Origin of the sequence: Paenibacillus sp. JGP012 (assembly GCF_014203995.1) — a bacterium.
In the GTDB taxonomy this organism is placed as follows: domain Bacteria; phylum Bacillota; class Bacilli; order Paenibacillales; family Paenibacillaceae; genus Paenibacillus; species Paenibacillus silvae.
In genome coordinates, this window is the sequence record NZ_JACHKG010000004.1 from 82138 (window position 1) to 139808 (window position 57671).

The window sequence follows — 57671 nt, forward strand, 5'->3', positions numbered from 1 at the left end:
CGGTGCAACGGGAGCGACAGGTCTGACGGGAGCAACCGGTGCAACGGGAGCGACAGGTCTTGCAGGTGCAACCGGTGCAACGGGAGCGACAGGTCTGACGGGAGCAACCGGTCCTGCAGGAGCCACGGGTTCTGGAGCAATTATTCCTTATGCATCAGGGCTTCCAGTTTCGTTGACTACAGTTTTAGGGGGGCTGTTGAATACCTCCAGCTTGGTTGGTTTTGGCAACAGTGCGACTGGAATAACGGTTAGTGGAGGAATCATTGATCTCACAGGAGCTCCGGGCACCTTGCTTAACTTTGCTTTCTCGGCATCGCGTGCTGGGACAATTACTTCATTGGTTGCTTATTTCAGTACGACAGCTGGACTTAGCTTAGTCGGATCTACAATAACCATTACAGGACAATTATTCCGTTCTACGACACCTGATAATACCTTTACGGCTGTACCGGGTGCAGTTGTAACGTTGACTCCAGCGTTGACCGGCGTTGTGTCACTAGGCACAATTTCCAGTGGATTAACCACAGGTTTGAGTATTTCGGTAGCTGCCGGTGACCGCCTGCTTATGGTCTTCTCAGCATCAGTGACTGCCGGGATTGATGTGACTTCAACCATTGCCGGATATGCAAGCGGTGGTCTTACTATCACTTAACGAAATTTTGCGATATATTTAATCACCACATAAATAGGGCCTCTTGTTATTACAGCGAGAGGTCCTGTTTATGTGGGAGCAAGCCTTGGGAGATGACATGATCAGCCTGATTGGACAATGATCTAAATCCTGCTGCATTTGAGCCCATTTACTTTCCATTTCTGCTCTCATTCCATGCTTCGTGGCGGAAATAATGGTTAATGGGAAAATTCCGTAATATCATAAAATCAGAAAAAAGGCTGTGGCCTGACGTATCTTGAGCTTTCTCAACCCAAATCTCATTTCGTGTGACAGGGGAGGATGCTAGAGTAACCTGAACTCCTTTTTGCGTTCTATTCAACCCTCGTCGCAAACGCATTCCTCTCATAACTGATTCAGTCGGTCCAGCTCACTTCATTTCGTTTGTTCAAATCTCTGAAGAAGGATCATCAAGTTTACTAAATGGATCTAAGTTTACACGCTCTATACATGTTAATTATATTTACATGTATTTATAGTTGTATAAGGATTTTCTTGGTATACGTCTTAATTATGTTATTTTTTATAACAATAAAATATTGTTGTAAATATATTTATATATTATTATCTACTTGTGTTAGAAAATATTACATAACATAGAAGGGCGTGATATGTATTAACCGAACCATTAGGAAATTTGGGGTTTCAGTAGGGATTATAAGTATGTTTACATTTGCTCTACCTTCAGTGGGCTTTAGTATGCCGCTACAACCAACAACCATCGATAAGGTAGAAGGTGATTATTATGTAACGTCTGCGATTGAGAACATTCGCTGGGGATCACTGCCTAATCGAGACAGCTCTCCGATTCTTACTGTACCATCAGGAAGCGCTGTAACATTTGATACGGTATCGCATGAGGGACTGATCGAGGATCAAGGGAGAAATCCAGTGGAGTACTTCGGCAAATTCGGCATCTCCCCCGATGGAGTGTTGGATGATGCGAAGGCAATTGCGGCTTCTGCGATTAAGCATGATTATGTAAAAGACGGACCTCATATTATCACTGGGCCAGTAGCGGTTGAGGGAGCGATGCCGGGAGATGTTCTTAAAGTAGAAGTCCTTTCGTTGCAAACTCGAGTTCCGTATGGTGTCATTTCTAACCGCCATGGTAAAGGTGCCCTTCCTAACGAATTTCCAGAAAATACAGGCCCGCGAGAGGGAGCTAGCGCAACAAAACCGGAATTATATAATAATGTATCTATATTTACGCCTATTGAAGAAATCAACGGCAATTGGTATGGTTTATTACCAACAAAAGCTGGCAAGAAGGTACGTTTTCCAATTAACCCGTTTCTAGGTGTTATGGGGGTTGCACCAAATACCAGCGAAGTTGTGAGTTCTATTCCGCCTATTGAAACAGGAGGGAATATGGATATTAATGAGCTAGGTGTTGGTTCAACTATTTATTATCCGATTCAAGTTAAAGGCGGGTTATTCTATACTGGAGATCCACATTTTGCTCAAGGAGATGGAGAAGTAGCGTTAACTGCATTGGAAGCTTCCTTAAGAGGGACAGTTCGGTTAACGGTGTTAAAGAAAGGTGATCCATCAATACCACATCGTGGAGAATTCACGCAGCCCTTTGCTGAAACAGAGGATTATTGGATTCCCGTTGGACTGGACCCTGATTTGGATGAAGCGATGAAAGAATCAGTACGTGAATCGATTCAATTCTTATCCGATAAGCTTGATATGGATAGAAGTGTAGCTTATGCGTACCTATCGGCCGCAACGGATTATGAAGTATCTCAGGTGGTAGACCGAACTAAAGGGGTTCATGGACTCATTCGAAAGACCGATTTCCTTGAATATGTTGACGTTGCAATGAATGTAGGTGGTACGTTAATCAAACCGGTTGTTCATAACAATGAGTTCTACGTACCGATTCGAACAATTTCGGAGCTATTGGGCGGTACAGTAGTGTGGGATAATAAGTCGCGTACAACACAAATCAAATTAGGCGCAAAAAATATAAGTGCTCAAATTGGTTCAGATGTGTATTCAATTAACGATAAACTAGTGTTCAATAGTAAAGTGCCAAAGATTTTAAATGGCGAAACCGTAGTTCCGGTTTCCGTTATTAATGAAATACTGGGTGCTTATGTAAACTGGACGACGATCGACAAGACGTTAACGGCAAATGTATCGTTAAGTAAAAAGCAATAATAGATTTCATTATTCAACCGTGGTGGACCGGTGTCCATCACGGTTTTTTGTTATGATGAATCGAAAAAAGCTGCCACCTGTCTACGATGGGTAAGAGGAAGTCGTTGAATGATGCGTATTTAGGAGATTTGCATACATTGCAGTAGATAATTGCTCAGTAGCATCTAAAGCCACCTTTGCACTGCCATGGGTTACGTACAGAAAGGCGTTTGCTGGAAACAAATTTTCTCCACATCCGAAAAAGAAGCCTGAATGAACGGTTTTTTAGCATTTAGTGAATCACGTAAATTTATTTTTATCCTACATATAACCTTTTGCTGTACTTGTCCATCTAATTTAATAGAGGGCCCTCAGAAGGAGTGAAATTCGTGCATCAAACTATGGAGCAAGAAGTCAAAAGAGCACAGCAGGGGGATCGTGAAGCTTTTATTCAGCTATTCCGGAGGCTGGAGCCCGAGCTGTACAGTTTGGCAAAATCCATTGTGGGACGGGATGAGGATTGCGCGGATGCTCTTCAGGAAACGACACTGAAAGCATATAAAGGCATAACCGGTTTACGGAATACAGCTTATTTTAAAACATGGCTTATTCGCATTCTCATTAATGAATGTAATCAGGTGCTACGTATGCGCAAACGAACCGTTGTCATGGCGGAGCTGCCTGAGCAGACTGAAACACGCGGAAATTTAACACATTTTGTAAACAGCCGGCAGCAAGATTTAAGGGAAGCTGTAGAGAATCTGGACGAGTCGCTACGTTTGGTTATTCATCTGTTCTATTATCAGGATTTGCCGATCAAACAAATAGCGAGTGTTCTGGAAATGTCGGAAGGTGCTGTCAAAGCACGATTACACAGAGCACGCGGGGTGCTTGCGAAACAAATGAATTGGAAAGGGGAGAGTGCGATTGAATCAACGTGATCTTGATCAGGAACTGCGGGAATTGGGTAAAGCGAATACGGGGAAGGTACCCGACATGATTCGCCACCGTCAGGAAGAGGTCTATGCCGCACTGGAGGCTCTCCCGATGCAAAAGCGCAGTCACCACCGTAAAAAGTATGTTCGTTCTGTGTCCCCGGTTTACCGGTTCCTTTTGACAGCTGCAGCGGTGATGATTGTTGCCATAGGCAGCTTGATTGGCAGTGCAGCTGTATCACCAGCCATAGCAGCATCACTGCAAAGTGTTCCACTCATCGGCAGTCTGTTTAAGCTGGCCGCCGACGACTTAGGCCTGCAAACCTTGGAGGAGCGCGGTCTTGCAGATGTCGTGGAAGCCAGCGCCACCCATGATGGAATTACTCTCCGTATTCCAGAGCTTGTCTACGATGGCATAAGGCTATCCATGATAGTTACTCGTGATGGAGAAAAACGAAGTGGCGGTATTCTTGACCAAATTTCTACGGGAAACGGAACAAAGCCCAAATATCCTAAAGGAGCCATTCATTCCTTTGATGCGCAGATCGATGGACGTCCCATCGATCGGCAGGACAATGGATGGAATATGGGTCTTAAAGCAAAACGCACATCCGATCCAAATACAGCCATTTATGAATTAACACCACGTTCCGCATCGCAGCAGTTCACATCAGCACTTCCAGATGCATTTACGCTGATAGTTCAGATTGGTCTGGAGGGGATTGAAGAGCCATTTGTGATGGAACTTCCAGTACGTAAACAACAGGCCAAAGTCATGTCCACCATTCAGAAGTCGAGAGAATGGAGAGGCCACAAGCTGACCTTAAATGAAATCCAGTTCACACCGATTACAACCCAAGTGTTGTTAAGTGTTGATTCGGATGATCAGGAATGGCAGCATCGGCTATGGTTTGAACTGTGGGATGACAGGGGCAATGTGCTGGGTTTCATTGGTGGATATGGTGCGCATGAAACCGGCTACGCAGGAGAGCTTCGTTATAATGTGCTGTTTGAACGTATGGCAAAGGCTCCTTCATTGATCAAACTGAAAGCTTTTTTGCCTGAAATGGAGGAGCCTTCATCCTCTTCAGGAAGCTTCAAGCTAAACGAGCGCGGGGAAGTCATTAAAAATTATATCAACGAGCTGGAGATCACCGTTCCGGTGGACCAAGCAGAAATACAGAAACTATACGAGATTAGAGGAGACGATAAACCATGAAAAACGCATCTAAAATTATGGCGGTAACAGCATTGGCAACAGGATTGTTAGTTGGAGGCGGGGCTTGGGGATACCAAGCAACAACGGTTGATGCCGCGGCAGCTCAGGCTACTGGAGAAAAAGGGAAGAATGCGATTAAAGCGGACGCGGTTCGAGTGACTCAGAGTGGAATTACGCTTGAGGTGAAAAAAGCTGTGTTTGACGGAAACTTGATTGATATTTCGATCGACCGGACGGGCAAGGGACTAAAGAACAGCTTCGTGTACAACGGTGCAGGAGATGAAAGCAAGCCTATGGATGAAGGGACTCTTGAGTCTATTGACGTTTATATTAACGGAAAATCTATTATGGAGCTTGGTGGAAAAACTCTTGGGCAAAGGCCTAACCTGGGGTGGGGGCCTGGAGATCATTCTAAAAGTGTTCGTGTTAAAATTACGGATCCTTCATGGTTAGGCGGCAAAGGCTACACTTTTCCAGAGAAGTTTCAGCTTAAACTAAAGGTAAAACTTGCAGGGGTGGATAAACCTTACATTGTTGAACTTCCAATGCAAAAGACAGCAGACAAACCAGTGGTGCTAACAGACAGCTTGACCAAACAGGCTGGGAACATAACTCTTGAGCTTGGTAAAATAAGTCTTACATCAACTTCAACTCGTATTCAACTGATTGGAAAGGGAGATACAACAGAGCAGCTTTCTCGTATTCTGTATGAGTTTGTGGATGACAGCGGCCGTCAGCTGGATTGGTGGACAGCATTTGGTACAGATGTAAACAATAAAGAAAAATCACTATATAACGACATCGTGTTAACTCCGATTCATGGTGATGCTAAATCGATAACCATCAAACCGTTTTATCCCGAGATGGAAGTACCTGGTGAAACAAGTGGCGCGTATAAGCTGGATGCTAATGGGGAGATCGTTAAAAATTACATTGAAAAACTGGAAATGAAGGTTCCGTTAAAGTAAAGTTAATAACGATAGATTAACTTTGGAAGCCAAACGAAGTTTATAGCCGAGTTTATCAGGTTATGACCAAAAGCCCGCGAAAAACGCGGGCTTTTGTTATATCTAATATGCTGCTTAACTTTCGATGATAATTCTGTCCAACTTGAGATTAACCGGATGTGCCAACGTATCTCCAACCGGGCACTTGCTCTCCAGGAATTGTACAAATGCTTCAACCTGCTCTGGAGGAGAATCTGTTTTGATGCGGAATGTATACCGAATATCGGAATAGCCCGGACGCACCTCTGATTTGTCGAAAAAGCCATCCAGGTCAATATCGCCTTCTACATCTACAAAGAAATCATTGAGGTTCACCCCGAATTTAGGCGCATATACCCTGGCTACGATCGACTGACATGCTCCCAGCGAGGCCAGTAAAGCTTCCACCGGATTCATGCCGGTATCGGTTCCACCCAAGCTTTTGGGCTCGTCGATAATAAACTCGAAGTTTCGGGATGCTACTTTCACTTGAACACCGTTTTGCAGATGAGCAGAAGCTTTAAACGTTTGGAGGGCAGCCATTTGTAGTCTCCTTTAGTTGGTTTATTAATACTGATTTTATTCATAGTTTTCCGCTATGGTTATATTAAATTGAACTGCTCGCTCTGTCAATCCTCAATTTTCCATTAGGTTGATCTCGGGAATAACGCAAAAAACCTTATACTGGTCTTTAAAGCTGCTTAGGCGGATATTCAGTGTGTTTTGCTACAGTTCATATCCATGATTGGAAAATAAGTATTTAATTCGAGATAAATGCTAATTAGATGAGAAGCAGGTTATCACCAAAAACCACCCCTGTCCCGCAAAATCAAGGGAGAGAGGTGGTTACATGAACGATATTTAAATCCTTAGATTAATGATTTTTTAATTTTGCGTAAGATTGATGATTTTTAATTCAGTGTATCATCGGTACAGCTTCAGCTCAGCAATAGACCACCACCACTCGGCGTTGTCCGTAGTCAAAGCAATTTTGACATATCGTGCCTTCTGGTTCGTGAACATCACTGAAATTACAGGGTCTGTTCCCGAAGCTTCTGAGACCGGATTCCATTGCTCACCATCCGTTGAAGTAAAGATTGCAAAACTACGGGCATAGTCATTGGTGCTGCTGCCTGAGTCCATCGTTAACCGGCTGAAATTCTGGATGCTTCCCAGATCGATCTGAATCCACTGGTCTGCTTGTTGTCCCGATGCAGAGGTCCAGCGTGAGTTCAGATCATCATCCAGCAGTGCACCAACGTCTTCCGACGTGGAGGCTGTAGCTGTCCAAGACGTCCGATCCAGTTCGGTAGGCAACAGATCATCCTGTTCCCCGGGTGCCCATGGTTTCTGATCGGCAGTATAAACTGCGATTTCAGCTACAGACCACCAGTGAGAATCCGTTCCGGTCTGAACGATTTTGATATAGCGGGCCTCATGAGGAGCGAATGCAATGAAGAGCAAGGCATGTTTCCCTTCACCCGCAGCCACAGCTTTCCCCCAATCCATGCCATCCAGAGAGGTGTATACTTCGTAACCACGAGCATAATCCTCACTGTTGTGTGCACTATCCAGTACAATCCGGTTCACTGTCTCTGAATCGCCCAGATCCAGCTGAAGCCACTCACCGCCTGTTTGTGCCTTACCGGAAGTCCAGCGAGTTTGGTTCGAGCCGTCCAGGATCGTCGTTGCCGCTTCCTCATCGGAAGACGCTGTGACGGACCATGCATTTGGCAGCAGACGTTTTTGTTTTCCTGTTCCATAGTGATTAACAAATAGCTCAGAGACCGACCACCATTGATCGGATTCACCCGTCTGCATGATCTTCACATAACGTGCCTGCTGCTCAGGGAAGGTGATGGAGAGACGTCCTGACGCTCCTTCACCTCCGGCAATAGAGGTTCCCCAGTTTTGCCCGTCATCGGAAACGAAAATGCGATATTGCCGCGGATAGTCATCCTTTGCGTTCCCAGGGTCCAGCTCTATCGCGTCAAAAGCACTCGTTTGACCAAGATCAACCGTGAGCCACTGTCCGCCGGTTTGCTTTCGCCCGTTCGTCCATAGTGTCTCTTGTTTTCCATCCAGCATGTTAGCTGTGACATCCGTTCCTTGAGTAGAGGAAGCGGTCACGATCCAGGTTGACCGATCGGGCAGCGGGGCTGGAGCTGGATTTGGGTGTTCAGGTGCTTGGTCCAATTTTCCGAATCGGGCGAGCTTGAGTTCTGAAATGGACCACCAACTGTCTGCGGGCGCAGTCAAAACAATTTTGATATAACGCACGGTCTGCATCCCCAAATCGACGGACAAGCTCGGAGATGAGCCTGTTCCCTTTGCAATTGGCTTGCTCCAATTCTCATCGTCCTTCGAAACGTAAACTTCATACCCGTGGGCATAATCACCTCCGCTGTTGCCGGAGTTCATGAAAAGAGTGTCCATCATCTGTTCGTTGCCCAGATCAATATGGAGCCAGTCTCCGGGCTGTTGTGTTTGTCCCGATGACCAGCGGGTAGCCAAATCTCCATCTATCATGCGTTCCACTGCTTCCGAACTGGAAGAGGCGGTAATCGTCCATGTGCTGCGATCCAGATAAGTGATACCTTGTGAAGCATCCGGCTGCTCGACTACGGTATGCTCCAATGGATTGACCTTCACTTGAGCCTTCGCATAGACAGTAGCTGAACCCAAAGCTCCGCTTGTATTATAAAAATGAACCGTTTTGGCGGTATCTGATGGATTCCAGATTTGTGCCGTGTAGACGCCATCCTTTTCGTATACGGTTGCCGCGGGAGAATCAGCCCAAATATCCATTGTGCGTGTTCCTGTAGATGCCATACTATGCATGAACCAGTAGGCGTTAAAGACTTCGTTTTGCTGCATTTCTTTCGTATCCCACTTCGCAAGAGCAGCCTGCGGGTCCCCGATGGATTGGAAGGGCCAGATGATGTGCTGCCATGTGTGCTCCTGCTGACCACCAAGATCCTTGATCAGACCGTTGTATAGTGCCGCGGTATTCTTCGGATCACGACCATAATAGGTCATCCACTCTGCGGGCGGCAGCCAGTGAATGCCGTAAATATGCTCGGCCTCGTTGGAGAAGTACGTACCATACAGGTAAGCACTGCCGTATACATGCCCTACGGTAGCGTGTTTGTATCCTTCCAGCCAGTTGTCCCCATCATAGTTGAACCAATATTGCTCGGCTGCTTTTTCCTCGGTGACAAAACCCCAGATACCTGCATCGCGATAGGCTTTGTTCCCCGTTACTTCGCCCCACATATATTGTCCGACCCAACTGAACAGAGCTTCACCTGCAGCTTCCTGATTGTTTCCGCTGCGATTGTCGGCGTAACCGCCCGCCCAGGAATGACCTGAATAAGGATCAAAATTACGCATCCATGGGAATTGATCGTCTGTGTGCGAAGGATTGGCATAATCCCGGATTAGCAGTTCAACCATATCGCCATAATCCTGTAGAAAAGCTGGATCATACATAGCCAGCACCGCAGATGCAAAGACGTAATAGCCATACGTAAAATGATGATCCGTCAGCCCGGTATTGACCCCGAACCCGCTTCCATAAGGGAAGATCGTTCCCCATTGCTCCGAGTAATAAAAATAATAGGAGTGCAGACGTTCATCCGGTGAATAGGTGTACCAGTCGGTCAAAATGCTTCTTAACAGGGACAGGTAGTGGTCCCGACGTTCGAGATCCCCAAGCTGATCGCTAATGAGCACACCCAGTGCAAGCGGATGAAGTTTTTTCCCCTGCCAGTAAGGATCCTCACTCATTACATTGCCTGAAGTATCTGCATCAAGCTGATCCAGATAACTGATTAACTGTGCGCGTGAGTATGTCGGATCATCCGGCTCCACAAATTGCGGAATAATGCCGTAGAAACGATCCTGTGTCGTAAAGCTGTTGCCTTCGCTCACTTTCATCAGCCCGCGAATAGAAGGGTAAGTGAGCTCCGTGAGTGGAGTTGATGCAAGTTTCCACTGGTGCGGGAACAAAGCCATTAATGTGCTCGCGGAAAAGTTGGCACGCTTCGTTTGTGTAACGGAATTGAAGGTCGTTGTAACTTGAGAAGTGCTCTCATTATAGTTGTAATCAACCTTCGTATCCGTCACAAAAGCATAGGCATGCTGATAATAGTATGCTAATTCTGACGCGGACGGCAGGGTAGCCAGCGATAAATAATTTTCATCTGATCCCAGCTTAATCTTAAGAGTATTGCCAAGCTTTATAACTGTGGTTCCTTCTGGTGCATAAAGACCGTAGTTTCTTGTAAAGGTTTGCGGCGAAGGGGCTCTGTCCTGATTAGTGACTTCTATACCGATATGATCACCTGTCCATGATTCCGCGTCCTTCAGCACAATCTCACGGTTTTGATCATCAAAGAGACGTGTGATGTTCGGTGAACGGAGCAGGATTGTGTCCGGGTTCTCAAACGTGTTGTACAGAAAAGGGGAGCCTTTGACAAAGGTTGTATCGACCTTCGCCGTGTCATCATCACTCATAATGATGTTTGCGGAATAATCCCCGTATCCTGCGACCTTGGTATTGACCTTGGCTGGATTCATATTGCTTGTTGTCAGGATAAGGTCAGCTTCACCATCGGCATCCATTGAGTTGCCGTCAGCAGATAGGTATCCCGCACCGGGATTCAAAATATGAAGCCCCTGCTTGGTGTATCGATTTTTGAACGGCAGTGTGACCAGACTGTTTCCATCTCCTAAATCCGAAACGAGAATCGATTGCCACCAGTCATTGGATGGAATCGGGGCGGTGATGTCAGCTGTGCGATTTTTCGGGTTTTTCGGCTGCAGCATCGTGATGTCGTTAATGGCATAACTGCCAGCCCCAACCTGTACTGAGCTCATATCTGGGATAGTCGGAATGGTGTAGACCGGTTTTTCATCCCCTTGAATATACTCATATACATCAAAGGCATACAGTGAATATCCGTTGGTTGTACCTCGGCCAAGCCCTGCGAGCTTGACATATCTGGCTTCTGAATATACATGGATGTCATCACGTCCACCATTGCTGTGTAACTCCCGATACAGCGTAGTCCATTGCTTTGCGTCGTTGGATACCTGAATGTCGTAAGCACGTCCAAACGCATTTTCCCATTGCAGCGAAATTTCTCCGATTTCCTGACGCCTGCCAAGGTCCACAACAATCCATTCCTGATCCTTGTATATGGAAGACCAGCGTGTACCTGGATCACCATCCGTCACATTGCGCGCTTCATAATCGCGCTTCTGCATTTTGGCCTTGTCTTCGGCGGAGCGGCTAGGTTCGTCAATCTCTTCCGATGACGCCATGACCGATTTACCAAGAGCAAGGTTGGCGGCAGCCGGTTTTGGAGGAGGGTTTGCTCCACCCGTTCCATACACATCGAACGCGTACAGAGAAACACCATAGGCTTGCTGTGCCCGTTCATGACTGAATAAACGCACATATCGTGCATCGGCGGAAACCTCTACTTCCGTCAAACCGCCTTGACCCTTCGTTGTGGAGTATACTTGCTCCCAGTTAACTTCGTCATCCGACACTTCAAGGTCGAAAGCGGATGCATAAGCATTTTCCCACTGAACCGAAATGTTCGAGATGGAAGCTACTGCGCCCAGGTCAACATAGACCCACTGAGGGTCCTGCTGCCATACACTTTCCCATCGGGTATCTTTGTTTCCATCAACGGCATGATCGGCTGTATTTCCACCAAGGGATGAGGAGCTATACACCGGTCTGTTCAGGGATAAGAGATATGACCCTTCTGCTGCAGCGTTCGCTGCCTTGTTTGGCCATAGCGGCAAGCTGCTAACCAGCAATAGCATGGATAACAGCAAGTTCACGCAGATGCTGCGTTTGTTTCGTTTGTGACTCGTTCGTCCCTTCATGTCTTCTTCTCCTTTGTTAGTTCCTGCCTTACCACCAGACAGAACCTTCTCTGTTTCCTAACAACCTGTTATATGTATTATTCTGTTCTCCCGTGCTACATTTCTGAGATCGATTTCAGGATGTAAACACGGGATATGCGGATGTTCATTTGTTGTATATCGAACATTTGCAGTGGATTATAAAGCTTTTTTAATCGTTTTCGTAGAAAAGGAGACATATGTCCTACAGGAGGTAAGCGTGGTGTGCAACTATGAAATGCCGAATTGGGATTACGGTCCGATAGCGAAAGAATGTTTTCTTTCGTGCTGTAGGAACAAATATCACAGGAATCAACTTGCGAAGAACTTCACTCTTTTTGGGGGAGAAACGCGACCAAATGACTTTATAAATTACGTGTAATAATGTAATGTCGATATGAGGGAGTGTGAAAAAATGGATATTCAAAAAGCCACGGAAGAAAAGCTTGAACGTAAAATGCAAATGGGAGTTCCGATTGATGAAACGATTCTTGAAGGTCTTATACAAAAGAAGTTACTTACCGAAGAGGCAGCTCAGCGTTTATTAGCTCAAAAAAATGATCTAAATAAAGAAATTAGAAAAAATGTCGTTTCCGTTCGTATTACAGATGATGTTATCAATATTATTGATGATTTAATTACAAGTGGACATGTAAACAGCCGATCTGAAGGAGCTTCATACTTAATAATGTTGGGAGTCAAAAGTCATTATTCTTTTTTCAATGAACTTTCAAAAGAGGTCACAGTAATTGAAGAACAACGAAAAAAAATTAAAAATCTCATTGAAAGCTCACTAATTTTTTCAGAGACATCTCCAAATAGCCAACTTATCGAATAAAATCAATTTGGATTTAAATTGATTTCTTCAAAACGGCGAAGGTACGAAGACTCAATCACTAACTTGATGAAATGCAGCTTTAATTTAATGAAATATAGCTTTAATTTCGTATATCTGGCTTCTCCAGCCCGTTATGAAAATGAGCTGGAAAAGCCGCCTCCAATTCAGTACGCTCGCGGAATCTTGGTACATTTTGCTGAATATGAAACAGCATTCCTCTCATAACCTAATCCATTTGCTCCAGCTCCCGGAATGCAACTTTATATTCGAGTATTCATCTCCGGTCTTCTGGTTCCTTTATAATCTTCCAAATGCTACGATCAACGCAAGAACGATAAAAAAGATATTCACGCTAAGCTCCCGGTACTCTTTTCTCCAAATATGAAACAGCATTCCGAGCAGTGCGACCGCAGCCAATGCGATCGCAGCGAACGGTGTAAGTACCGGCGCAATGTTTATCGTCCACGGCAAAATCAGACCCAGCGCTCCAAGGAGCTCTGCGATTCCGATCAGAATGACTAGAATTCTCGGCATATCATTTACCCAGGCCCATGTCTTTTTGGATGACTCGATACGGACGGTTTTCATCCATCCCGAATATACGAAGCCTGCCGCCAATATGATTTGTACGATCCATAACGTTACATTCATCTTTTCTTTCTCCCTCACTTGTTCCATTTTGATGTCTGCCTCTATACTAAAGTGAGAAAGTCCAATCAGGAAGTAGGCACTTAAACCTAACCAGGTAACCAAAAGTAAACCTTAGCATGATCAGAAAGTGAGGAATAAGAATGACGGTGTATTGCAAATTCGGAACTGCGCTGGACATCCTCACAGGCAAATGGAAATCTTTGATCCTTCTGCGCCTGTTGAACAACGGTACAATGCGGTTCAGTGAATTACAAAAAAACATTCCCGATATATCAAAAAAAATGCTAACTCAGCAGTTGAAGGAACTGGAGTATCACGATATTGTGCATCGCGAGGTGTATCCGCAAATTCCGCCAAAAGTCGAATACTCGATTACAGAGTACGGAAAACTCATGAAACCCGTACTCCAGACCATGAGTGACTGGGGAGCTGGGCATGTGCAGCATATGCAGAAATTGTATGGTGAAGCGGAGACAAATCCAACCGATATTCGGAAAATGGAATCCTTGCGCTAAACGCTTCTGTACTAAGTGCACGCTAAAAAAGCCCGCAAAGATTGCGGGCTTTTCTTTTTTATATGTATACAAATTGAATGTTTAACCTTCTTCCCCCGTCGCCACCGTATTCTCCTCATAACTGATCCAGTCGCTCCAGCTCCCGGAATACAGCTTCACATTCGAGAATCCCGCTTCTTCGAGCGCAATCACGTTCGGGCAGGCGGAGACACCGGAACCGCAATAAACAATAATCGCATCATCTTTCCCCAGCTTCACGAACCGCTCCTCCAACGCTTCAACACCAGACCAGCGACCATCTTTACCAAGCACGTCTTTCCAAAAATAGTTCACCGCTCCCGGAATATGTCCGGCCTTGGCATCAATGGGTTCCTCCAGCCCCGCATAACGGCGGGCATCACGGGAGTCGATGAGCACGGCGCTGCCGCTTGCTGATGCCTGTTGCACATCTGTAACACTTGCCAGCATCTGTGGCTGCAGGTTGAAGGATATGACACTAAGATGTCTATTTGAATATATTGGTTTTAATGGTGAGAGACCGAATATAAAACGTACACTGAATTATTGAAAAAAATCAATATGTATGATTGTTCTCATGCATACGAACACAATATGTTGATATTTTAGTTTTTATGTTGTAATATATTCCTTGGAAATATATTCTGGTTAAAACAAATAAAAAGGGGTCGAGACTTATGCCGAATCAACATGTTGTGCCTCATGGCGATAAGTGGGCAATTAAAGGTGCAGGGAATGACAAGGCTACTCGGGTTACAGATACCAAAAGAGAGGCCAAAGATATTGCTAGGCAAATATCCCGCAATCAGGGCACGGAGTTATTTATTCACGGAAAAGATGGAAGGATACAGTCGCGGGATAGTCATGGTAATGATCCTTATCCACCAAAAGGATGAATTAATCAATAAAATCTTAACACTTTATATAAATTTAATTAGAAGGTAGTGATTAACATAAAACGTCCTTGGAAGAAAAATTTTTTTAAAACCCCTGAAGATGTTCAGATCAAATCAAAGGAAATGCAGTCGGATATACAAACAGTAAGTGGCGTAAAAAAGGTTCTATTTTCAGACGTACAGAGTAACTTGTATCAACACTTGGGCATCACTATGGTTGACGATGAAATAAGAGTTGTGTCGCCAATTCTTCCCCTACAATCAGCAGGAAGATATTCAGGTTATAATGTTAATGGTAGAACGATTATACGTCGGGATCTACCAAAAGTTAACAAGTCTTATTCAGTGGAAGTGCCTAACTTTGGTGATTGGAGCAAGGGATCGCATGATATGTCGTGGACGCGCCAAGTGTTTAAAAGAACACATTGGTTGCCAACCGAGATACGTATTGTGGTTGATATACTGGAAAAAGATGATAAATTTATAACATTTAAGTTTAGTCTCGATCGTCATATTGACAGAAAGCATCAGTCTTATGAAGATGATTTACTTTTTCATTGTAATCTGCTACAAGAGAATACTGGCATTTGTGACATTTTTGAATCAAATGCTAATGACTCTGATTATACGAAGACTCTATACGTCAACTGGGAGCTTCTTCCTCCAGGCGACCAAAACATTGCTCGAAATGTTGAGTATTTTATCTCGAAATTTAAAGATCCCAGTACACAAATCATAGATACTGTTACTGATAGAATTAGATTTTTTGAATCTTTACAGCCTCTTCAGTATATTGTAGGTGAGAGTAAATTCAGTCGATATATAGGTGCCATGCTTAAAGATGATTTAGTTCTTCTTGAAAATGTGCGTTATGGTAACGCTGTGTATATTTTTCAAGAAAACTGGAAGGATTTAAGTCAGTTAAGTAGAATTGAGCTACTGCATAGTCAAAACAAGAATTTTATTAGAATTGTGCATCGAGGAAATTGGAAGAACAGAATATTCAATACTATACGTGATTTATTCGTATAACAACTAATTTAAACAATATAGTAGCTTAGAGTTGGTTCATTCAAAAGGGGAGTTTAGCCGTGGGAATTGACACAGTATTGTATGGCCTATCAAAATCTGAGAGTCCGAGAGATATTTTAACAACTTGGAAAAATTCCGAGTTTGATATGAGTGGGTTTAAAGCTATAGTGGCATTAGATAATTATTCTAAGGGAGCATACCCAAGCAATTTAATCAAATATTTGAAATCAGGAGATACCGATTTTATTCCATACTTTCATTCAGAGAATCTTTATTTTACAGATGATCAATTACTGAATGAAATGTTTTCTTCTGAAGAAAATGTGGAATTTCCGGTGGATTATTCGATTATGGTTGACACAAATTATGCGAGTTACATCCATCAGTTTATCAAATCCGATTACTCCGATTTAGATAACACTAAATTTAACACAATTGCTCTCTTAATAAGAGAAGAATTTCGCTATGATTATTGGTTCTATATATTAGAGAACTCAAAATTGGTGGATTTTGATAAAGCTTTTGATTTAAATGAATTTAAAAAAGGCCACAGTGACATGCACGCCAATTTGGTGAGTCTCGAATTGTTTAAGAGTATTGATAGTGATGCTTTTAAAAATAACGAAGGTATAAAATACACTATATCGAAAAGTGAAGCAATTGAACGAGCTGATTATCTAATCGAGAATTTATTTTGTGGTGAAGGAGGAAAGGAGTTCTTTCATCAGTTCTCATTTTTGCAGAAACAAATGAAACTTTTCTTGATTGGTATGCTTGAAATTAATTTTAAAAGTGGAAAAAGTGCAAAAAATAAATTGGTAGAACTGTTTGATTATATGAATGAAGTTGTAGGAGCTTATTTAGATAGAGAGATTAGAATCTCATATGAGTATTTTAAGAAGAATAGTAACCTTAAAATATTTAATAAAATACAGAGAAACGGTAAAATCGATGGTCTCTCAGAGTTACTAAGTAATATTGCTTGGGATTTCGTAGCACCTCGAGCTATGGAATTTTTTCTCAGACTTGATACGGAGGGGCGTTTCTTTTTACCTTTCTTCCTATCACACGATAGGGGTTTAAAGGAAGTTTTGAACATGTACGATGCAAAAGCCGTATTGTACAGTGAAAATATTGGACCTCTAACAGTTTCTAAAATAGGATCTGTCGAATACTTTGAATCAGAAAAATGTAAGATTGATTTAAATTATTATTTTTCACCAGAAAGTTTAAGAAAAAGAGCGGATGTACTTGATAAAAATAGGGAAAATATTGATAGTATTACTCAAAGAAAGTATGAGGACTTGCTGTCGGCCATTTCAAGATAATTTGGATTTCTCCGTATTATATGATGCGGGGAATTTTTTATTCTATTGGCCATCCTGAGATAGGGCTATAGTGTAAAGTTTGGAATATAATTAATAGAATGCATTTGTAATATTGAGATTACCTAATGATATATTCGTCTAACAGAATTTCCTTAATTTTAATAGATTCACAATATGGATAAAACAAAATAAAGAGGTGAAGGACTTGTCAGAACAAGAACAAACTTATTCCTCAGATGCTCCAGTGGATCATCCAGATAATGATGTATTCCGAAGATGGCCTTTTGCTCAGCGTGTCGCACAGGTAATTGCTACACGTAAAGATAAGAGTAGCATTGTTATCGGTATTGATGGCGTGTGGGGAGAAGGTAAAACGTCAGTACTGAATTTTATTAATCATGAATTAAACAATCATTCTCACATAGTGTGCATGAAGTTTAATCCTTGGAGGTTTGGTGACGAGGAGCAATTACTCAAAGGTTTTTTCTTCGATTTAGCTAAATGTGTTGATCAATCATTGTCAACATCTACTGAAAAAATCGGGGATTTTTTGAAGCGGTTTGCTAAGCCGGTTGGGGCAGCAGTTGGTCAAGGTGAAGTAGTAGATAGTATTGGAAATATGCTGGGCTATGCGGGTATAGAAGAATTGCGCCAGAGAATCGAGAAGATTTTGGATGAGCAGGAGCGTAGAGTTGTGATTCTCATCGATGACATAGATAGGTTAGAAAAAAGTGAAATTCATGCGATTTTCCGTTTAGTTAAACTTACAGCAGATTTTAAAAATACGGCGTATGTTCTCGCTTTCGATCATGAAATGGTGGCTTCAGCACTTCAAGACCGATTTGGGTCAGGACAGTTGGGAGCAGGAAAGGCGTTTTTGGAAAAAATTATACAAGTACCTTTACAGTTACCTGAAACAAATATCGATTCTTTAAGAAAATATTGTTTTAACGGAGTAGACGAAGCTTTATCGCAAGCGGAGGTTATTCTTTCCGATAGGGATGTACAAATTTTTGTGCGTAATTTTAAATGGGGATTAGAAAAAAGATTACAAACGCCAAGGCAGGCGAAGTTGTACAGCAATATTCTTACATTTTCGATACCGATATTAAAAGACGAAGTAAATTATGTTGATCTTATGTTAATTGAAGGGATTAGGATATGTTATCCTACATTATACGATGTAATTCGCAGTAATCAAACTCTCTTCCTTAAAGAAATTAGGGATAGGGTGGGTAATACTTCAGAAAGACACTCTGAAAAAATTAAGTTATTGATTTCCGAAGCCTTAGAGGGTTTAAATGTTGACGACATCGAAGCTGCTCAAGAATTATTAAAATATTTATTTCCTCGGTTACAAGCAGTGTATGGAAACACTCACTTCGGTACCGACTGGAATAACTCTTGGGCATTATCCAAACGGATATGTTCCAGTTCCTATATTGCTAGGTATTTTTCTTATACAATACCGATTAATGATGTGTCAGATCAATTAATCATTGAATTTATTGATAAATCATCTCAGATGAATGTAGATTATATGAAAAATGAACTCATTAAAATAATGAATCCAAGAAATACTGAAGCAGTAATTTCTAAAATAAGTCAAAATGCAATTAATATGTCAGATAGAGGCTCCAGAGTGATGGCACTTGCATTGGCCTCTTCGGCAAAGTTAATACCGAATTCAGAAAAAGGATTTAGCTTCTTAACGCCATTTTCACATGCGGCAATGTTAGTTAGCGATCTTATTTCCCGAATCTCTAAAGATGAAAGAATAAGTTTAGCAAAAAAAGTGATGCTTACTGCTGAACCCATAACTTTTGGATATGAGTGTTTGAGCTGGTTTAAAACACACACGAATGATAGATCAGATTCAAAAGGTTTTGAAGTACAAGAGATCGATCAAATTGGGACGAAACTTGCTTACAGAATATCTGTTTTTGAGGGAGGGCTAACTTCCTTAATAAATGAATTTGAATCTAATTTAGCTTCCCTTTTGTATACATGGAATAGATATGGTGAAGTGAAGGAATTAAATGAGAGCATTACTTCTTGGTTAGATGATGACCCTAATAATGCAATTCGAGTTTTATTATGTTACTTACCCACTGGCTGGGGACTTGAAAGTGGTTTGTCGTTTAAGGCAAATTTTGAAATCGATCAATACAAAGCAGTCAAAGAAGTAATTAGTACTGATTTAATTAATACGGCTCTCAATAAGGTTTACAATAGTTTGTCTGATGTTGATGAGTATCCAAGAGCTAACGAGACATCTTTAGAACTAAGAACCGCAAAACAGTTCTCATGGCTTCATAAAAATTCAGATCAATTTCACGAAGACACAAAACAAGAAAATATTGAGGAATTGTGATAGCAGAACATGCAAACGAGACTTACTACAATTTTAATGTGAAATTGAATCTGCACCAAAGTCAAGGAGCACACCTGCTTCATCACTTTTATCAAGTTGCGAACAAAGGCTTAGCAGACTGATCCCTTCAAAGTCGCACAAATTTGGATTCAGACCGTTATTTAGCATCAATAAAAGTGTTCGTACATCTCCAAGAGCCACGCATTTAAAGATGAATGGTGGCTCTTGGAGAATTTCATTTTTATAGATACTAATGAGCATAGCGCATTTTAGAATATCACTATTTTGGCACGCTTCAAGAAAACTTTGTTGTATTGACAACTGAATCAGTCCTTTTATTTTCATTGAAAATCGGACGAGATATCGGTGTCAATTATTTAACTGTGCTAAGAGAAATATTGTACTTTCTGATCAAGTCCTATATCCTTTGGGTCTTGTTAATTCATTGCCATGAACAACGATAATTTGCTTGCAAGAACCACAGCGGATGCTTGTAGTTGTTCTTTTAATATGGAACACTTTGTATCCACAAAACGGGCTTGGAATTTACCGAACAACATAGTATGGAAAAAACCAATAGTAAGTATACTCGTCAAGATCATCCCTTTGTGTGTGATTTCAAGGCTACTTACAATAAATAATAATACAATATAAAACACAGCTGTTTTTGCTGCGTGTGCCCAGTCCTTGCGATACATGTACTTATCTTTTCCTCCTTTGATTTCATTTAAAATAAATCTCCAGTGCCTATTATTGAATGGATCAATGCGAAGTTTCCTAAGGAGAATAAAGAAGATCAAGTACAACACGACACCGAATAAAATATCCGATTCTTTTTGTTGTATATCTGAAAAAAATAAAGAAATTAATGACAATAAAATAAATAAAGGAAGAAAAATGAGTGTGTACTTAAAGTTAATTTTAGACAAGTACGTATCTCTACGTAAAAAACAAATTAAGGCTTGTATAGCGGAAGCCAAACCTCCAAAAAGACTAAAGTATAAAAGTACATACAAAAGCATCTGTCCATAATTCCTTTCTATATTTGTTGAATATAACAGAATGTAGTCCTAAAGATTAGGTGAGGCCTGAAAGTTAGAGATTTCAGGCCCTAAAAAGTTATTTCGATAAGAGTGGATTCACTATGGAAGGGTATGAGTATCCGGAGATGTTAATGAACTCTATCTCTAATTTTAGGATGCCATTTACAGGAACTGATGCCGACTGAATGGGAACACCTTGTACAGCTGTGCTGCTCCAAATCTCTTTGCCATCGCCATAAATGATAATGGATGCAGATGAACCATCATCTGCTTTGTCAAGACTAGCATAGTTGAAATTCAGAGATTTGTATTGTCCATTTAGGTTATAGCTTTGTTTGGTTTTGTTTCTGTAATAAATGTTAACATATAGTCCGTTATTATATGTTTGGTTATCGAGCTGCATTTCAGAGTTAACTATTGATTTATCAGCCACATCAACGGGAGCTTTATCCGTTAAGTAATCTCCTTCTACCACTGAGTCTCCGAACAATACCGATTTCGTTTTACCATCCCAAGCAACAGGCTTCCCTATCATATCTCCAACGAGCTTAATAGGCACATATGTTGTTCCACTGTAGATGAGGGAGGATGGAACAGACGAGCCGTTATTGTTAAATTTACCACCAGAAGGAGTTTTATCGACTTTGTCCACAATAAATCTAACCGGATCAAAGCTGACTTCAATCTTGTTTGTTGCTCCCCAAGCTATTCCACTAAAAAATAAAGTACCCACTAAAAAACCTGCTGCTCCAAATTTCAATTTCCCCATTTTTCCCATTGATTGTTACCTCCGCAATTAGAATTAGTTTGAATAGGATAAACTTGTGAAAAAACTTTAAAGTAAAAACTATAAATGTTATCATATATAATTATAACATTTATAGTGTGTTAATATGGTGTGCCGCCTCAGTTACGCTTAGTTTGAGGTGGTTTGTGTGGAAAATTTAGTAATAAAATTAGGAGATCGTATTCGAAATATTAGAAAGCAACAAGGGATGAGTCAGGAACTTTTAGGAGAACGTTCAGGACTACATACCAATTACATTGGACAAGTTGAGCGTGGCGAGAAAAATGTAACAGTAGAAAGTCTGGAGAGAATAGCCAATGGACTGAACATTACACTTGAACAATTGTTCCGTCACCTTGATCCAGTTCCTCCGACAGATGACCTTCAAAGACTTCTTCTTTTGCTTGAAGATAGACCCCCACAAGACAAACAACTTGCACTTCAATTGCTTCAATCCGTGTTTCGCTGGGGGGACCAAAAATTCTGATCTCCCATAGTAAAGGAGTATGACGATGTACCAATCTGTAGTGGATAGTCCTTTTTTCAAAGATATAATTAAAGAAGAGGAGCGAACTTGGATAGAGTCCAAGTTTCTTCTCAGAGAATATCCTAAGAACCAAGTACTTTACTTTCAAAATGATCCAGGTCACAAGATGTATATTATCAAAACAGGTATTTTGAAAATATATCGTCAAGAAGACCACCAAGAGATTGTTCTGGGCCATCAGTTTCCTGGAGAAGTTATTGGTGAACTTGAACTATTTCATCATGATCATCACAGAACGGCTTCTGTTGCCGCACTTGATAAAGTAATGGTGTGGGAAATCAGACGAGAGCAGATGGATGAAATTGTCCGCGTCTATCCGGATCTCATGCGTAAAGTAATATACATACTTAGTGAACGTTTAATTCAGGCGGATCGTAAAATCGAATATCTTGCTTTCTTGGATGTGCGAGTGCGTGCAGCAAACCTATTGCTCGATTTGGTATCCAACTTTGGTAAAAAAACATCAAATGGATTGCTTATCAATTGGCGAATTACGCAACAACACTTTGGTAGTATGATCGGTGTAGGTAGAGAAACTGCTTCCAAAGCTCTTAATGATTTTAAGGCTGAGAAATTAATTCACATGGATCATCGCAAAGTTTACGTTATTGATCTTGAAGGTTTACAGGATGTTGCTAATGCAAATCAAGATCCAGTTGAAAAACGTATTTGGCATTCGACCCATAAGTATCATATCCCAACGATTTAAACGATTCTGCACGCTTACTTACAGATTTTATGTAATTCTCATCGCAAACGAATGTTCCTATATATAGTGTCTCCTAGTACAGTCATTTACTTGTCCGGCGAAATTTCTCCATGTTTCAATAGGGACAAATTTTGTAGGGGAGAGAAGTCATATAGCTAGATTTCAATTAGGTGATGTTGTAGTTACAGATGGGGTCTTGGAGCAGATTAGCGAAACCGATCAACTGATTGCATTGAATCGTCATGCTCAAGGAGACTGGGGGATAGTATCCGAGGAAGAGTTTCGAGCAAATGAGATTGGTTTGTTAGTAGGATCATATTTAATGTCCGTGTACTTGAGTGAACATGGTGTTGTGTTTTGTGTGATTACGGAGGCTGAACGAACGAAAACGACAATTTCTCTGCCCGAAGAATCTAGGTGGATCTGAACATGAGAAAAAGTGTTGTTGGCATTGAATTATATTCGTGTTCAGAGATTTTGATACAACATCGGGAATACATTGCAGTAAATGGCTTTGTATTTGAAGCGGGGAGGGAGCCTGCAGATTTTGTATTGTTACTTGATCTATTTTGTGGGAGTCTGATTTATATCAAATTGGAGGATCACGAACTTTTACCAGTGATTAGAGAGAATCTATCAAGAATTAGGGTGGCAGCTAAAATGTGATCTCGGGCGGGGCGTATTGCCCCACCTAAGTCACATGTAGTCTCTATCCTGAAATTACATGAAGCCAAAGTTAACGCACGAGCACACTTGCTACAATCACTTCACCAAGAACATTTTCTAGTTCATCAATAGCTACTGTTTTAACAGCACGATCAACATCGATGTCTCTGATTTTAACAGTTGCAGTATCACTATCTATGTTGCACTCTACTGTCATTGTTATAGCTTCATTAGCAATTCGCAATATGGTAAGCACAGTTGATTCATAGAATACTCCCATTCCAGAGGAAGAGGCGGTATAGTCCTTGCTAGTCAATGGGGCTTGTTGAACTAAGTCGATGATTTCTTTTACCTGATCTGATATATTCATTCAAATCCCTCCATACTCCCGTATTGTGAAGATGCATACTTGATACAAAAGTGTACATATAACTCTCCATATACATCCAATCATGACAATTAAACTGTAGTCAATGTAACCCCCATGATTTGCTGAGTTGAGCAACACGGCCGATTTTTGGAAAATAGAAATCCAAGCAACAGTGACTATTTCAGATGTTCCTTGTGCCTCTCTCTCTCAATAAGAGTAGGAGAGAGAGGCACAAGGAAAGTTTATTAATATCGAGGACGATCTATTATTTTCACACTTATTTTGGAATGTCTTTCTTCTTCAGCCATGGTTCTTAACGCGTTTTCAATAGTCTTGGTCATATAGGATAACGCAGCCGATTCTCCCCTGTCCTCCCAATTTTCACGAACCTTGTCACCGACAGGGGTAGATATAAATGTTCTGGTGATCTCTTCCGGGGTGAAGCCTTCTTTTAGTAGCTGGCAGGTGATATGGAAATCTCTCCCTGATCGAGTTTTATCTCGCATACTACTGCTTGCGAAGGTGTCCAGATATTCTTCAATCGACTTTGTATTTAACTTGTGAAGGAGTCGTTTATCCTTTTTAATACGTTCACGAAGCTCTGATTCAGGAAATGGTTCTAAATTATATAATGTTGGCAATTCTATTTTCTGCATGTGTAGGGAAGAATGTATAGTTTCTATTGCAGGCAGGTCCTCAAATTGATCCAACGAGTATCGAACATTTTCCCAACGAACGAAGCGAGTACGTTTAAGTTTATTTGGATCTTTACGGTTAACAGATCCAGGCATTCGCATGATACGTGAGGCATCATGACAGTGATCAGCGATGCCTATATGTTTCTCCATCCGGGCACATATGGTTGATACTTGTTTGGAATCGTAAGGCTGGTCCAAGAGGAAATAAACGTGGAAACCATTTCCGCTGTCTACGATGATAGATGGAGAGAAGGGCATCTTTTCATCCAACAATTGTAGAATGAATTCTTTTGCTTCCTTTGGAGTAGTGGCCTCCACAGACTTGATGTCCACGTCGAGCCAAAGCACACTCGACAGATCTATTCCAGAATTAGTAGCTTTCATTTCGTATTTATCTTCATCATGCTTGCGAACTTCTATTCTAGGGTTAACTCCATAGTACACACAATCGCCCTCATTTTTAGCCAAACTTACATTTGCTGCCCGCAGTAAATTTTTATCATTGAGTTCATAGTATTGTGTTCGAAACTTTCCGTTCATCTGTTTAAAATTGATTTCAAGATACGAAGGTTTATTGTCGGTTCTGCTGATAAATGGTTCATATAGGGTTTTCCAAAAAAGAGCCAGTAATTGAGAACGAGGTCCGTCCTTTTCATAGGGTATTTTGCTGATTTTGGCGAATTGTTCCATTTTATTGTCGCTATGGGGAGCTATAATCAATTGTTGCAACTGCTCAGGCGTGTATGAAGTATTTTGATTAGGGTTCATGAGTGTCGGGCTCCTTTTAGTGAGTGATTAGGTGGAGAGAGAGTCTCTCGACTCTCTATTTGCAATTGAGAATTAATTATTATTCTTGGATGCGAGCTGGCTCTCATGGAGTATTGAAAGCGTTGCTAAACATATAAACAAATGTTGTAGGTCGGCTATGGCATGCATCAACTTGTGATTCAGTGCCTGGTCATTTAGGATTTCGTCAACCTCAGCTTCTTCCAGAAATGATTTGACAACAATTTCATCTTTCTGAGCCGATATAGTAGCATGAACTAACTCAAGCAAAAAATTATCTTCCAAGTCATGCATGAAACTAATGAAAATGTATTCCCTCTCAGCTCTTATCTTGCATGTTATGTTACCAATCCGAGAATTGGCCTCCTTATATTCTCCATCTTTTTTTGATAAACAAATACGGGATTTTTCCAAGGTATTGATTGTTTTCTCATAAGCTTTTTTCAATTGAGTAATTGTTACATAGGGTACTGAAAACATGTTTCTCATCTCCTTTATAGGTTGGCCTAGTATTGCGGTGATCTTAAAATTAACCTCCTTGTATTTTGAGACCAAGGAACCGCAAGAGTCGTGTCCTCAATCACAAGAGTAAGAATAATTGACAAATATGCTTTGTGTCGCTACTATTAACGGAAGAATTTTCTTCTGTTAATATTGATGTTTCAAATTTGTTGGCATTTGTAATTAACCTGTGATAATAAGAAGGGGGTAGGTCGTTGTGAACACTGGACAAATCGAAGTTAGTCAATGGATTGAGTCCATAAAAAATCTTAATTACAAGGGAGTTCTTAATGACAGGAGCATTAGGGAAGATATCGAAACTAAACTGAATTTGGCTAAGTCTGAGGGAGTAACACAAAGTAAAAATGCCCTTAAAACATATGACAGTATTATGGAGACCTATATTCACAAGGAAATCAAAGATAAAACTGACTATCGAAATCGAAATAAAAAATTCTTGAATTGTTTGAATAAGTCAAAAAATATTGATAATTTTACGATGAATGAGATTTTTGGGCCGGAATTGAGTGACCTTCAGAATGGAAATAAACAACAAATATTGCATGCAAAATCTTATATTCAAAATGCGGAAAGTACTCCTGAAAATCATAAATATATTGAAGAAGAAAGTGTAATTGAACTTGTGAAAAAATACGGTATTTCCGATAAAGAATCAACAATTAAAAGGTGGATGCAACCAGGTGAAAAAAGAATAAAGGCTATTAAAACTAGAGTAGGCAGACAGCAATATTTATCTGTAAAACAAGAAGATATGATTGAATATCTTGGAAATCAGAGTGAAGTTCATCAGAAATTATTCAAACTAGCAGAGACGGATTCTCCTACAATCAAGACTGATGAATTGAGATATATACTGGGAAAAGAATTATTCGAATGAAACGTTACATGTTCCTTGTTAGTAAATTCGCTTCTGTAAAGTTCATTTTTCTCCATGTGTATATATTTTAAATGATATGAGAGTAATAGAAAACGTACTCAACTAACATATAGATTGAATTAAGCGTGGTTTTATACATGGGAGGACGGGAGAAATGTGGGGGATATGACGGGAGTACCCTACCCTAATGAACTAAAATACGATAAAAACAAAACAAAAATAAAATAATAAATATATCATCCTCCCAGTCTCCCGTACTTTGTACAATTTTACCCGCCTTTTCTAGTGTTAGCATGTTTTTTTTTCTGTTCTGCATTTCTTTTGGGGGAATGGGAGGACGGACAAGCTGTACCCTGTTTCTCACGAGCTTTAACAAATCTCCCCAATCCTCCCCCACTTTTTGAGCCTCCCAATCTGGCCTTGTTCTTCGGGGGAGGGGATCTAAGAATATAGTGCGGACATGGGAGAAACAGATTATTAAACATTAAAAGATAGTGGAACGACTACTGTGATCATTGGTGAGTTCTTGTAGCGAGTAGCTTATCATCAGCTTATGAAGCAAGGAAGGCTACTACCTTAGTAGTTGTAGTATTTGCTTAACCAGAATGGAATAAGGGCTCCTCCGCATCAAGCGAGAAGGAGCCCTGTGTTGTTAAGTAAATTGAATTTGTCGAGCTTGTTTTGGATGCACTAGTTGTTTTGATCAATAAGGTTTTGTGCATCTTCTAGATGTATGAAGGTACAATAAGGTTGGGTTTTTGTATTATCGGCATGGGTCAATGAGCATTTGTGGCTGTTAACTTTGGAAAGCCGTCCGCCGCCTTTATTACTTGTGGCTGTGCGGATAACGCCATACGTTGCCCAAGAAGAAATTACATTTTTAGATACGTAACCCCATGTATTGAGAAGGTTATTTAATTCATTAGTTACAATCATAAGGCAAGGGATTATCTTGTCGTTCACTTTGTATTCAGAAAATTTTCCATATTGAGAGTGGTTCGGGTTGCTTTCTGTAAAGTGCTTTTTTTGATTAGTAGTGGCGTAGGCCATAACCTCCTCTAGAGCTTCGATATTCTTATTTCGCCCTGTACAAATTTCTTTCAAATAATCATTAGTATACTTACAAATTCGGTTAATTTCTTCGTGATTAAGGGAGGACAATTGATATTTCTCGGAAAGGCACTCCAGAACGACATGCATGCTTGCCAAATACTTTGCATAGGAATTATATCTTTCATGGTCAAACATGATGTGTTGGCAGTCAGCTCTGTATAGTGCAATACACTTCTCGAATCGTTTCTCAATAACTTCTTTGTTTTCCAGCACATAATCAACGAAAAGATCAAGTGTGAGTCCGTAAGACATATTCAGCAATTTTCCAAGTCGGTCTTGCCAATCTTTTAACTTCTCAGGTTGATTCATAAGTGTTTCCAATATACGGTCGATAGGAAGGGGGAGAACACGTCGAGTAAGCCCGTCCATATGAACCATTGATAAAATAGATGTTTCACCAGTGGATATAATAATGGAAGTTGTATTCTTATCTTCTCTTGAAGTTCCATCTTTATTGGCCTTTACCCCAAGCGAAGAGTTAAAAGCAGTATAGATAGCTTTCTGCAAAGTCTCTTTAGTCTGGATTTGAGAGTCATCGAAAAATGCAGGGTGACTACTATGCGGACGGATGCTTGCTAGAATTCCCGCATCTGTGGCGCCAACCCATGTCTGCATCAAAGGAGATTTTTCCTCAGATTTTCCAATCGGATTCATTGCAGTGTACTGTAAAAGGTTTTTACCTTTGCCCTTAGCCCCATAAATATCAAGTATCAGATAGCTTGAAGAGGCGAAACCACCACTCATTAGTACATTGATATACGAACTAACGTAAACTGCAACGGACAGAGGGTGGTCTTTAAGTTGTTCTAGTATCTGTTCCACATTCTGCTTAGCATCGTCTCCTTTAGTTACATATCCTTGTTTAATCATTGTTTGGGCTTTATCATCAGCAATACGAACATAACAATCCTTTCTACGTGGGCTAATGAACTGGGTCTTGTCTTCATTCCAGCCAATAAAACTATACTGATCATAGCTTGGAATGAGGCGATGATTTAGCTCCTTATACGCAGAAATGTATTTCATGAGTTTTTCAAATTCACCTTTTTGGAAAGGGAGTCCGTTTGAAATACATGTTTCCTCAAACTCTTTGGTCACCCGATACAAATCTGTGTCGGCTACCTGCAGAAGGACCCATTTTTCAAGATTATCGTCATAATAACTGATAATGGTTTGTGGGGCGAGTTTGACATTAACAACTTCAAAGTGAGAGCCTGAATACGGAGTACTCCCAAAGAAATTATGAATGTGTAGACCAATCTGTTTTGCTTTAATCAAATTGGACTCAGGAATGAGACATGCCTTGTTTCCTGGGAAGGTTTGATGATGAAAGTACATGAAATCATTAACCGCAGCGGGTACAATTTGTGGAGCATGAATCAGGTCAATAATAATTTCTTCTTCTGTTTTATCTGGAAAAACTTCCGTCATTGCTTTAAGAATGGCGCTGCGCTCAATCTGATGCGATGGAATTCCGGCTCCTCTCGTGTATGTTGCAGATACTTTGAGAGAGGCGATAGCTTCTTGGAGATGATATTGATAATTTTCATTACCACGGACGTTATTGCTATACATTTGTAGATAATTCATTTTGTACCTCCTGTAATTGGGAGGCGCCATCTCTACACTCCAATAATTGACAGAAATCATATTGGCGTATTTTAATAAAAATATGAAATGGTTCGCCTATTTTGATGTGTGGTCTGGACAATGATAGAAAATGTCCAGACCCTTTTTATGTTTTTTTAAAGCTGACATCAAAGGAAGACAAAACACAAAAAAACCATGCCGAATGAAGTAATCGCAAACAAACTTTCATCTATCATTGAAAGTTTAATAAAAGCGATCAACATTCTTCAACATGGTTTACATTAAAAAAGATAAATTACATTCTAAGCAGAAAATATACATATACAGAGAAATTCTTATCTCCTCAAGCAGTATGACTGATGGCTTTAAAAAAGTCAAGAGTTTTTACGAGAATTTCTTCTCATCCATTCCTTAACCTCAGTTGGGTCAAAGCGTGGGTGTCCTCTTGGTGAGAGCGAATAGAAGGGGAGCCCGTGTTCTTTGCGAAGCTTTTCAATATTTCTTCGACTGGTTTGCAAAACTTCACATAGTTGACTGATTGTCAAAAGCTGATTAGTCTCCATTACATTAACTGTTGGATCGTGTGTATGCTGGTTCAAGGTGTTTCCCCCTTTCTAAATCTATTTTATCATGTCAAAATATGTCAGAACAATTATTCTATTCGCATCTTTTCGTATGAATGAACAGTTTAACTTTGTAGATCAAAATATTTCTTATTACGTTAAAGAGAATGGTTTTTCTGGAAAAGTTAAACGGTGTTTAACCGGGTTGAACACCGTTTAACGAAGCAGGTGAGAAGAATGATGTAATCCTTCGCAAGATACAGGAAATTCCTTGGCGAGGATTTGTTCTCCATGTTTTACTTTTGGGGATAACTATGTAAGGAGGCATGATCATGCGAGGTTGTATCAGCAAAAAAGGCAAAGGTACATACGCTTATACTATTGAGATGGGGAAGCATCCTGAAACAGGCAGACGTCGGCAAAAAATGAAATCGGGGTTTGCTTCACGGAAAGAGGCAGAAGCAGCACTGGCTCAGGCTTTAGCTGAAGTAGGGAGAGGGAGCTATATTACTGAAACGAAGGAGACTGTGCAAGATTATTTCACCAAATATCTTGATCTGAAGCGGCCACAGCTACGTCCGGGAACAGTTAAAACGTATAAATGGTTGATTAACTATCACATCATTCCAAAGCTTGGTCAGATTCCACTGGCCAAGCTTGTTCCGCATCATTTGGTAACTATGTATGAGAAGCTACGGATTGAAGCTGGTCTGTCGTCCCAGTCGATTAATCATGTGCATAAGGTGCTACATGACGGTTTGGCTACAGCAGTCCGGCATGAAGTACTGACACGGAATGTAGCTGCACTAGTAAAGCCTCCTAAAATTCCGAAGGCCAAAACTACTGTTTGGACAAGCGAACAGCTTGGACAATTTCTGCAATACACCGAACCATACCGATATCATATGATTATTTTGTTGGCAGCAACGTGTGGTTTGAGGCGTGGAGAAGCTATCGCGCTTAGATGGGAAGATGTGGACTTGAAGGCCAAAACATTAACAGTCAAGCAGTCCTATACCCGAGGAGAAAAGGGACATGTGTTTCAGGAACCAAAGACTGCGTCCAGCATTCGAACCATGGCTATACCTGATGTAACGATGACTGCCTTGAAAAAGCAAAAAGTATTACAGGCAGAGGACAAGCTTGCTTCTGGACCTAAATACAATGATCATGGGCTCATTTCTCAGACCAAACATGGTTTGCCGATCAGTCCTTATTATTTTGAAGCACGTTGGCTTGATTTGCTTAGGAGGTCAGGACTTCCCAAAATCCGGTTCCACGATCTGCGTCACACCCATGCTTCATTGTTATTGAAGCAAAACGTACATCCGAAGATTGTATCCGAGAGAATGGGGCATTCATCGGTGGGAATTACTTTGGATCGTTACTCGCATACGTATGGTGTAGATTACGGAGCAGCGGAGCGGCTAAACGACTTGTTAACATATGAAAAGAAATCGTTGTGATGCAGAAAACCTGTTAGAACGAATGTTTGTGATCAATCCTACACATTAGATGTTGTGCTGGTTACTGCTTGGTGAGGAAATGTAACTCATAATGATCTATGTATAGACGATCAAACGGGGGTGAAGAGGTGAGTAAGCGAAATTATGGTGCTGGAAAACTCTTGTTGGCGCTGTTTACAGCGACTACTCTATCGAGTGTATCCTATCCAGCAGTGCCGGTTTCAGCAGAAGTGGCCCCAAAAAGCACCAACTTTACGGATATTAAAGGCCATTGGGCTGAAACATCTATCAAAAAAGCGGCTGAACTTGGGCTGGTGGAAGGATACACTGATGGCACATATAAGCCAGGTGCGAATGTTACACGGGCTGAATTTGCAGCAATGCTTAGCAGAGCTACAAAGTACAAGCCAAACAAGGTGAGCCAAGCATTTAGCGATGTACCACCCACAAACTGGGCAGCAGAAGCAGTAAACAAAGTAACTGCACTTGGGTTTGTGAACCGTGTTGATTATCCAAACGGATTTGTAGGTAACAAAGCGATGACGCGGATCGAACTTGCTAAATGGATGGCTAACGGACTGGCGGCGGCAGACTCTGAGTACAACAAAGCTCAAGGAGATGCAAAAGGGGATAAAGCCTTGATTCCAGTACAAGAATTTTTCAAAGGGACACTGAAAAAGTCTGACTACCCATTCGTTACGATTGCAGTAGGCACGGGGATTATGACGGGGGATGCGGCAGGAAAGTTCAACGTAGACGCTCCGACTACGCGGGCAGAGGTAGCCACAATCTTGCTTCGTTACATGGAGGCAGAAGGCAAGAAAGCCACTGACTTTTATGGATTGAACGAACTGCGTGAAGTAGCCAAAACCGGTACTAACTTCAATGCATTTGGAAAAATGCAATTACTACATCCAATGAGCAACCAATACAAGAACGTATACGACGCTTTCGGTAAGTCACTGAAATTGAGAAATGATGTAGCCACAGTTATAATGTCGAAGATGATTTTTGTAGACCCATACCCAGCAGATGGCAAAAAGAGCGTGTATGCTCCGATGTTCCATTCTGACGCTGATCCAATGGCAAAAAACATCTACCCAGACCGATATCGTGTATTTACAGAATACTCGTTTACATCAAAAGTAGATAATCTGGTGCGACTTGGTACATTGTCTGACCAAGGGTTGCCGATCCAAATTGGTCGACCAATCTTTGATACAAACATCGACAAATACGGTGCCAACTATTACAAACGTGATGGTACATCAGCCTCATCCTACAAAAAGGGTCAAGGCGAAAAAGACATGTGGGCAGAAGCTTACGCCACAAAGGTATCGGGAAATGATATGGTACCCATGGAAACAGAAGATGGACGTAGACTGCTGGTACAAGTAAAATAAGCTAAAGGGCCCCTACAACGATGTAGGGGCCTTGTGCTATATACAGGGTATTTTATAATGTTAGCTATGATGCTGTGAAAGTAGAGAAGGACCACGTGGTTAGACGTGGTCTCTTTAGAACACCAGCATGGAATTATGGTTTATATTTTTTAGCCATTGCAGAGTTTCTAAGCTGTCTGATTCTAGTTTTACTTAGGTTAAGTTGTCTAGCGACTTGAGCCATAGTGCAACCTTGAAGTACAACTCTGTTCCATACTTGTTGCTCTCTGTGTGTTAAAGTCATTATAATTCCTCCATAAGAAGATTATTTACACTCCTTAACACACATGCATCATAACATATAACAACATTTAGTTCTATATGAAATATACCCCACAAAAATGTGGAGTCTTCTATACTGTAAATCATAAAATTTATTGGACATACATGACCTCGAGTAATCGAGGTGGGACGTTATTTAAAACAACTCCCAACAAGAAACCGCCAAAAGCGATACAAGTAAGCCAGTTATTTATCATAGACATCCCCCCCTGAATACTTGCCAAATTACAATGTCCCCATGAGTTCGTTGGCATTCAAAAGTTTCCTTTATCCGAGGCAGGACAACAAGAATATATCACAACTTTAAATATGAATTCAAGTGTCTTCTTATACTGTATAAAGTATAAAAATGTCGTTTGTTTTTCCTTGATAGAAGTGCACGTAGTCCTCTGCATAGTTGCTGATCAGAATAATCATTTAACAACATATGGAGTGCCCACATGTTGATCTTTTTTTTACTGACGTGTAGAGTGTGGAACTTATATATGTGAATTTGTTGGGATATTTCAAACAGCACCGTTATCAGATCGTTTGATAATTCAACACGAGGATAGGTGTAAAGTACCTTAATTCCACTGCTTAAATTAAGATTTTTGCATTCAAGGAGATTTGTATTGATGAAATAGACATTATAAAACTCAGTATCAGTGAAATCTGTTCCACGCAGATCACATCCGAAAAACACTGAATCGCTTATTTTAGCGCCTTTAAAGCTAGTCTTTTTTAGGTTGACAGATATGAAGTCTATTCCCGTTAAAGAGGCGTTCCTGAAATTACATTTTGTAATGCATGATGCTCTGAAGTTTACATTTTCGATTGTTGCGTCCTTAAATATTAGATTATGTATATTGGATTGATAAGAGTATTTATTGCAAAATCCTCTATACTTAACTGGCGAATTAGCTAGAGTAAATCTGACCGTTTTTCCTGATTTGTTTCTGTTTAGTCTCTTGAACTTTAGGTTGCTTTTTCGTCGCTTCCTTCTTCTACTCATAACCGACCTTCTTTCATGATGGTGCGTAATTAGAATCACATAGTCATTACCTGATTTTTTTATGAGTTCTAGACAACCACGGTTGATCGAATGTTGATTTTGATTTAATCCTGTTGATTTGTAGCTTATACGGCATAAGGGTTTTCCTGAATTTCAAACTATAGAGTTGGATTTTGCTGAGTGAATACCGAAAATTTGGGCAATGAGCAATGGTTTACATTAATTGACCCATATTAATCATTGTATGATATTAAAGTGTTCAAATCTGTTCATTTATTTTCTTCCTGTTTTGCAGATAGGTGTCAAAAAGAAATAGAATTGTAATGGCTTGTATTAATAATCCATTATTAGAACCAAACAATGTAGCATAAACAAAAAATATTAATAGAAACAAATATGTTGTATTTCTTAGTGAGGGGAGAAAATTATCTTTACCTGTTCTGTAGTAGCCTATTTTTTTTAGAACTATACTGCGTAAATAGCCAAATAGCCAAGGGACCATATAGTAAAATAAAAATAATAAGACACAAACTGCAATTAACTTAAATGAACCGTCTACTACTTTATGAACAAATGGTATCGTATATCCAAGGTACAAAACCATAAAAACGAAGTATAACAAGTATAAAAGCGGTGTAGTCAGTTTATTTATGAGCCGATCCATAGATCTTAAGGATATTTGAATTGCATTACTAATATTCTCCTTCACTCGATCAAAACCTAAATATTCAAATAGTTTTTCACCATAAAAAATCCAGAAAGAGATGAGAGAGACAACTAGCATAGTAAACTGAATCCCTAATACATTGGGATCTTTTAAGAGTATATTACTAAAGTCTAAGTTTGAAAGAAAAAACACAATATATAATGCAATAGAACTAATTTGTATTAATCCTGCTAGTATGTATAAGAAGGCTCGCATCTGCAATGCTTTAAACGCATCACTTATTACTGAAGCTCTTTCTTTAGGAACGTCAAGGTTTTTAACCAAATAATTATAGATCATAGTGTGGTTTTTCTTTATGGGTGTAGACCAGGATAGAACTAACTCAAAAGATTGCATTTCCTCCATTTCAATGAGTTCGTTACCCTTCTTGGCAATTGAAAGCAAAGGGATAACTGGAATAATTATAATCAAGAATCCAATAAAAATATAAATCATTGGGATATCCCCCTACTAAGATTGGTCTCTTTCCCTAAGTATGAATAATTATATCAAATAAAGAAACTCAAAACCATATGATGGTAACATTCCATACGCCTATATACCTAAAGTGTGAGTTTCTTGTCGTAGAAATGTTTTCTGTGTTTCCTTGTTGACTCTCTGTTGATCTTTAATTTTTAGCTATAGTTTTGTTGGCTTACTACAACTATGTACTTTCGGTATAAAATTCCAAAGAAGCCCGCGCCGGACGCGGGCTCTTAGACTTTACTCTTCTCCCGTCGCCACCGTATTCCCCTCATAGCTAATCCAGTCGCTCCAGCTCCCGGAATACAGCTTCACATTTGTGAATCCCGCTTCCTCCAGCGCAATCACATTCGGGCAGGCGGAGACACCGGAACCGCAATAAACGATAATCGCATCATCTTTCCCCAGCTTCACGAACCGCTCTTCTAATGCCTCAACACCAGACCAGCGCCCATCTGCATCCAGCACGTCTTTCCAAAAATAGTTCACGGCCCCCGGAATATGTCCGGCCTTGGCATCGATCGGTTCCTCGAGCCCCGCATAACGGCGGGTATCACGGGAGTCAATCAGCACCGCGCTGCCACTTGCGGAAGCATGCTGTACATCTTCAACACTTGCCAGCATCTGCGGCTGCAGCTTCACGTCAAATGAAGACGGAATCTGTACCGGCACGTCCGTTGTCACCGGGAACTTGGCGTTCTGCCAAGCCGAGAAGCCCTCGTCCATGACATAAACTTGTTCATGACCCATATAACGCAGCAGCCACCATAAACGCGAGGCGTTCATGCCGCCTTGATCATCATAGGCAATGATGCGGCTGTCGGAGCCGATGCCGGCTTTGGCAAGGCGGCTTGCGAGCGCAGCCGCATCTGGGAGCGGATGACGCCCGCCATGCTCGGTTACGGGAGCGGACAGATCCTTTTCGAGATCAAGGTAGATTGCCCCTGGAATATGTCCGGCTTCGTAAGCTTCACGCCCGGCGTCCGGCTGACCAAGCAGGAAGCGACAGTCTGCGATAACAACGTCCGGTTCGTACATTCTGGCGAGCAGCCAGCGCATGGATACAATATTTTTCATAACAACAAACACCGCCTTCATATGTAATGATTTTTTTCTAAACTGATTTATTTCGCTCACATTGTTGCATCGTCAGAGTCTGCTGTTGGCAGGCTCCGTCTTTTGCATTTTTGATTCCGTATTCCAAAGTGGATTAGTTCTTCCTGGCAGCACTTGTTACACCGTTTTGGGTTCGACAGAACCTGGAGCGGCTATGGGAGCATCAGCCGGAACAGGCTGCGGTTTGGTTTTGCCATAACGAATGAAGATCCACACGCCGAACAGGATAACGACACCCGCCGACATTTGCAGCGTACTTAGTGATTCACCGAGCAGCATCCAAGCCAGCAGGGATGAGAACACAGGCTCTCCAAGAACACCCATCGACACCGTAGTTGCGTTCATATACTGTAACAGCCAGTTAAAGAGATAGTGGCCAAAGATGGTAGGTACGATCGCGAGCAGCAGGAAGATGCCCCATTCCGAAGCAGCATAACCGCCAAAAGCATGACCCATGAACAGATTGTAAACGGCAAACGTACAGGCAGCAACAAGGAACACCCAGAAATTATACGAGAAGGCACTGAGCCCCGTCCGCAAAAATTGACCCAGAAGCATATGCACAGCTACCGCCATCGTGCCAAGCAAGGATAAAATATCCCCTTTCAGCGCAGTACCTGCCACCTGAAAATCACCAGCACCAATGATAATCGACCCGAACAGCGCTATACCCATGCCGATCAGCATCATGCGGTTGATTTTGGCTTTGAACAGCCAGACCGAGCCTGCCAGAATCAGAATCGGCTCCAGTGCAAGGATGACGGTGGAGCTCGCCACACTGGTTAATCGCAATGATCCCATCCACAGCAGGAAGTGCAGGGCAAGCATGACACCGGAAGCAAGCAGCAGAGCCCACTGGCGGAAATCAAGCCGCATCATCTCATGCCTGTGAGGCCAAATGAAAGGAAGCATAACCAGATTGGTTAAAAATAGACGATACATGGCAATGACCGCAACATCTGCGTCAGACCAGCGTACAAAAATAGAGGAGAAAGAAATGGCAATAATGCCGACAAAAAATAACAAATAAATAGATTTGCCAGCACGGTTTATACTTGTCATGGGTGTAGCTCCTTCTTGAAAAATAGATAACCTAAATCATCTCATTATACAGGAGAAGATCACCGCAGGGAAGCTCGAAATAAACTGCCGGGAGCCTGGAAAGTTCGGAGAAGCTTTTGCCTGTAACAACGGTTAAAATCAGCTAATAAGCAGTCATTAGAGAAACATGGAAAAGAGATAAGCAGATTGTAACCGAGCTTGTAACTATTCTGTCATTCACAAGGCCCAGTTTTCTATTAATCTTCTATATAGAGACATTAGTCGAGATAATATTCCATAAATCGGGAAAAAATGAAAGTTAGGAAGTGGGCAGTACGTGAGAGCACAACAAGAAGCAACGAGAGAGTATGGAAATGCAATTCGCAGCATGAGCCGGAAACAAACCCATAGACGAAGAAAAATCCGATACGGCAGGTTAAGTGTAGCTCTTATGCTTATAGCCCTGTTTGTTGCGGGTTTGACATATTTGTTCATCGGTGTGACTCATTGGATCAAAACGGTAGCAGCCCCACCCCCAATTGCGGTAATTGAGCAGCCCGCCAAGCTGGGCATGATTCAGGTTACACCTGAGGCAAAAGAGGAGCCTGCGCGGTTTCTGGGTCAGGTTCGCAAGGTGGCGTACATAACATTTGATGACGGGCCAAGTATCTATACAGATCAATTGCTCGACATCTTGAAGCAGCATGAGGCGAAGGCAACCTTTTTCATGGTTGGACGTCAGCTGAATGAGCATCGGGATGCAGTGAAACGTCTGGTGAAAGAGGGCAGCTACCCAGGACTGCACAGCATGACACATAACTATAAAAAGCTCTATAAGAGCGGAAGCTCGGCAAACTTTGTGAACGAGTTCAAAAAAGAGCAGCAGATGGTTGAGAAGATCATCGGATTTACACCCCATCTCATCCGCGCGCCATATGGAAGCAGCCCGCAGATCGGTGAAGCTTTCAGAGGGGATATCGCAGCCGCCGGTTTCAAAATGTGGGACTGGACGACAGATTCGCTGGACTGGAACCTGCCGGGTCAGCCTGACAAAATTGTAGCCCGGGTGAGCAACAGTGTGCACAGAGATAAAGAAGTAATTCTTATGCATGAACGGGAACAGACTGTGCAGGCGCTGCCACGTATTATGAAATTGCTGGAGGAGCGCGGCTACGAGTTCGAGGTCTATGATCCGAATGCACACTGGGTTGTCAATTTCAGCGGAGATACCCGCTTATAACAGATCGAATATAAAGGGTAATGCAAGAGAGGGAGAATACATGCGAATTACGCGTCAGAAAATCATATTTGCAGTCAGCATTTTGCTGCTGCTTCTGCTCAGTGGATGTGGAGATCCGCAGGAGCCGGCGGCTAATCAGGTCAATCGTTTGGTTCAGGGCGGTCAGCAGATCGACCAGAGTCTGAAAGCCATGACCAAATATGAACAAGAGGATATGGAATTATACAAGTCTATTTTAAGCAAAGGTAAAAGTAAAAACAGTAATATCGAACCGCTGCTGGATCAGGCGGAGGCTCATATCAAGGAACGCAGAGAGCTGCTGCTGCAGACTGGCAAGGTCATGCAGGAAACTTCAGAGAAGACGGAAGAGCTTCGTCATTCGCTGAAGGAGCTTACGATCGAGAAGCAAGAGACACTTGCTCACGCGGGAAAAGTACTGGATCAATATGAGGCCAGAGCCAAGACGTTCGAACTGTTTGTTGCCTCCTACGAAAGCAGTCTGGATGCGGAAGAGCAGCTCTACGGACTGATGAGAGTAAAGGCCAAGCCAAATCTGGTCAAAATTAAACGTGCTATTCGCACGCGTAATGAAGAGTACGCCAAGCTGGCCGAAGTACGCAAACAATTCAACCTGCAAACACAGGCGTTCAACGCAGCTCATGCACAATTGGTCAAGCTGGATCAGGCGGGTTAAAGAGCTGACGGGAGATGTACACTATCCAATACCGTGTTTACGTGATTGATCTGCCTGCCTTTCGTGTAAGTACTAGTATAGAACGAAGCTGTATATTAGTTGGTCAGCAACATGGACAAGCAGCATTGCGTATAAGCTAACGGAGGTGTTCATATGCGAAAAGGGAATACGGTGAAGGTCAGCGCCACATTGCTGGTTCTGCTTATGGGATTCTCGCTTGTGGCTTGCGGCAGCAGTGCACCTGCACTTCAGCCGACTGTGGGCAATACGGAGGAGTCGTCACCAGCAACAGAGCCTCCGCAGCAGGAGAGTGATGCCATTGAAGCGGAAGGAATTCTGACAGGCTGGGCAGACCCGCATACCGTTGAGATTCGTGTGAATGACAAAGCGATGTCCTTCCAGGTGGGAGAGGATATGCAGAAGTCAATGGACGATATGGATGATGAGGATACGGTTCGATTCAAATATGTAGAGAAAACGCTTGACGCTTCCACTAAACAGCTCGTACTCACCGAGATTACCAAGATCGCATCTGCCGATGATGGTAACCAGGGTTCGGATACAGGAGGAGCTGTAACGTCTGATCGATCAGCGAGGTCAGAACTCGAAGTAACGGTTGAAGGAATAACGGAGAAGCGACCAGTAACGCTGGTGCAGGCCAAAGGATATTCTCTTTATATTTTTGAGCCGATGTCGTTTGATGCAGAAGACCATGAGTTAACGATGAAGATTGATCCTGCATACAAGGTAGAGATTGAGAAGTTGCCTGCGGACTTCAATCTGGAGCATTTGAAAATGGATGCGAGGGAAGAGTTGTCCAAGACCGGAGAAGTCAAGGCGCTAACAGCTGAACAACTCAGCAACGGGCCGATGAAAGATGCAAGACTGTTCATGATGTCTCAGAACGAGAAGAAAACGCAATATTTCATCGTTAAAGAACTGGACGGCAACGGATTTATTTTCCACATTAATGCACCTGTTGGTGAACCATCCGAAGGTTTCGTGCCTATGGTCTATGCATCAATCAACTCCATAATGAATGAATAGATCAATAGACTAACAAATACGCGGCGTATCTCCTTTCAGTAGAAAGGGATGCGCTATTTTTTTTGTCCAGCGGATCAAAGTCAAAAAACCGGAAGGAACAAATAAGACATGGGTTCCTCCCGGCGTTTTTGTCAAGGTTCATCTGATGTTGTTGTTGGGTTGAATCCAGTTCCTGAACAGCGGGTTCAGGTGAGTACGGCGTTTATTTTGCTCCTTTGGAGTTCTTCGTATCGGGTGATCACCTGCTGATGAACGGCATGTTCTTCGGGAATACCCATCCGTTCGCGTATGAAAGCAGAGAGGCCATCTTCACGGATGATGTGCTGCATCTTCATGGCTTCCTCGTCACGTTTGTCATCAAATAACATCGCGGCTGCCATCGCAGAGGTTAGATGGGGAATAGCAATTCCGAATTCACTGGCCTGCATCGCCGGGCGTACAAGCCGATCATGAGGCGAGAGCTTGCGAAGTGGGGAGCGTCCGACCCGGGTGACCTGATCGGTCAGATTCGGGTTGGCGAATCGTCCGAGTATCGTATCCATATATTTCTGGTGCTTTTCAGTGTCAAAACCGTGTTTGCGAATCAGCATGGCGCCCGTCTCTTCCATTACATGCCGTACTTTGGCGCGAAGAGCGGAATTGCTCATGACCTGCCTTATCGTTTTGTAGCCTGCAAGATAACCTAAATATGCGGCGACACAGTGGCCCGTGTTCACGGTAAACATTTTTCGTTCAATATAGGGTTCAAGAGAATCGACGTATTGAACGCCATGGATTTCTTTGAAACCCTCAAGCAGAGCCGGGCGGTGTACAACCCATTCATAAAAAGGTTCAACGGTAACCTGCAGCGGGTCCTCGTGGTTTTGTGCCGGAACAATCCGGTCCACAGCTGCATTGGGAAATGAAATATAACGTTCGGCCTTGGCCCGTGTGCGCTCATCCAGGAATGGATAGATGCGTTTCTTCAGCCGGGTGCTGCCGCCAATGGCGTTTTCACAAGCGATGATATGCAGAGGATTGGAATTGTTTGCTTTCATGCGGAGATAGATGCCTTTGGCAATAGGCTCCGCAATGTCGCCGAGGGCGGACACACCTACCGCCGTTGTGATCAGATCTGCGGAAGCAATCTCTTCCGCTACGCGATGCTGCTCACTTACGTTAATGGCAGTTACGTTGTTGACGATGGTGGTATCCTGTTGCTTGTTGGCTAGTGTAATGGGGTACTCCTGTCTTTGCTGAAGCATGGATATTTTCTTCGGGTTACGTGCGACAAAGCAGACGTCATAATCGGAAGCGGACAACATATGACCGATAAATCCGCGGCCTATATTGCCCGCACCAAAATGTACAGCTTTCATGTGTAAACTCCCCCTTTTGAGATTGGATAACGAAATTCGTTCAGACCTTAGACGGTAGTGACGAGCGGCTTCGAGATCAAATCTTTTAATTCGAGGTCGGTCAGGCAGGATAGCCGTTGGTGCGGCATTTCGAATTCCAGTGTTCCTGTAATGGTATTTGTAATGACTACGCAGTGCATGCCGGCTGCGGCTGCTGCGCGTGCACCGTTAGGTGAATCCTCTATGGCTACAGCTTCGTCCGCGTTGACTCCGAGCGCATCAAGCGCCTGATTGTACAATTCGGGGTCTGGCTTCACATTGGCAACATCATCGGCTGTACGAATCACTTCAAAGTAATCTTTCAGTTTCAGTTGCTCCAGATGCTGCTCCACCCAATCACGCTTGGAACTGGAAGCAACGGCGAGTTTGAGTCCGGCTTCGCGTGCCTGCTCCAGATACATCTGAATCCCCGGGCGAACCTGCTCTTTATTCATTAGCGCAGCATGCTGCAGCTGAACGGATTCCTTGAACGCATCCCGATCAATCGGAAGATTCAAATCTGTGATGAGGTACTCGTACGGATTAAACGTTTTGAGACTGGTGCCGATACATTGAGAATACATCTCCAGCGTAAGGTCAACCCCATGTTTTTTATACGCATCACGAAACGCAACATACCATGCCGTCTCTGTATCAATAATCGTTCCATCGAAGTCAAAAATCAGTGCTTTGATCATACATTTGTTCCTCCTGTTTTCAGAATTTGTTTTGGGTTTGTAAAGTGAAACATTATTTTCGTAAGTTTCCTGCAATTTGCTTCCCGTATATTCATCTATTCGCGGCATATTAGTTGACGCGAAAAACGATGAGAAAAATTAATTTGGGAAAAAATATGCGGTGAAGCTAATAAAACCGTAACATAGGACAAAGTTTAGGGTCAAGCATGTTATGAATATTTACATTGAAAATTTTCATAAAAATGATATATTTTCAGTAAAATGATGGCTTTGCAAACCGTTGAGCGTTAAGCATGTAAGCGTTATACTGTATAAACGGATTTTTCAATACCAAAAAAATAAATTTTTTTATGAAAATAAATGAGATTCGACCGTTCAACAGCTTTCGACACGTTTATAATAGAAGAAATGCATCTGCTTGTCGGGTCGCAAGCATGTAAAGTAGAACAAGCAAAGAGGAGGAGCACTATGCTTAACAAAGATCGTTTTGGCGGATGTCTTATCGGGCTTGCAGTGGGGGATGCACTGGGAACTACGGTTGAATTCAGTGCCCCAGGGACCTTCGAGCCCGTTACGGATATGATAGGCGGTGGCGTGTTTGGCTTGGAGGCAGGGCAGTGGACTGACGATACCTCCATGGCTCTCTGTTTGGCGGAAAGCTTGATCCGTCAGCAGGGCTTCGATGCTGCTGATCAGATGCGCCGATATACGAACTGGTACAAGGTTGGTTATATGAGCAGTACGGGAGAATGCTTTGATATTGGCGGGGCGACACGAAGTGCATTGGAGCGTTTTGTCCGAACCGGAGAACCTTATAGCGGTTCAAGTGATCGAATGACAGCGGGCAATGGTTCCATTATGCGGCTTGCACCAGTGGCCATGGCTTATGCTCATCAACCCGCAGAGGCTGTTCGCTACGCCGGACTTAGCTCTCGAACCACACATGCTGCGCTCGAGAGTGTAGAAGCCTGTGAAGCGCTCGCGGCGATTGTTGTAGCCGGGCTTCGCGGAGCAGACAAGGCAACGATGTTGTCCCCTGAGACGATGAAGCGCTGGCGTACGGAGCCGGGCTTGTCTTTTTCACCTGCGATCGAAGAAGTGGTCTCGGGATCTTATCAGCGCAATGAACCGCCCGAAATTCAGGGCAGTGGTTATGTGGTTCGTTCTCTGGAGGCTGCATTGTGGGCATTTTATAAGTCATCCAGCTTTGCGGATGGGGCACTGCTCGCAGTGAATCTGGGAGATGATGCGGATACAACTGGCGCTGTATATGGACAGATCGCAGGTGCGTATTACGGGCAAAGCGGTATTCCGGCACACTGGCGGGACAAGCTGGCAATGAAAGAGGATTTTGAACGTTTAAACGAAGCATTATGGCTGAAAGCACAAGGCGAAGGTGCACAGGTAAATAAATAGATAAAATAATAGTTATCAGAAAGACGGGAGAAGAGAAATCATCATGAGCAAGACAACACATTCACTACATGCTTCTGCGGAAGAACCGCAAGAAGACACAGGACGATCATCTGCCTCTGAATCGGGTAAAAAGAGGACATTTCCTTTATCGCTGTTATGTTTGACAATCGGAGCATTTGCCATTGGAATGACGGAGTTTATCATTATGGGTTTGCTCCCCAATGTGGCGGCAGACCTGAACGTAAGTATTCCACAAGCCGGGCAGCTCATTACCGGTTATGCGCTGGGCGTAGCTGTGGGTGCGCCGATTCTAACCGTGTTCACTCACAAAATTCCACAGAAAAAACTGCTCGTGCTGCTGATGTGTATCTTCATCCTTGGTAACGCATTGTCTGTCATAGCACCTACTTACGGACTGCTGATATCAGCACGTATTCTGACGGCATTTGCCCATGGTACATTTCTTGGTGTAGGCTCAATTCTGGCTACGAAGCTGGTTGCACCAGATCGAAGGGCTGGAGCAGTGTCGGTTGTGCTTGCAGGCCTGACCATTGCCAATATTATTGGTGTGCCATTTGGTACATTTATCGGTCAACAGCTTGGCTGGAGATCTTCCTTTGGTGCGATCACCATCCTGGGTATTATTTCACTGCTGGGTATTATTCGATTTATTCCAGTCATTCCTCAAGGGCCGCCGGCCAATCTGGGACAACAATTTCGTAATCTGATCCGGCCGCAGGTATTACTTGTGCTGCTCATCGGGGCGATGGGCTGCGGCAGTTTATTTGCAGTGTTTACGTATATTACACCGCTGCTAGTGGATATTAGCGGTTTTGCCGAGCAAAGTGTAACCTGGATTCTGGTGCTGTTTGGCTTCGGTGTTACGCTGGGCAATATGGTCGGCGGTCGTCTGGCAGACTGGAAGCTCATGCCGTCACTTATCGTTAATTTTGCCATTCTGGCTGTGCTGCTGGCGGTATTAACACTGACACTGCACCATCCGGTTCTGGCGGTCATAACCATTTTCCTCTGGGGCGTTGCAGCCTTTGGCATTATGCCTGGACTCCAGATCCGCATTATGAATATGACCCGCGAGGCACCTTTGCTGGCGACAACATCAAGCCACTCTGCGTTTAACCTAGGGAATGCCGCTGGTGCTTATATCGGTGGTTTTGCTATAACACACACGGGGTTAATCTCGGTTCCGCTCTATGCCGCGGTGATTGCTGCGCTCGGGCTGGCCGGTTTGTTATTCAGTCTGCTGATGCATGACAGGAAGGCTTTGCCTGAAGGTGCAGATGTTATGAATCAGGCCTCGGTGCACTAAAGTAAAAGTATTGGATAAGGCCTCTGTTTTCTCTTGAAACGGGAAATGGAGGCTTTGTTGTGCAGCTTATGTAAAGAGAAGGAGACGCATAGGCGTATATTCGTTTTCTTAAAAATAGATATATTTTTCAAAGTAAGAGGTATGATTTTTTAAGTATTTGGTTGATGTACATAACAAGATCGGTGATATAATGGAGTAGTAAATGGAATTCTTTGTAAAATTTGATTGGAGGATGTCTGTTTTTGCATGTATGAAAAAAAGGCAGACAGAGGTGCTATTATTTGTGGAAGGGAGGAACTTCACTTTATATTGTAAGGGCTTTCAATTAGGGGTGCAGCTAAATAGCTGTACTGCAAGGTGAGTGCACGTTTTGAAATCCAATGTTAAAGGAGAATGATATTGATGAATAAACGCCTGTCCCGTATTTTGAGTCTTTCCATCACAGCTGCACTTTTGGTTCCAACGATGGCATCGGCAGCTGAAACAAGTGAAGGTACTGCTCCGGCCGCCATTCAAGCCACGGTTGATCAGGGTACAGTAAACACTGCAGATATTACAGGTCAGAATGCGCTGGCCAACACTCCGGTTGTGCCTGCACCACCCGGGTATGACGGCTATCGGAACAACATTCCGCATGGAAACACGAATCTGATTACGTATTATTCCACGACTGTTGGCAATGCAAGAAAGGCAATGGTGTACACGCCGCCTGGTTATACGCCAAACAAAAAGTATAATGTTTTGTACCTCCTGCATGGTATTGGCGGAGATGAGTACGAATGGGTTAATGCGATGAAACCGAAGAACATTCTGGACAACCTGTATTCAGAAGGCAAGCTGTCCGATATGATTGTGGTTATGCCGAATGGCCGTGCGATGAAGGATGACCGCCCGATAGGTGACATTTATGCACCGGATAAGGTTGCCGCGTTTGAACGGTTCGAGCAGGATCTGCTCAAGGACCTCATCCCTCATATCGAAGCTAACTATCCGGTGTACAAGGATAAGAACAATCGTGCGCTTGCCGGTCTGTCCATGGGTGGCGGACAATCTCTCAACTTTGGATTGAAGAATCTGGATACGTTCGCTTATGTGGGTGCCTTCTCGGCAGCACCAAATACGAAGCCTGTGAACCAATTGATCACGAATCCTGGACAGGCAGCCAGCAAACTGAAATTGCTCTGGATTTCCTGCGGAGGAAGTGATGGTCTGTTGTGGGTGAGCCAGAACTTTAAAAATGGTCTCAGCAGTATGAACGTTCCACACATCTGGTATCAAGATGTAGGCGGACATGAGCCGAAAGTTTGGAATAGCGGATTGTATCAATTCTCTCAACGTATTTTCAAATAAGTACACTTTATTCCATCCAAAAGGAATCATCCATAGACCACGTTCAGTGACGAAGTGAGTCGGATGAGCAGCAGCCTCAGTTCTGTTTGATACAGAATCTGAGGCTTTTGTGTTATACAGCAATTTGAAGCAGGTTCAAATAAGAAGGAGAGATATTATAATATATATAAGTTGAACTATTTATTTACACGTGAACGGAGAGGACGGAAAAAACCTGAAAAAGCGGAGCGGTCGCCTTTATCACCGGATTTTTCCCTTTGGGAAAAGGGAATAGAAAAAAAATCTGGGGATAACAGCGATTGGAAGGTTGTTCTGTCATCGGAGTGGATGGTGTAAAATCTTTAGTTCAACTTATATAGAATGAAGAGTACATAGCGTTGGGAAGAAAGGGAGGAATGAGATGATATATTACAGGGGCGCTTTCCGTGAAACAGACAATGTAATCTATTTCAAAAGTGAGGTGCCGTTGGCCGAAAATGATGTCATTTTGCTGGGGGAGAAAAAATATTTTGTTGAAAGTGTAGAGAAGGAGTTTGTGCTCTTACAGCGAGTCGGATCAATTATTACCGTGCAATTGCCGACATAACAATCCTCCGGGGTACGCCGCTGCACATGTTCTGGCTGACGGTTCCCCCCCGGAGGGTATTTGATCGATTAGTTCAATTTAGTAGATTTCCAGTTCATTGATTCGAACATATCCGGCTTGATGCGAAGGCCCTTTTCTGCACACAATTTTTATTTTGGAAGTGTTGATCGGACTAAAGCTATGTGAGCGGTATACGTTGGTGTTGTTTGTAATCTTCACAAGTGATACCCAGTTTGAACCGTTCCAGTATTCCACATCATAATCCGACAGCACATAACCTTGACTTGTGTACAGATCAACTTTACTTACCTGTTTGCTCTGCCCAAGATCGAGGGTTACGTTCTGTGGTAGAGCTGTGTTGGCATTGTTTGCCCAACTGGAAGCACCGCCAAGAGCCGTGCTGCGATCACCGTCATTGATTCTGGCTGTAGAGTATCCGCTGAAGGTGGAGTCTGCTGTTATGGTTGCAGTGCGCGCAAGGTTAGGGCTGCCATAGATTTCGAGCTCATTAATTCGAACATAACCTGGTTGGTGACTCGGCCCTTTGCGAGCAACGACACGAACCTTGGTTGTGTCTACAGCATTAAATGTATGGGAACGCATCAGTTCCTGGTTACCTGTAATCTGAACCAGATTCACCCAGGTTGAGCCATTCCAATATTGCAGGTCGTAATCCGCAAGCGCATAACCCTGGGAAGTGTACAGATCAATGCGGTTAATCGTTTGCGCTGTCTGCATATCTACAACTACATATTGAGGCAAGGGTGTGTTGCGATTATTGGCCCAGCTGTAGCTCTCGCCAAGAGATGTATTACGGTCACCGTCGTTGATCCGGGAAGCGGAGTAGCCCGGGAAGGTTGAATCTACCGTTATGGATGCATTCCGTGCCAGATTGGTTCCGGTGCCAGGATTGGTTGAAGGGTTCTTCACCAGTTTGACCAGATTCCATCGCAGTTCAAACAGCTTGAAGGATTTATTCAGTACAGCCCCTTCCCCCTTTACAAGTGCGTCGATGGTTAGTGACATGGTACTTGGTACATCGTTGCTGCTTGTCCATTTGCCCGTTCCCTCAATGCCCGCAAAAACACTCAGCTCCAGTATCTTTTTGCCAACGAGCTTCAGGCCCACTTCAGCTTTGGCGCCTGCCCATGCTGTAATCTGTCCTTCGATCTTATGTGTGACCGTCAGATATCGATCCACACTGCTGTATGGTTTGATCTGGATCGGGACAAATGCAACTGTTTTTCCCTTGACACCTGCCGTAACGGTGTAGCCTTGATCGACCTGAAATTCAAATGTAACGTTTCCGTCAACACCGATGACGAGGAATACCCCGACAGAAACCGAGCCCAGCTTGCCCGCGTCAACATTGAATCCCATGATGGGGACTTTAACTTCTTTCTTGAATTTGGCTTCGCCTTTTAGATAAATATTGGCTTTCTCACCTGCCGTGAATTTAAGGTCATAATTGCCTAAAGCTTTGTATTTACCTGTGATTTTAGGTGTGATTAATGTGAGCTTGCCGCCAGCTTCGACAAAGACCTTGTTGCCGTTTGCATTTTGCTGGTTAACGAGCACTTTCTTGAAATCACAGATGAACTCATTCCCGGATTTGCGGCAATTGGCAAAATCATTGCTTGCTGTCGCTTGCATGACCTCGTTCAATTGAATGGCCTCGGCATCATCTGAATCCGTTTTCGTTTCAAAAGACAAAGACTCATTTTGGAACTCGTCAAAATTTTCGGTTTCGGTTGGATCGGTGACCGAAGAGTCGATCTGAATTTGCTTAATTGATGTAGAGGCGGCTTGCTCCGATTCAAAGGCTAATGTCTCAGCTTCTGTTGACTGAATCAGACCTGGTTCATCCAGAACCATATCGGGATCGGGTATGACGATGTTGCGCTCCTCCAAAGAAACTTCCTGCTCGGGGATGTCGTAATAATCGAACAGTTCCTCTACGCCTGGTGTGGTGTATTCAATCAATGTTCCATCCGAGCTGCGGCTGGCGCTGGTTATTTTGATCGCACGAGCCGTATCTTCATCAAGGAAAATTTGCCCTGGAGACAGACTGGAGGTTAATGGCTCCGCCTCGTTGGACGTGAGCAGCAGGCTGCCCTTCTCTTCAACATTTTCAAAAACGTTATCAACTACAGGCAATTTTTGCGAGATGACTGAGGGCATAGGAAGGTTAGACTTGAGCTGGTACTCGACTTGTTCGAACTGTCCTGAGGATTGAAAAGGATTAATAATGGATGCGCCATCTTCGCTAACATTAAACGAAATTCGGAAATAGACCTCAGTGCTTGGTGTGTTTATATTACTATTGCCAGCCCAGATCCAGTGTGCGCTCGTGTCGTCTGGTATGCCTGCGATCTGATTCCATGGCGAGGCGCCATATCGGCCGAAATCGCTGGCTCTTGACCAGGCAGAGTCATCGAATTTGGGATCTTCCCAGCCGCTAACGTAATGCTCGGACACTTTCCAGTTCATATCCGTGACGATACTGTCTTCCATATAACGAAGATCAGCGAGGAACCCGGCGTAGCTGCCCCAATCCGTCGCTTTGACTGCAACAACGTTATTCCCTGACTGGATCGGTACCGGGAAGGTATAGGCTTTGGACCAATCGTTCCCCGTGCCAATCGTTTTTCCGTTAACATATAAAGTGAATTCATTATCTGCTGTTATTGTGATGGTTGATTCGTTGTTAGATGCACTGTAAACATGTGAAGGCCAAATTCCTGTGAGCATAGGAAGCAATAGAGAGAGAACTAGAATAGATACCCAGGACTTCTTGAATGCGGCGTACAAGTTTTGCATACTATTTTCCTCCCAGAAAATAAAGTAGTTTGCAGATAAACAGAAGTTCAAGGAAGCATGGTAAAAATGAGGCGTCTTACCTCTTCGTAAATGGAATATATTTCCTCCTTTCGAGACTATAATAAGGTAAAAAAAATCAATTTAACAACATTTATTTACAGTAATCGAACAAAAGATCGAAAGGGAGAATCCGTTCGTATTTTCCGCTAATACGAGGGCCTCATAAAGCTCATGTGTTTTTCAATGGTACGTGCACTTCTGGGCCCCTGCCCACATACAATAGATCGACCCTGTTCCCTTGTGTGCTCAGGCCAGATCGTTGTAAAACTGCAGGAGGTGTCATCTGTGCCCGGATTGTTTACCGCAATAGCCCTGTTCATTAAAGAGTTAACGTTACTTGTCTCGTATGTCAAAAACAATGCGTTTCCCCAGCCGCTTGCTGAGGATGACGAAGCCAAACACCTGCGCCTTATGGCAGAAGGCAATGCCCATTCGCGCAATCTGCTTATTGAACACAATCTGCGCCTGGTGGCGCATATCGTCAAGAAGTTTGACAATACCGGCGAAGATCAGGAGGACCTGATTTCAATTGGAACCATCGGTCTGATCAAAGCCATCGAGAGCTTCCAGCAAGGAAAAGGCACAAAGCTGGCTACTTTTGCGGCGAGATGTATTGAAAACGAAATCCTGATGCATTTGCGTTCCCTGAAGAAAACACGCAAAGACGTATCTCTGCATGACCCCATTGGCACGGATAAAGAGGGGAATGAAATTACGTTAATTGATATCCTCGGCACCGAAGCCGATGATGTGGTAGATCGTGTGCAGCTGAAAATTGAGAAAAGCAAAATTTATCGCAATCTGGATATACTCGATGATCGGGAGAAGGAAGTCGTGATCGGCCGCTTTGGCCTGGAGGCTGGCGGAGAGGAGCGCACCCAGCGCGAGATTGCCAAGGAACTGGGCATTTCACGCAGTTATGTATCTCGGATCGAGAAGCGGGCGTTAATGAAGCTGTACCATGAGTTTTATAAGCAGAAATAGATGTGAATTGTATATGCACCAAAAGAACAAGAGTGCTGATCCCTGATCCCACTAAGAGCTGCAGCTGCTAATATCCCAGGCGCTAAGGTCGATTGGGATCAAAAGACAAAGATAGCTAGACTGGACACAAAGAAATAATCCCAAGCGATTGGTAATATAAAAGGCCCTATCAGCAATTTGCTGGCAGGGCCTTGTTTTTATTTTAAATTAGCTACTGCGTATTTGGCTTCTTCCTTAGTAAATTTCTCACCGTAATCCGATATCAACTGATCGTAGATAGCGGAATCAGACATGCTCATTGATTCAGCGTAAGTTTGAGCTTTTTTTAAAGCTGCTTCTTTCCAATCAAATTGAATGTTATCAATGGCGTATTGAGCAGCTTCTTTAGGGAAGTTCTCGCCATACTCAGATGTCAATTGATCGTAAACACCAGCTTTGGACATGTTCATAACTTCCGCATAAGTAATTGCTTTATCTAATGCTGCTTTATATTCTCTAGGCACGCTGTTTGCCTCAGCTTCCTTTTTAGCTAATTCTGCTGCTGCGGTATCGTCTTTAGCTTTTTGTTCTTCAGCAGTCCTTTTATCGGATGCAGCTTTCTCTTTTTCAGCGGCAGTTTGTTCTGCAGATGCGGTTTCAGCTTTAGGCTGAGCCGTTACTTCGGATGCTGTCGCGTTGGGCTTGGCTTCCTTGTCACCCATATTACTGATTGCTCCAACTACAACTATGATCCCGAGCCAGAACCACCACTTCTTATAAATTGGTTTCTTTTCCAGGTATTTCCTCCTATGTAATAGATAGTAATAGTCTATCAGACCTAGGAAAATGTTTCTATATATTTATTTGAAAACTCACAAAATGAGTTACTATAGGACTAAATCCGATAGCATCGATAAAAAGACACAGCTGGCATAAAGTCGGCAGTGATTTTTTGTATTATTTTGTATATATATAGTTATTATATGCGTATTTATATACATATATAAGTTTTGTTAGTATATTGTGTATCTAAAATGTAATTAGGAGATGAAAGAATGTTATTAAAAAAAGTCGTGAGTGCCCTACTATCATTATCTTTACTGGTAGGAGTAGCTGGTATTCAAGTTTATGCTGAAGCATCCGATGAAAGTGCTAAAGTAGACCAAACATCCTCAGCCACAAATTCAGAGCAAGATGTAACGACGATTACATATCAAGATTATGATGTGATTCCCGCTGAAGGATTATCAAATAACTATTTGAGTGAAGATCAACTAGCAGAGTCAAAGGTTGCTGGATTGGCTGCTGGAGTGTATTTCATACCAGGGATAGGCGAAGTAGCTTTATTAGTTACAGGAGGTGTAGTTATAGCAGGTGCTACATACTACGCTGGATCAGTTGTTTATAATAAAGTTAAGGCTTATTTGTCATCTAAGGATGCTGCTGATGCAGAGATCGCTGCTGAAGCTGCGTATAAGGAAGCTAAGAAAAACGGTACAAAAACGGGAACTCATGAAGATAAGTACCCACCATTTAACAATCTACTAACAAAAGGGAAACCTCGCTCTTCAGAAGATCTTTATGACTCAAAAGGCTTGAAACAACGTAGATATTATGATAGTAATGGAAATGCAGATGAAGATATTGATTATGATCACTCTAACGCAGATGGATCACATACTTTTCCACATAGACATAAGTGGATTAATGGAGTGAGGTCTAAGTAAAAATGTATAACAAACAAACCTACGAGCAGATTATTGAGTTTATCCAGCAACACAGAGAAATAGAGTTTGAATATGAAAACAAACAGTATGCGTTCCTTGCTGTTAAGGATGGTTTTGTTCTGGTGTGTGATAATAAAACTCAAGGTCCGGTCTTTGTAGACTATGAAGAAATGGTCAAAGAAAGCAGAATTAATGGACATACTTTTTTGGATTTGTTTAAAAGCGAAGAGTTAACTATAACTGCGGTACTGTGATCAGATTTAATATCTAAAATGAAAATTATCCATACCTTTACCCTAGTCTTTAGACTGGGGCTTTTTTCTTGTTGAATAACGAACATACATTCGCATATAATAACAAAAAAAGCAAACAAATGTTCTATTTATGGAGGGGTGAACATGCCAGTAAAATACTTGGGTTGGTTAGTCGAAATCATTTATCAAGATCAGTCGGGAAAGATCACGAAGCGCCGCATCCAGATTAAAAGTATTCGGTCCGGAATGATCAAAGCAGATGATTTGTTGTCTGGCCAGCCACGTATTTTCCGTGAATCAGGACTGCTGGCATGGCATCCAATCAAGACAGCAGAGAAAGGGGCATAAAGACGTTGACTGATTACCAGTGCAAAGTTCTGCGGATTTTATACAACTACAAAAGTGGCCGCCGCCGATTTCCTACGGTGCATGAGCTGACGGTAAAGACGGGGAAATATAAACCTGATGTCATGGCTGCATTGGACGCCCTTGTCTCTGCCAATTACATACAATGGGATGACAAGACAGACACGGTCAACATCGTGATTCTGGAGGGCTGGGAGCGGGAATCTGAGAAGCCACAGCTTCCCGTGTCACCACAGACGATTAAACCTGCTAACGCGGATTACTGGACACAATATTGAGGGGGAATGAACTGTGGCAAGCAAATTGACTGGAAACGGAGTTTTCGAGGGATCACGCATAATTCTGCCAGAACATCGTGAGGCATATCTTCAGGAAATGAGTGTACAGGAGAAGAGGGGCAAGCCGGTGTTGGACGAACAGGAGATGCAGCTTATCGAGGAAGCCATTTTTGAATCTTACCAGGAACGCCACTCTGTTACGCTTACGGTATTCAATCCTTTTGATGATGAAGAGATAAAAGGCGTTGTAGCATCGATCGACAGGCAGAGCAGGAGAGTCAAGCTTGTGCGCGGCGCTGAGGATTACAGTTGGATACAGATCGAAGAAATTATAAATGCGAGCATATAATAACACAGAGGATTTGAACAGCATAATCCACAATAGCACTATGTCTATAATGAACATGTTATTGAAATTACGTTAATTGATATCCTCGATACCTAAGCAAATGATTATGTTTCTCGAACGGCGTTAATGAAGCTGTACCATGAGTTCTATAAGCAGAAAAAAATGTGAATTGTAGAGATGCATAAGATCAGAAGGGCGGCCTTTCGTTATGAAGGAGGGCGGTCCTTTTTTCGTATATGAATGTAGTGAGACAGACTCATCACGTCAGGAGCTTTTCCCATAAATACTATTTCGGGATCAAGCCCCTGAGACGCTGGAGCGGATTGATGCACAGGTGAACAAATGGAGCTATTTTGATATATCGGGTCATGGATTTGCTTTAAAAAGAACGAAGATGTAACAGGAAATACATACGTGCGTTTACGCGATGTAACGCAAAGCGAAAACAGAGCAATCTCTGAATCTCTGATATGCTCCTTCCGTGGGTGCGTATCTCCTAAGCCTGCGCACCCATGGCTGTGTACACACCTAGTCGGGCAAGACGGGTAAGCTGCAAAGCCATATGATGGGGAGAGTAAACTTTGTTGTTTTCAAGCCATCGATGAATGATTCCGCTGGTGGAGAAGCTGAGATAATCCAGTAAAATGTCCAGCGGTACCTGAACCTTTTGATTGATTCCGATTCGGGTTATTCGTTGAAAAAAATGAGCTTTAATCATCTCATTCAACCTTGTACTGAAATTGCCAACAGGATTGATCAGCAGCATGACCCGGTAGAACTCATCATGCTCAAAGATGTGTTCAAACAAGACCGCAAAGATCGGGTCAGGCTCGGCAAATGAGGGAACCTCATCGATGGCAGCACAGCGTTCCTTGAGCACATCGTCCAGCAACTGGAATTTCTCATTTACAATGGTATCCAGCAAATCCTCCTTGTCTATAAAGTGGGCATAGAACGTTGAGCGGTTGATGTTGGCTTGTTCTGCGATGTCTACCACACTGATGTCCGAGTAATTTCGCTTTGCCATTATGGTCAAAAAGGCTTCGGAGATCATGACACGAGTTCTGTGAATTCTTCGGTCCATGCTTCGGGATTCATTCACTTGTAATCACCTCGAATACAACAAATTGGGATGGATTGTTGGTTAAACAACACCGGTAAGAACCGTATTGAGTGCATCCATGGGAATGTGCTTACAATCCAGCCACCTTCAAATGAAGCTGAATTGTAGTTTATTTTGACGTTGCCCAACAGATCAAGGATTTGTGTTCGGTAACCGTCAAAACGGGAATGATTGATTGTTGCGCTCCAATGGATATTAGCTATGATAAACAATAAAACATAGCAAATCAATCGGAAAAATAAAATTTGATTAAGGGGTGACATTTTGAGGGGAGACACTTTCATATCCAGTCTGGAGGATGGACGACGTGTCTGGCTGGAAGGGCAGCAGGTCAGGAATATTTCCGAGCATGCGGCTTTTAAAGGCACACTGTCTACCATCAGGCAGCTGTTTAACATGCTGGATGATCCTGTGCATCGGGAGCAAGTGGGCTATGCTCCTGATGGACAGGAGCGATATGCACACAGCTCATTTCTCGTTCCGTACACAGCAGCCGAGCTGAACAAGCGCAGTCAGTCCTTTGCGGTCTGGTCTTCTTGTACCAGCGGCATGATGAGTCGGTTATCTGACTATGCCCGTTCCCTAGTCACCGGGTGGTATGCTGCCCGGCACGAATTATCCGAACTGGACCCGCGATTCGTGGACAAAATCAGTACCTATTACCACGAGGCCAGAGACCGAGATCTCTTTCTGACGACAGCGATCATTGATCCCCAGATTGATCGTTCCAACGGGCTGGATGATGAGCGAATTGCAGAACGATTTCTCCATGTGGTGAAGGAAACTTCGGAAGGCATTGTGGTCAGGGGAGCCAAAATGATTGCGACGGGTGCACCGTATACACATGATTTTCTCATCTTTTCGTTCCTGCAATTCCAGACCAGACATCAGAAACATGCTCATGTCTTGATCGTCCCCGCGAATTCACCAGGACTGCATATTGTGTGCAGGGAGTCGTTTGCTGATGCCAGAGAACGCAACCATCCACTCAGTGCACGTTACGATGAGATGGATGCCGTCCTTTTTTTCGATGATGTCCTGATTCCTTGGGAAAGGGTGCTTCTCTACGGAGATTCGGGCAAGGTGCTGAAACTTCGCGGGAACCGTACGGCCAATGGACTGGCTTTCCACCAAAATGTTGTGCGCTTTGTAGCCAAGCTGGAATTTGTTACAGGGGTGGCTTTTGCGGTAGCCGAGTCGATTGGTGTAACCGGATTTCTGCATATTCAAGAGAAACTGGGGGAGCTGCTGACACAGATTGACGTGATCAAGGCACTGATTATTGCAGCGGAGGCCAAAGCCGTGCCTGATGCGGCAGGCGTGCTCGTTCCTGATCTAACGTATGTGGAGACGGCGCGAAATTTGGGAACCAAATATTATCCACGGGCTGTCGAGATACTTCAACAAGTTGGTGCAGGTGGCTTTGTTCAGACTCCTTCCGGAATTGAGGACTTCTACGGTCCGATATCCGAACTTATGCATTTGTATTTTGAAGGTGCTGCAGTAAGTGCCGAGAAAAAAGTGGAGCTGTTCAAGCTGGCCTGGGATCTCATCGGCAGTCCGCTCGGTGCTAGACATCTGTTATATGAAAAATTTTATGCAGGTGATCCGATCCGTGGTCTTGCATCCCATTACGTTCGGCATGACAAATCGTCGTTAACAGCTCCTGTTTGGAAGCTGATTCAAGAGAAAAGTTAGAGCAGAGCTAGAGCAGAATAGCCATCATATGAGCAGGAGGAGAGAACAAATGGAATTGTTTTGGTTTATCCCGACACATGGGGACGGAAGATTTCTGGGCACCCGAGAAGGCGCCAGGGCAGTGACCTATCACTATTGCAAGCAGGTAGCACAAGCCGCTGATGAGCTTGGGTTTGCAGGGGTGCTGCTGCCTACGGGCAAATCATGTGAAGACGCCTGGATCGTTGCTTCCTCGCTGGTGTCGGTAACGGACAAGCTGAAATTTCTGGTCGCTGCGCGTCCAGGGCTGATGCTGCCTACCACGGCGGCACGAATGGCGAGCACATTGGACCGCTTTTCCAAAGGAAGACTGCTGATCAATGTCGTAGCCGGAGGTGACCCGATCGAGCTTGAGGGAGACGGGGTATTCCTGGATCATGATGAGCGCTACGCATTAACAGATGAATTTCTAACGATATGGCGCAAGGAACTGGCTGGCGAAGAAGTCGATTTTGACGGCAAATATTTAAAAGTCCACGGCGGAGCGGTTCTGTATCCGACCATTCAGAAGCCTTATCCTCCGCTTTATTTTGGAGGCTCCTCTGATGCAGCCATGGAGGTGGCGGCCGAGCATGTGGATGTATACCTGACTTGGGGTGAGCCGCCTGACCAGGTAGAGGCCAAAGTCAATCGAATGCGAGAGCTCGCTGCCAAAAAGGGAAGGAGTCTGCGCTTCGGCATCCGACTTCATGTAATCGTCCGTCCAACCGCAGAAGAAGCCTGGCAGGCCGCGAATGACCTGATCGCTCATCTGGATGAAGAGACCATCGCTTCAGCCCAGAAGATCTATGCTCGCATGGATTCTGTTGGTCAACAGCGAATGGCCAGTCTGCATAACGGGGATCGTTCCAATCTGGAGATCAGCCCGAATCTGTGGGCAGGCATTGGGCTGGTCAGAGGCGGTGCCGGTACAGCGCTTGTAGGCGA

General features: G+C 43.0%; 55 protein-coding genes and 1 pseudogene (1 of these 56 running past the window's edge). 33 read left to right on the plus strand and 23 right to left on the minus strand.

Annotation, left to right across the window (positions count from 1 at the left end; all coding sequences use genetic code 11):
- The 5 genes from HNR77_RS30205 to HNR77_RS06945 form a co-directional block, all read left to right on the plus strand.
- The coding region (locus HNR77_RS30205; RefSeq protein ID WP_311768588.1) for an exosporium glycoprotein BclB-related protein at positions 1-652 on the plus strand (652 nt) is incomplete at its 5' end.
- A 681-nt stretch (positions 653-1333) separates the two neighbouring features.
- Positions 1334-2839, plus strand: a complete 1506-nt coding sequence (locus HNR77_RS06930; RefSeq protein ID WP_184182040.1) for an acetamidase/formamidase family protein — start codon at positions 1334-1336, stop codon at positions 2837-2839.
- 368 nt (positions 2840-3207) lie between these two features.
- Positions 3208-3759 (plus strand): sigma-70 family RNA polymerase sigma factor, encoded by a 552-nt coding sequence (locus HNR77_RS06935; protein ID WP_311768589.1) that lies wholly within the window; start codon positions 3208-3210, stop codon positions 3757-3759.
- A complete protein-coding gene (locus HNR77_RS06940) occupies positions 3746-4972 on the plus strand; it encodes a DUF4179 domain-containing protein (RefSeq protein ID WP_184182041.1) in 1227 nt (408 codons plus the stop codon). The genes HNR77_RS06935 and HNR77_RS06940 overlap by 14 nt, the downstream gene beginning before the upstream one ends.
- A gap of 17 nt (positions 4973-4989) precedes the next feature.
- Positions 4990-5940, plus strand: a complete 951-nt coding sequence (locus HNR77_RS06945; RefSeq protein WP_221443733.1) for a DUF5643 domain-containing protein — start codon at positions 4990-4992, stop codon at positions 5938-5940.
- 114 nt (positions 5941-6054) lie between these two features.
- Here the strand turns inward: HNR77_RS06945 and HNR77_RS06950 are convergent, their stop codons facing one another.
- Together HNR77_RS06950 and HNR77_RS06955 are read right to left on the minus strand one after the other, a co-directional pair.
- Complete coding sequence (locus tag HNR77_RS06950) at positions 6055-6501, minus strand: OsmC family protein (protein ID WP_184182043.1); 447 nt, start codon at positions 6499-6501, stop codon at positions 6055-6057.
- Between the two features lie 381 nt (positions 6502-6882).
- On the minus strand, positions 6883-11862 hold the full coding sequence (locus HNR77_RS06955) for a discoidin domain-containing protein (protein ID WP_184182044.1): 4980 nt from the start codon (positions 11860-11862) through the stop codon (positions 6883-6885).
- Positions 11863-12295: 433 nt separating this feature from the next.
- On the opposite strand from HNR77_RS06955, the gene HNR77_RS06960 reads away from it, so the two are divergent.
- Positions 12296-12718 (plus strand): hypothetical protein, encoded by a 423-nt coding sequence (locus HNR77_RS06960; protein ID WP_184182045.1) that lies wholly within the window; start codon positions 12296-12298, stop codon positions 12716-12718.
- 297 nt (positions 12719-13015) lie between these two features.
- Here the strand turns inward: HNR77_RS06960 and HNR77_RS06965 are convergent, their stop codons facing one another.
- Positions 13016-13369 carry a DoxX family protein gene (locus tag HNR77_RS06965; protein ID WP_184182046.1) on the minus strand — a complete coding sequence of 118 codons (354 nt, stop codon included), beginning with the start codon at positions 13367-13369 and terminating at the stop codon, positions 13016-13018.
- A 140-nt stretch (positions 13370-13509) separates the two neighbouring features.
- Between HNR77_RS06965 and HNR77_RS06970 the strand changes: the two genes are divergently transcribed.
- On the plus strand, positions 13510-13884 hold the full coding sequence (locus tag HNR77_RS06970; protein WP_184182048.1) for a winged helix-turn-helix transcriptional regulator: 375 nt from the start codon (positions 13510-13512) through the stop codon (positions 13882-13884).
- A gap of 81 nt (positions 13885-13965) precedes the next feature.
- Here HNR77_RS06970 and HNR77_RS06975 read toward each other — a convergent pair.
- A pseudogene (locus HNR77_RS06975) lies at positions 13966-14367 on the minus strand (sulfurtransferase); the annotation flags it as partial.
- Between the two features lie 212 nt (positions 14368-14579).
- Here HNR77_RS06975 and HNR77_RS06980 point away from each other — a divergent pair.
- From HNR77_RS06980 to HNR77_RS06995, 4 genes are all read left to right on the plus strand, one after another.
- Positions 14580-14798 carry a DUF2188 domain-containing protein gene (locus HNR77_RS06980; protein ID WP_184182050.1) on the plus strand — a complete coding sequence of 73 codons (219 nt, stop codon included), beginning with the start codon at positions 14580-14582 and terminating at the stop codon, positions 14796-14798.
- A 48-nt stretch (positions 14799-14846) separates the two neighbouring features.
- Positions 14847-15830 carry a hypothetical protein gene (locus HNR77_RS06985; protein WP_184182052.1) on the plus strand — a complete coding sequence of 328 codons (984 nt, stop codon included), beginning with the start codon at positions 14847-14849 and terminating at the stop codon, positions 15828-15830.
- A gap of 59 nt (positions 15831-15889) precedes the next feature.
- The gene (locus HNR77_RS06990; RefSeq protein ID WP_184182054.1) at positions 15890-17158 is read left to right on the plus strand and encodes a hypothetical protein; all 1269 of its coding nucleotides are present in this window, start codon (positions 15890-15892) and stop codon (positions 17156-17158) included.
- A gap of 205 nt (positions 17159-17363) precedes the next feature.
- Complete coding sequence (locus HNR77_RS06995) at positions 17364-19532, plus strand: KAP family P-loop NTPase fold protein (RefSeq protein WP_184182056.1); 2169 nt, start codon at positions 17364-17366, stop codon at positions 19530-19532.
- Positions 19533-19565: 33 nt separating this feature from the next.
- On the opposite strand, the gene HNR77_RS07000 is transcribed toward HNR77_RS06995, so the two are convergent.
- The 3 genes from HNR77_RS07000 to HNR77_RS07010 all read right to left on the minus strand — a co-directional run bounded on the left by HNR77_RS07000 (position 19566) and on the right by HNR77_RS07010 (position 21353).
- Positions 19566-19877: a hypothetical protein gene (locus HNR77_RS07000; RefSeq protein ID WP_184182058.1), complete on the minus strand. Its 312-nt coding sequence runs from the start codon at positions 19875-19877 to the stop codon at positions 19566-19568.
- A gap of 92 nt (positions 19878-19969) precedes the next feature.
- Complete coding sequence (locus HNR77_RS07005; protein WP_184182060.1) at positions 19970-20461, minus strand: hypothetical protein; 492 nt, start codon at positions 20459-20461, stop codon at positions 19970-19972.
- A gap of 190 nt (positions 20462-20651) precedes the next feature.
- Positions 20652-21353 carry an NPCBM/NEW2 domain-containing protein gene (locus HNR77_RS07010; RefSeq protein WP_184182062.1) on the minus strand — a complete coding sequence of 234 codons (702 nt, stop codon included), beginning with the start codon at positions 21351-21353 and terminating at the stop codon, positions 20652-20654.
- 157 nt (positions 21354-21510) lie between these two features.
- On the opposite strand from HNR77_RS07010, the gene HNR77_RS07015 reads away from it, so the two are divergent.
- The 4 genes from HNR77_RS07015 (at position 21511) to HNR77_RS07025 (ending at position 23284) form a co-directional block, all read left to right on the plus strand.
- Positions 21511-21849: a helix-turn-helix domain-containing protein gene (locus HNR77_RS07015; protein ID WP_184182064.1), complete on the plus strand. Its 339-nt coding sequence runs from the start codon at positions 21511-21513 to the stop codon at positions 21847-21849.
- A 25-nt stretch (positions 21850-21874) separates the two neighbouring features.
- Positions 21875-22618 carry a Crp/Fnr family transcriptional regulator gene (locus tag HNR77_RS07020; protein WP_184182065.1) on the plus strand — a complete coding sequence of 248 codons (744 nt, stop codon included), beginning with the start codon at positions 21875-21877 and terminating at the stop codon, positions 22616-22618.
- Between the two features lie 196 nt (positions 22619-22814).
- Positions 22815-23045, plus strand: coding sequence for a hypothetical protein (locus tag HNR77_RS29920; protein ID WP_221443734.1), 231 nt, complete (start codon positions 22815-22817; stop codon positions 23043-23045).
- Positions 23046-23047: 2 nt separating this feature from the next.
- Positions 23048-23284 carry a hypothetical protein gene (locus HNR77_RS07025; protein WP_184182066.1) on the plus strand — a complete coding sequence of 79 codons (237 nt, stop codon included), beginning with the start codon at positions 23048-23050 and terminating at the stop codon, positions 23282-23284.
- Positions 23285-23354: 70 nt separating this feature from the next.
- Here the strand turns inward: HNR77_RS07025 and HNR77_RS07030 are convergent, their stop codons facing one another.
- The 3 genes from HNR77_RS07030 to HNR77_RS07040 form a co-directional block, all read right to left on the minus strand.
- Positions 23355-23654, minus strand: coding sequence for a hypothetical protein (locus HNR77_RS07030; protein ID WP_184182068.1), 300 nt, complete (start codon positions 23652-23654; stop codon positions 23355-23357).
- Between the two features lie 245 nt (positions 23655-23899).
- On the minus strand, positions 23900-25120 hold the full coding sequence (locus HNR77_RS07035; RefSeq protein ID WP_184182070.1) for a hypothetical protein: 1221 nt from the start codon (positions 25118-25120) through the stop codon (positions 23900-23902).
- Positions 25121-25192: 72 nt separating this feature from the next.
- A complete protein-coding gene (locus tag HNR77_RS07040) occupies positions 25193-25618 on the minus strand; it encodes a hypothetical protein (RefSeq protein ID WP_184182072.1) in 426 nt (141 codons plus the stop codon).
- A gap of 238 nt (positions 25619-25856) precedes the next feature.
- Between HNR77_RS07040 and HNR77_RS07045 the strand changes: the two genes are divergently transcribed.
- A complete protein-coding gene (locus tag HNR77_RS07045; protein WP_184182074.1) occupies positions 25857-26537 on the plus strand; it encodes a hypothetical protein in 681 nt (226 codons plus the stop codon).
- Between the two features lie 184 nt (positions 26538-26721).
- Here the strand turns inward: HNR77_RS07045 and HNR77_RS07050 are convergent, their stop codons facing one another.
- The 3 genes from HNR77_RS07050 to HNR77_RS07060 all read right to left on the minus strand — a co-directional run bounded on the left by HNR77_RS07050 (position 26722) and on the right by HNR77_RS07060 (position 29839).
- Positions 26722-26934: a hypothetical protein gene (locus tag HNR77_RS07050; protein WP_184182076.1), complete on the minus strand. Its 213-nt coding sequence runs from the start codon at positions 26932-26934 to the stop codon at positions 26722-26724.
- A 293-nt stretch (positions 26935-27227) separates the two neighbouring features.
- Positions 27228-29240 carry a DUF927 domain-containing protein gene (locus HNR77_RS07055; RefSeq protein WP_184182084.1) on the minus strand — a complete coding sequence of 671 codons (2013 nt, stop codon included), beginning with the start codon at positions 29238-29240 and terminating at the stop codon, positions 27228-27230.
- 374 nt (positions 29241-29614) lie between these two features.
- On the minus strand, positions 29615-29839 hold the full coding sequence (locus HNR77_RS07060; protein ID WP_184182086.1) for a helix-turn-helix domain-containing protein: 225 nt from the start codon (positions 29837-29839) through the stop codon (positions 29615-29617).
- 296 nt (positions 29840-30135) lie between these two features.
- Between HNR77_RS07060 and HNR77_RS07065 the strand changes: the two genes are divergently transcribed.
- Together HNR77_RS07065 and HNR77_RS07070 are read left to right on the plus strand one after the other, a co-directional pair.
- Positions 30136-31269, plus strand: a complete 1134-nt coding sequence (locus HNR77_RS07065) for a site-specific integrase (RefSeq protein ID WP_184182088.1) — start codon at positions 30136-30138, stop codon at positions 31267-31269.
- Positions 31270-31397: 128 nt separating this feature from the next.
- Positions 31398-32672, plus strand: a complete 1275-nt coding sequence (locus HNR77_RS07070) for an S-layer homology domain-containing protein (RefSeq protein WP_184182090.1) — start codon at positions 31398-31400, stop codon at positions 32670-32672.
- Between the two features lie 133 nt (positions 32673-32805).
- On the opposite strand, the gene HNR77_RS30740 is transcribed toward HNR77_RS07070, so the two are convergent.
- The 5 genes from HNR77_RS30740 to HNR77_RS07095 form a co-directional block, all read right to left on the minus strand.
- Positions 32806-32955 carry a sigma factor-like helix-turn-helix DNA-binding protein gene (locus tag HNR77_RS30740; RefSeq protein ID WP_184182093.1) on the minus strand — a complete coding sequence of 50 codons (150 nt, stop codon included), beginning with the start codon at positions 32953-32955 and terminating at the stop codon, positions 32806-32808.
- Positions 32956-33288: 333 nt separating this feature from the next.
- Positions 33289-33987 carry a pentapeptide repeat-containing protein gene (locus HNR77_RS30745; RefSeq protein ID WP_184182095.1) on the minus strand — a complete coding sequence of 233 codons (699 nt, stop codon included), beginning with the start codon at positions 33985-33987 and terminating at the stop codon, positions 33289-33291.
- A 259-nt stretch (positions 33988-34246) separates the two neighbouring features.
- Entirely contained in the window at positions 34247-35149 is a 903-nt protein-coding gene (locus HNR77_RS07085) for a hypothetical protein (RefSeq protein WP_184182096.1), read from the minus strand.
- A 267-nt stretch (positions 35150-35416) separates the two neighbouring features.
- Positions 35417-36253, minus strand: coding sequence for a sulfurtransferase (locus tag HNR77_RS07090; protein ID WP_184182097.1), 837 nt, complete (start codon positions 36251-36253; stop codon positions 35417-35419).
- A gap of 156 nt (positions 36254-36409) precedes the next feature.
- Positions 36410-37354, minus strand: a complete 945-nt coding sequence (locus HNR77_RS07095; RefSeq protein WP_184182098.1) for a DMT family transporter — start codon at positions 37352-37354, stop codon at positions 36410-36412.
- A gap of 316 nt (positions 37355-37670) precedes the next feature.
- Between HNR77_RS07095 and HNR77_RS07100 the strand changes: the two genes are divergently transcribed.
- The 3 genes from HNR77_RS07100 to HNR77_RS07110 all read left to right on the plus strand — a co-directional run bounded on the left by HNR77_RS07100 (position 37671) and on the right by HNR77_RS07110 (position 40314).
- Positions 37671-38573 carry a polysaccharide deacetylase family protein gene (locus HNR77_RS07100; RefSeq protein ID WP_311768590.1) on the plus strand — a complete coding sequence of 301 codons (903 nt, stop codon included), beginning with the start codon at positions 37671-37673 and terminating at the stop codon, positions 38571-38573.
- Between the two features lie 40 nt (positions 38574-38613).
- Positions 38614-39267 carry a YkyA family protein gene (locus HNR77_RS07105; RefSeq protein WP_184182099.1) on the plus strand — a complete coding sequence of 218 codons (654 nt, stop codon included), beginning with the start codon at positions 38614-38616 and terminating at the stop codon, positions 39265-39267.
- A 153-nt stretch (positions 39268-39420) separates the two neighbouring features.
- Complete coding sequence (locus tag HNR77_RS07110; RefSeq protein WP_184182100.1) at positions 39421-40314, plus strand: bromodomain-containing protein; 894 nt, start codon at positions 39421-39423, stop codon at positions 40312-40314.
- Between the two features lie 185 nt (positions 40315-40499).
- Here HNR77_RS07110 and HNR77_RS07115 read toward each other — a convergent pair whose 3' ends face one another.
- Positions 40500-41672 carry a mannitol-1-phosphate 5-dehydrogenase gene (locus HNR77_RS07115; RefSeq protein ID WP_184182101.1) on the minus strand — a complete coding sequence of 391 codons (1173 nt, stop codon included), beginning with the start codon at positions 41670-41672 and terminating at the stop codon, positions 40500-40502.
- 47 nt (positions 41673-41719) lie between these two features.
- Complete coding sequence (locus HNR77_RS07120; RefSeq protein WP_184182102.1) at positions 41720-42388, minus strand: HAD family hydrolase; 669 nt, start codon at positions 42386-42388, stop codon at positions 41720-41722.
- 468 nt (positions 42389-42856) lie between these two features.
- Between HNR77_RS07120 and HNR77_RS07125 the strand changes: the two genes are divergently transcribed.
- The 4 genes from HNR77_RS07125 (at position 42857) to HNR77_RS07140 (ending at position 47067) form a co-directional block, all read left to right on the plus strand.
- Positions 42857-43804: an ADP-ribosylglycohydrolase family protein gene (locus HNR77_RS07125; RefSeq protein ID WP_184182104.1), complete on the plus strand. Its 948-nt coding sequence runs from the start codon at positions 42857-42859 to the stop codon at positions 43802-43804.
- A 43-nt stretch (positions 43805-43847) separates the two neighbouring features.
- Positions 43848-45131, plus strand: a complete 1284-nt coding sequence (locus HNR77_RS07130; protein ID WP_260410376.1) for an MFS transporter — start codon at positions 43848-43850, stop codon at positions 45129-45131.
- Between the two features lie 402 nt (positions 45132-45533).
- Complete coding sequence (locus HNR77_RS07135; RefSeq protein WP_184182106.1) at positions 45534-46481, plus strand: alpha/beta hydrolase; 948 nt, start codon at positions 45534-45536, stop codon at positions 46479-46481.
- 400 nt (positions 46482-46881) lie between these two features.
- A complete protein-coding gene (locus HNR77_RS07140) occupies positions 46882-47067 on the plus strand; it encodes a hypothetical protein (protein ID WP_111268316.1) in 186 nt (61 codons plus the stop codon).
- A 78-nt stretch (positions 47068-47145) separates the two neighbouring features.
- On the opposite strand, the gene HNR77_RS07145 is transcribed toward HNR77_RS07140, so the two are convergent.
- The gene (locus tag HNR77_RS07145; RefSeq protein ID WP_184182108.1) at positions 47146-49887 is read right to left on the minus strand and encodes a discoidin domain-containing protein; all 2742 of its coding nucleotides are present in this window, start codon (positions 49885-49887) and stop codon (positions 47146-47148) included.
- 345 nt (positions 49888-50232) lie between these two features.
- Between HNR77_RS07145 and sigK the strand changes: the two genes are divergently transcribed.
- Positions 50233-50931: an RNA polymerase sporulation sigma factor SigK gene (sigK, locus tag HNR77_RS07150; RefSeq protein WP_090915017.1), complete on the plus strand. Its 699-nt coding sequence runs from the start codon at positions 50233-50235 to the stop codon at positions 50929-50931.
- 197 nt (positions 50932-51128) lie between these two features.
- Here the strand turns inward: sigK and HNR77_RS07155 are convergent, their stop codons facing one another.
- The gene (locus HNR77_RS07155; protein WP_184182110.1) at positions 51129-51632 is read right to left on the minus strand and encodes an Ltp family lipoprotein; all 504 of its coding nucleotides are present in this window, start codon (positions 51630-51632) and stop codon (positions 51129-51131) included.
- Positions 51633-51965: 333 nt separating this feature from the next.
- On the opposite strand from HNR77_RS07155, the gene HNR77_RS07160 reads away from it, so the two are divergent.
- The 5 genes from HNR77_RS07160 to HNR77_RS07180 all read left to right on the plus strand — a co-directional run bounded on the left by HNR77_RS07160 (position 51966) and on the right by HNR77_RS07180 (position 53884).
- A complete protein-coding gene (locus tag HNR77_RS07160) occupies positions 51966-52637 on the plus strand; it encodes a hypothetical protein (protein ID WP_184182112.1) in 672 nt (223 codons plus the stop codon).
- Positions 52638-52639: 2 nt separating this feature from the next.
- Positions 52640-52891 (plus strand): hypothetical protein, encoded by a 252-nt coding sequence (locus HNR77_RS07165; protein WP_184182114.1) that lies wholly within the window; start codon positions 52640-52642, stop codon positions 52889-52891.
- A gap of 144 nt (positions 52892-53035) precedes the next feature.
- Complete coding sequence (locus HNR77_RS07170) at positions 53036-53239, plus strand: hypothetical protein (RefSeq protein ID WP_184182116.1); 204 nt, start codon at positions 53036-53038, stop codon at positions 53237-53239.
- Positions 53240-53244: 5 nt separating this feature from the next.
- Positions 53245-53535, plus strand: coding sequence for a hypothetical protein (locus HNR77_RS07175; RefSeq protein WP_184182118.1), 291 nt, complete (start codon positions 53245-53247; stop codon positions 53533-53535).
- Between the two features lie 13 nt (positions 53536-53548).
- Positions 53549-53884 carry a YolD-like family protein gene (locus HNR77_RS07180; RefSeq protein ID WP_184182120.1) on the plus strand — a complete coding sequence of 112 codons (336 nt, stop codon included), beginning with the start codon at positions 53549-53551 and terminating at the stop codon, positions 53882-53884.
- Between the two features lie 496 nt (positions 53885-54380).
- Here the strand turns inward: HNR77_RS07180 and HNR77_RS07185 are convergent, their stop codons facing one another.
- A complete protein-coding gene (locus tag HNR77_RS07185; RefSeq protein WP_221443735.1) occupies positions 54381-54968 on the minus strand; it encodes a TetR/AcrR family transcriptional regulator in 588 nt (195 codons plus the stop codon).
- Between the two features lie 303 nt (positions 54969-55271).
- On the opposite strand from HNR77_RS07185, the gene HNR77_RS07190 reads away from it, so the two are divergent.
- On the plus strand, positions 55272-56705 hold the full coding sequence (locus HNR77_RS07190; RefSeq protein WP_184182124.1) for a 4-hydroxyphenylacetate 3-hydroxylase family protein: 1434 nt from the start codon (positions 55272-55274) through the stop codon (positions 56703-56705).
- A gap of 49 nt (positions 56706-56754) precedes the next feature.
- Positions 56755-57671 carry the 5' portion of an FMNH2-dependent alkanesulfonate monooxygenase gene (gene ssuD, locus HNR77_RS07195; RefSeq protein ID WP_184182125.1) on the plus strand. Its footprint extends 241 nt past the window's final position, so 917 of the gene's 1158 nt are visible here — the first part of the coding sequence; the start codon lies at positions 56755-56757; its stop codon lies off the right edge, out of view.

What these genes read in the sequence shown, in the direction of transcription:
- HNR77_RS07020 (WP_184182065.1), top strand. Translation starts at nt 21,875, where the DNA reads ATGTACCAATCTGTAGTGGATAGTCCTTTTTTCAAAGATATAATTAAA.
- HNR77_RS07130 (WP_260410376.1), top strand. Translation starts at nt 43,848, where the DNA reads ATGAGCAAGACAACACATTCACTACATGCTTCTGCGGAAGAACCGCAA.
- HNR77_RS30745 (WP_184182095.1), bottom strand. Translation starts at nt 33,987, where the DNA reads ATGAGTAGAAGAAGGAAGCGACGAAAAAGCAACCTAAAGTTCAAGAGA.
- HNR77_RS07095 (WP_184182098.1), bottom strand. Translation starts at nt 37,354, where the DNA reads ATGACAAGTATAAACCGTGCTGGCAAATCTATTTATTTGTTATTTTTT.
- HNR77_RS07090 (WP_184182097.1), bottom strand. Translation starts at nt 36,253, where the DNA reads ATGAAAAATATTGTATCCATGCGCTGGCTGCTCGCCAGAATGTACGAA.
- HNR77_RS07025 (WP_184182066.1), top strand. Translation starts at nt 23,048, where the DNA reads ATGAGAAAAAGTGTTGTTGGCATTGAATTATATTCGTGTTCAGAGATT.
- HNR77_RS07170 (WP_184182116.1), top strand. Translation starts at nt 53,036, where the DNA reads ATGCCAGTAAAATACTTGGGTTGGTTAGTCGAAATCATTTATCAAGAT.
- HNR77_RS07110 (WP_184182100.1), top strand. Translation starts at nt 39,421, where the DNA reads ATGCGAAAAGGGAATACGGTGAAGGTCAGCGCCACATTGCTGGTTCTG.
- HNR77_RS07040 (WP_184182072.1), bottom strand. Translation starts at nt 25,618, where the DNA reads ATGTTTTCAGTACCCTATGTAACAATTACTCAATTGAAAAAAGCTTAT.
- HNR77_RS06930 (WP_184182040.1), top strand. Translation starts at nt 1,334, where the DNA reads ATGTTTACATTTGCTCTACCTTCAGTGGGCTTTAGTATGCCGCTACAA.
- HNR77_RS07165 (WP_184182114.1), top strand. Translation starts at nt 52,640, where the DNA reads ATGTATAACAAACAAACCTACGAGCAGATTATTGAGTTTATCCAGCAA.
- HNR77_RS06970 (WP_184182048.1), top strand. Translation starts at nt 13,510, where the DNA reads ATGACGGTGTATTGCAAATTCGGAACTGCGCTGGACATCCTCACAGGC.
- HNR77_RS07055 (WP_184182084.1), bottom strand. Translation starts at nt 29,240, where the DNA reads ATGAATTATCTACAAATGTATAGCAATAACGTCCGTGGTAATGAAAAT.
- HNR77_RS07140 (WP_111268316.1), top strand. Translation starts at nt 46,882, where the DNA reads ATGATATATTACAGGGGCGCTTTCCGTGAAACAGACAATGTAATCTAT.
- HNR77_RS07155 (WP_184182110.1), bottom strand. Translation starts at nt 51,632, where the DNA reads ATGGGTGACAAGGAAGCCAAGCCCAACGCGACAGCATCCGAAGTAACG.
- HNR77_RS07085 (WP_184182096.1), bottom strand. Translation starts at nt 35,149, where the DNA reads ATGATTTATATTTTTATTGGATTCTTGATTATAATTATTCCAGTTATC.
- HNR77_RS07010 (WP_184182062.1), bottom strand. Translation starts at nt 21,353, where the DNA reads ATGGGAAAAATGGGGAAATTGAAATTTGGAGCAGCAGGTTTTTTAGTG.
- HNR77_RS07065 (WP_184182088.1), top strand. Translation starts at nt 30,136, where the DNA reads ATGCGAGGTTGTATCAGCAAAAAAGGCAAAGGTACATACGCTTATACT.
- HNR77_RS07145 (WP_184182108.1), bottom strand. Translation starts at nt 49,887, where the DNA reads ATGCAAAACTTGTACGCCGCATTCAAGAAGTCCTGGGTATCTATTCTA.
- HNR77_RS07105 (WP_184182099.1), top strand. Translation starts at nt 38,614, where the DNA reads ATGCGAATTACGCGTCAGAAAATCATATTTGCAGTCAGCATTTTGCTG.
- HNR77_RS07135 (WP_184182106.1), top strand. Translation starts at nt 45,534, where the DNA reads ATGAATAAACGCCTGTCCCGTATTTTGAGTCTTTCCATCACAGCTGCA.
- HNR77_RS06950 (WP_184182043.1), bottom strand. Translation starts at nt 6,501, where the DNA reads ATGGCTGCCCTCCAAACGTTTAAAGCTTCTGCTCATCTGCAAAACGGT.
- HNR77_RS07115 (WP_184182101.1), bottom strand. Translation starts at nt 41,672, where the DNA reads ATGAAAGCTGTACATTTTGGTGCGGGCAATATAGGCCGCGGATTTATC.
- HNR77_RS06955 (WP_184182044.1), bottom strand. Translation starts at nt 11,862, where the DNA reads ATGAAGGGACGAACGAGTCACAAACGAAACAAACGCAGCATCTGCGTG.
- HNR77_RS06980 (WP_184182050.1), top strand. Translation starts at nt 14,580, where the DNA reads ATGCCGAATCAACATGTTGTGCCTCATGGCGATAAGTGGGCAATTAAA.
- HNR77_RS07030 (WP_184182068.1), bottom strand. Translation starts at nt 23,654, where the DNA reads ATGAATATATCAGATCAGGTAAAAGAAATCATCGACTTAGTTCAACAA.
- HNR77_RS07000 (WP_184182058.1), bottom strand. Translation starts at nt 19,877, where the DNA reads ATGAAAATAAAAGGACTGATTCAGTTGTCAATACAACAAAGTTTTCTT.
- HNR77_RS06960 (WP_184182045.1), top strand. Translation starts at nt 12,296, where the DNA reads ATGGATATTCAAAAAGCCACGGAAGAAAAGCTTGAACGTAAAATGCAA.
- HNR77_RS06965 (WP_184182046.1), bottom strand. Translation starts at nt 13,369, where the DNA reads ATGAATGTAACGTTATGGATCGTACAAATCATATTGGCGGCAGGCTTC.
- HNR77_RS07125 (WP_184182104.1), top strand. Translation starts at nt 42,857, where the DNA reads ATGCTTAACAAAGATCGTTTTGGCGGATGTCTTATCGGGCTTGCAGTG.
- HNR77_RS07160 (WP_184182112.1), top strand. Translation starts at nt 51,966, where the DNA reads ATGTTATTAAAAAAAGTCGTGAGTGCCCTACTATCATTATCTTTACTG.
- HNR77_RS07035 (WP_184182070.1), bottom strand. Translation starts at nt 25,120, where the DNA reads ATGAACCCTAATCAAAATACTTCATACACGCCTGAGCAGTTGCAACAA.
- HNR77_RS07185 (WP_221443735.1), bottom strand. Translation starts at nt 54,968, where the DNA reads ATGGACCGAAGAATTCACAGAACTCGTGTCATGATCTCCGAAGCCTTT.
- HNR77_RS06945 (WP_221443733.1), top strand. Translation starts at nt 4,990, where the DNA reads ATGGCGGTAACAGCATTGGCAACAGGATTGTTAGTTGGAGGCGGGGCT.
- HNR77_RS30740 (WP_184182093.1), bottom strand. Translation starts at nt 32,955, where the DNA reads ATGACTTTAACACACAGAGAGCAACAAGTATGGAACAGAGTTGTACTT.
- HNR77_RS07120 (WP_184182102.1), bottom strand. Translation starts at nt 42,388, where the DNA reads ATGATCAAAGCACTGATTTTTGACTTCGATGGAACGATTATTGATACA.